Origin of the sequence: Arthrobacter sp. KBS0702, from assembly GCF_005937985.2 — a bacterium.
In the GTDB taxonomy this organism is placed as follows: domain Bacteria; phylum Actinomycetota; class Actinomycetes; order Actinomycetales; family Micrococcaceae; genus Arthrobacter.
This window is the reverse complement of record NZ_CP042172.1, coordinates 1,248,421-1,304,468: the sequence shown is the minus strand read 5'-3', so window position 1 is coordinate 1,304,468 and position 56,048 is coordinate 1,248,421. Positions and strand designations below refer to the sequence as shown.

55 protein-coding genes (3 of these 55 cut by a window edge) are annotated in these 56,048 nt (G+C 68.7%); 11 read left to right on the top strand and 44 right to left on the bottom strand.

What is annotated here, in order from left to right:
- Position 1: a 1-nt sliver of an imidazole glycerol phosphate synthase subunit HisH gene (gene hisH, locus FFF93_RS05970; RefSeq protein ID WP_138769732.1), read on the bottom strand. 773 nt of this gene lie to the left of the window's left edge; a 1-nt sliver of its 774-nt coding sequence is all that appears in the window; its start codon straddles the left edge of the window (only 1 of its three bases is visible, at position 1); its stop codon lies beyond the left edge, outside the window.
- A protein-coding gene (gene hisB, locus FFF93_RS05965; protein WP_138769733.1) for an imidazoleglycerol-phosphate dehydratase HisB crosses the window boundary here: on the bottom strand, positions 1-624 show its 5' portion. Its footprint begins 3 nt before the window's first position; 624 of the gene's 627 nt are visible here — the first part of the coding sequence; it begins with the start codon at positions 622-624; its stop codon lies beyond the left edge, outside the window. The genes hisH and hisB overlap by 4 nt, the downstream gene beginning before the upstream one ends.
- A 69-nt stretch (positions 625-693) precedes the next feature.
- Entirely contained in the window at positions 694-1,812 is a 1,119-nt protein-coding gene (locus FFF93_RS05960) for a histidinol-phosphate transaminase (RefSeq protein ID WP_138769734.1), read from the bottom strand.
- A gap of 64 nt (positions 1,813-1,876) precedes the next feature.
- Positions 1,877-2,335: a LysM peptidoglycan-binding domain-containing protein gene (locus FFF93_RS05955; protein ID WP_138769735.1), complete on the bottom strand. Its 459-nt coding sequence runs from the start codon at positions 2,333-2,335 to the stop codon at positions 1,877-1,879.
- A gap of 382 nt (positions 2,336-2,717) precedes the next feature.
- On the opposite strand from FFF93_RS05955, the gene lexA reads away from it, so the two are divergent.
- Positions 2,718-3,467, top strand: coding sequence for a transcriptional repressor LexA (gene lexA, locus FFF93_RS05950; RefSeq protein ID WP_138769736.1), 750 nt, complete (start codon positions 2,718-2,720; stop codon positions 3,465-3,467).
- 82 nt (positions 3,468-3,549) lie between these two features.
- Here the strand turns inward: lexA and FFF93_RS05945 are convergent, their stop codons facing one another.
- Both FFF93_RS05945 and hflX read right to left on the bottom strand, forming a co-directional pair.
- A complete protein-coding gene (locus FFF93_RS05945) occupies positions 3,550-5,658 on the bottom strand; it encodes an ATP-dependent DNA helicase (protein WP_138769737.1) in 2,109 nt (702 codons plus the stop codon).
- Positions 5,651-7,228 (bottom strand): GTPase HflX, encoded by a 1,578-nt coding sequence (gene hflX, locus FFF93_RS05940; protein ID WP_138769738.1) that lies wholly within the window; start codon positions 7,226-7,228, stop codon positions 5,651-5,653. The genes FFF93_RS05945 and hflX overlap by 8 nt, the downstream gene beginning before the upstream one ends.
- A gap of 508 nt (positions 7,229-7,736) precedes the next feature.
- On the opposite strand from hflX, the gene FFF93_RS05935 reads away from it, so the two are divergent.
- A complete protein-coding gene (locus tag FFF93_RS05935) occupies positions 7,737-8,351 on the top strand; it encodes a class I SAM-dependent methyltransferase (protein WP_138769739.1) in 615 nt (204 codons plus the stop codon).
- Here the strand turns inward: FFF93_RS05935 and dapF are convergent.
- The 6 genes from dapF to FFF93_RS05905 form a co-directional block, all read right to left on the bottom strand.
- Positions 8,332-9,288 (bottom strand): diaminopimelate epimerase, encoded by a 957-nt coding sequence (dapF, locus tag FFF93_RS05930; protein WP_138769740.1) that lies wholly within the window; start codon positions 9,286-9,288, stop codon positions 8,332-8,334. The genes FFF93_RS05935 and dapF overlap by 20 nt on opposite strands.
- 52 nt (positions 9,289-9,340) lie before the next feature.
- The gene (gene miaA, locus FFF93_RS05925; RefSeq protein ID WP_138769741.1) at positions 9,341-10,243 is read right to left on the bottom strand and encodes a tRNA (adenosine(37)-N6)-dimethylallyltransferase MiaA; all 903 of its coding nucleotides are present in this window, start codon (positions 10,241-10,243) and stop codon (positions 9,341-9,343) included.
- Positions 10,244-10,246: 3 nt separating this feature from the next.
- A complete protein-coding gene (gene miaB / locus FFF93_RS05920; protein WP_138769742.1) occupies positions 10,247-11,812 on the bottom strand; it encodes a tRNA (N6-isopentenyl adenosine(37)-C2)-methylthiotransferase MiaB in 1,566 nt (521 codons plus the stop codon).
- A gap of 59 nt (positions 11,813-11,871) precedes the next feature.
- The gene (locus tag FFF93_RS05915) at positions 11,872-12,342 is read right to left on the bottom strand and encodes a regulatory protein RecX (protein WP_261375401.1); all 471 of its coding nucleotides are present in this window, start codon (positions 12,340-12,342) and stop codon (positions 11,872-11,874) included.
- Positions 12,343-12,511: 169 nt separating this feature from the next.
- Positions 12,512-13,561 (bottom strand): recombinase RecA, encoded by a 1,050-nt coding sequence (recA, locus tag FFF93_RS05910; protein WP_138769744.1) that lies wholly within the window; start codon positions 13,559-13,561, stop codon positions 12,512-12,514.
- 203 nt (positions 13,562-13,764) lie between these two features.
- Positions 13,765-13,986 carry a DUF3046 domain-containing protein gene (locus tag FFF93_RS05905; protein ID WP_138769745.1) on the bottom strand — a complete coding sequence of 74 codons (222 nt, stop codon included), beginning with the start codon at positions 13,984-13,986 and terminating at the stop codon, positions 13,765-13,767.
- Positions 13,987-14,027: 41 nt separating this feature from the next.
- Between FFF93_RS05905 and FFF93_RS05900 the strand changes: the two genes are divergently transcribed.
- A complete protein-coding gene (locus FFF93_RS05900; RefSeq protein WP_138769746.1) occupies positions 14,028-14,549 on the top strand; it encodes a MarR family winged helix-turn-helix transcriptional regulator in 522 nt (173 codons plus the stop codon).
- A gap of 121 nt (positions 14,550-14,670) precedes the next feature.
- Here the strand turns inward: FFF93_RS05900 and FFF93_RS05895 are convergent, their stop codons facing one another.
- The 7 genes from FFF93_RS05895 to FFF93_RS05865 all read right to left on the bottom strand — a co-directional run bounded on the left by FFF93_RS05895 (position 14,671) and on the right by FFF93_RS05865 (position 22,804).
- Positions 14,671-15,123 carry a helix-turn-helix domain-containing protein gene (locus FFF93_RS05895; RefSeq protein ID WP_138769747.1) on the bottom strand — a complete coding sequence of 151 codons (453 nt, stop codon included), beginning with the start codon at positions 15,121-15,123 and terminating at the stop codon, positions 14,671-14,673.
- Positions 15,124-15,261: 138 nt separating this feature from the next.
- Positions 15,262-15,792 carry a CinA family protein gene (locus tag FFF93_RS05890; RefSeq protein WP_138769748.1) on the bottom strand — a complete coding sequence of 177 codons (531 nt, stop codon included), beginning with the start codon at positions 15,790-15,792 and terminating at the stop codon, positions 15,262-15,264.
- A complete protein-coding gene (locus FFF93_RS05885) occupies positions 15,789-16,361 on the bottom strand; it encodes a CDP-alcohol phosphatidyltransferase family protein (protein WP_395858434.1) in 573 nt (190 codons plus the stop codon). Before FFF93_RS05885 ends, FFF93_RS05890 begins: the two co-directional genes overlap by 4 nt.
- 91 nt (positions 16,362-16,452) lie before the next feature.
- Complete coding sequence (locus FFF93_RS05880) at positions 16,453-19,407, bottom strand: DNA translocase FtsK (RefSeq protein ID WP_138769750.1); 2,955 nt, start codon at positions 19,405-19,407, stop codon at positions 16,453-16,455.
- A gap of 227 nt (positions 19,408-19,634) precedes the next feature.
- Positions 19,635-21,323, bottom strand: a complete 1,689-nt coding sequence (locus FFF93_RS05875) for a ribonuclease J (RefSeq protein ID WP_138769751.1) — start codon at positions 21,321-21,323, stop codon at positions 19,635-19,637.
- 61 nt (positions 21,324-21,384) lie between these two features.
- Entirely contained in the window at positions 21,385-22,293 is a 909-nt protein-coding gene (gene dapA, locus FFF93_RS05870; RefSeq protein WP_138769752.1) for a 4-hydroxy-tetrahydrodipicolinate synthase, read from the bottom strand.
- 58 nt (positions 22,294-22,351) lie between these two features.
- Positions 22,352-22,804 (bottom strand): hypothetical protein, encoded by a 453-nt coding sequence (locus tag FFF93_RS05865; protein WP_261375318.1) that lies wholly within the window; start codon positions 22,802-22,804, stop codon positions 22,352-22,354.
- 275 nt (positions 22,805-23,079) lie between these two features.
- Here FFF93_RS05865 and rox point away from each other — a divergent pair, with 275 nt between their 5' ends.
- Together rox and FFF93_RS05855 are read left to right on the top strand one after the other, a co-directional pair.
- Entirely contained in the window at positions 23,080-24,516 is a 1,437-nt protein-coding gene (gene rox, locus FFF93_RS05860; protein ID WP_138769753.1) for a rifampin monooxygenase, read from the top strand.
- A 90-nt stretch (positions 24,517-24,606) separates the two neighbouring features.
- Complete coding sequence (locus tag FFF93_RS05855) at positions 24,607-25,866, top strand: heparan-alpha-glucosaminide N-acetyltransferase domain-containing protein (protein ID WP_138769754.1); 1,260 nt, start codon at positions 24,607-24,609, stop codon at positions 25,864-25,866.
- Between the two features lie 13 nt (positions 25,867-25,879).
- On the opposite strand, the gene FFF93_RS05850 is transcribed toward FFF93_RS05855, so the two are convergent.
- From FFF93_RS05850 to FFF93_RS05820, 7 genes are all read right to left on the bottom strand, one after another.
- Positions 25,880-26,368 carry a hypothetical protein gene (locus tag FFF93_RS05850; protein ID WP_138769755.1) on the bottom strand — a complete coding sequence of 163 codons (489 nt, stop codon included), beginning with the start codon at positions 26,366-26,368 and terminating at the stop codon, positions 25,880-25,882.
- Positions 26,368-27,126, bottom strand: a complete 759-nt coding sequence (dapB, locus tag FFF93_RS05845; RefSeq protein ID WP_138769756.1) for a 4-hydroxy-tetrahydrodipicolinate reductase — start codon at positions 27,124-27,126, stop codon at positions 26,368-26,370. Before dapB ends, FFF93_RS05850 begins: the two co-directional genes overlap by 1 nt.
- Positions 27,127-27,231: 105 nt before the next feature.
- On the bottom strand, positions 27,232-27,699 hold the full coding sequence (locus FFF93_RS05840) for a molybdenum cofactor biosynthesis protein MoaE (RefSeq protein ID WP_138769757.1): 468 nt from the start codon (positions 27,697-27,699) through the stop codon (positions 27,232-27,234).
- Positions 27,689-28,201, bottom strand: coding sequence for a MogA/MoaB family molybdenum cofactor biosynthesis protein (locus FFF93_RS05835; protein WP_138769758.1), 513 nt, complete (start codon positions 28,199-28,201; stop codon positions 27,689-27,691). Before FFF93_RS05835 ends, FFF93_RS05840 begins: the two co-directional genes overlap by 11 nt.
- On the bottom strand, positions 28,198-28,698 hold the full coding sequence (moaC, locus tag FFF93_RS05830; RefSeq protein ID WP_138769759.1) for a cyclic pyranopterin monophosphate synthase MoaC: 501 nt from the start codon (positions 28,696-28,698) through the stop codon (positions 28,198-28,200). Before moaC ends, FFF93_RS05835 begins: the two co-directional genes overlap by 4 nt.
- Complete coding sequence (gene glp, locus FFF93_RS05825) at positions 28,686-29,903, bottom strand: gephyrin-like molybdotransferase Glp (RefSeq protein ID WP_138769760.1); 1,218 nt, start codon at positions 29,901-29,903, stop codon at positions 28,686-28,688. The genes moaC and glp overlap by 13 nt, the downstream gene beginning before the upstream one ends.
- A gap of 27 nt (positions 29,904-29,930) precedes the next feature.
- Positions 29,931-31,514, bottom strand: coding sequence for a molybdopterin-dependent oxidoreductase (locus FFF93_RS05820; protein ID WP_138769761.1), 1,584 nt, complete (start codon positions 31,512-31,514; stop codon positions 29,931-29,933).
- Between the two features lie 66 nt (positions 31,515-31,580).
- Here FFF93_RS05820 and moaA point away from each other — a divergent pair, with 66 nt between their 5' ends.
- Positions 31,581-32,711 carry a GTP 3',8-cyclase MoaA gene (moaA, locus tag FFF93_RS05815; RefSeq protein WP_186372243.1) on the top strand — a complete coding sequence of 377 codons (1,131 nt, stop codon included), beginning with the start codon at positions 31,581-31,583 and terminating at the stop codon, positions 32,709-32,711.
- Between the two features lie 7 nt (positions 32,712-32,718).
- Positions 32,719-32,985: a MoaD/ThiS family protein gene (locus tag FFF93_RS05810; RefSeq protein WP_138769762.1), complete on the top strand. Its 267-nt coding sequence runs from the start codon at positions 32,719-32,721 to the stop codon at positions 32,983-32,985.
- Between the two features lie 48 nt (positions 32,986-33,033).
- On the opposite strand, the gene FFF93_RS05805 is transcribed toward FFF93_RS05810, so the two are convergent.
- From FFF93_RS05805 to FFF93_RS05770, 8 genes are all read right to left on the bottom strand, one after another.
- Entirely contained in the window at positions 33,034-33,939 is a 906-nt protein-coding gene (locus FFF93_RS05805) for an alpha/beta hydrolase (protein WP_138769763.1), read from the bottom strand.
- On the bottom strand, positions 33,936-34,619 hold the full coding sequence (locus tag FFF93_RS05800) for a TetR/AcrR family transcriptional regulator (RefSeq protein WP_138769764.1): 684 nt from the start codon (positions 34,617-34,619) through the stop codon (positions 33,936-33,938). Before FFF93_RS05800 ends, FFF93_RS05805 begins: the two co-directional genes overlap by 4 nt.
- Positions 34,616-36,217 carry a class I adenylate-forming enzyme family protein gene (locus FFF93_RS05795; RefSeq protein WP_138769765.1) on the bottom strand — a complete coding sequence of 534 codons (1,602 nt, stop codon included), beginning with the start codon at positions 36,215-36,217 and terminating at the stop codon, positions 34,616-34,618. The genes FFF93_RS05800 and FFF93_RS05795 overlap by 4 nt, the downstream gene beginning before the upstream one ends.
- A complete protein-coding gene (locus FFF93_RS05790; protein ID WP_222424652.1) occupies positions 36,214-37,446 on the bottom strand; it encodes a branched-chain amino acid ABC transporter permease in 1,233 nt (410 codons plus the stop codon). Before FFF93_RS05790 ends, FFF93_RS05795 begins: the two co-directional genes overlap by 4 nt.
- The gene (locus FFF93_RS05785) at positions 37,443-38,318 is read right to left on the bottom strand and encodes a branched-chain amino acid ABC transporter permease (protein ID WP_138769766.1); all 876 of its coding nucleotides are present in this window, start codon (positions 38,316-38,318) and stop codon (positions 37,443-37,445) included. Before FFF93_RS05785 ends, FFF93_RS05790 begins: the two co-directional genes overlap by 4 nt.
- Positions 38,315-39,088: an ABC transporter ATP-binding protein gene (locus FFF93_RS05780; RefSeq protein ID WP_138769767.1), complete on the bottom strand. Its 774-nt coding sequence runs from the start codon at positions 39,086-39,088 to the stop codon at positions 38,315-38,317. Before FFF93_RS05780 ends, FFF93_RS05785 begins: the two co-directional genes overlap by 4 nt.
- Entirely contained in the window at positions 39,085-39,849 is a 765-nt protein-coding gene (locus tag FFF93_RS05775) for an ABC transporter ATP-binding protein (protein WP_138769768.1), read from the bottom strand. Before FFF93_RS05775 ends, FFF93_RS05780 begins: the two co-directional genes overlap by 4 nt.
- Before the next feature lie 63 nt (positions 39,850-39,912).
- Complete coding sequence (locus FFF93_RS05770; RefSeq protein WP_138769769.1) at positions 39,913-41,109, bottom strand: substrate-binding domain-containing protein; 1,197 nt, start codon at positions 41,107-41,109, stop codon at positions 39,913-39,915.
- Between the two features lie 273 nt (positions 41,110-41,382).
- Here FFF93_RS05770 and FFF93_RS05765 point away from each other — a divergent pair, with 273 nt between their 5' ends.
- Positions 41,383-41,868 (top strand): DUF1579 family protein, encoded by a 486-nt coding sequence (locus FFF93_RS05765; protein ID WP_138769770.1) that lies wholly within the window; start codon positions 41,383-41,385, stop codon positions 41,866-41,868.
- 45 nt (positions 41,869-41,913) lie between these two features.
- Here the strand turns inward: FFF93_RS05765 and FFF93_RS05760 are convergent, their stop codons facing one another.
- The 7 genes from FFF93_RS05760 to FFF93_RS05730 all read right to left on the bottom strand — a co-directional run bounded on the left by FFF93_RS05760 (position 41,914) and on the right by FFF93_RS05730 (position 50,542).
- The gene (locus FFF93_RS05760; protein ID WP_138769771.1) at positions 41,914-43,257 is read right to left on the bottom strand and encodes a pitrilysin family protein; all 1,344 of its coding nucleotides are present in this window, start codon (positions 43,255-43,257) and stop codon (positions 41,914-41,916) included.
- A 122-nt stretch (positions 43,258-43,379) separates the two neighbouring features.
- Entirely contained in the window at positions 43,380-45,629 is a 2,250-nt protein-coding gene (locus FFF93_RS05755; protein WP_138770515.1) for a polyribonucleotide nucleotidyltransferase, read from the bottom strand.
- A gap of 245 nt (positions 45,630-45,874) precedes the next feature.
- Positions 45,875-46,144: a 30S ribosomal protein S15 gene (rpsO, locus tag FFF93_RS05750; protein WP_138769772.1), complete on the bottom strand. Its 270-nt coding sequence runs from the start codon at positions 46,142-46,144 to the stop codon at positions 45,875-45,877.
- A 194-nt stretch (positions 46,145-46,338) separates the two neighbouring features.
- Positions 46,339-47,574, bottom strand: a complete 1,236-nt coding sequence (kynU, locus tag FFF93_RS05745) for a kynureninase (protein ID WP_138770516.1) — start codon at positions 47,572-47,574, stop codon at positions 46,339-46,341.
- Positions 47,575-47,633: 59 nt separating this feature from the next.
- The gene (kynA, locus tag FFF93_RS05740) at positions 47,634-48,488 is read right to left on the bottom strand and encodes a tryptophan 2,3-dioxygenase (RefSeq protein ID WP_138769773.1); all 855 of its coding nucleotides are present in this window, start codon (positions 48,486-48,488) and stop codon (positions 47,634-47,636) included.
- A 21-nt stretch (positions 48,489-48,509) separates the two neighbouring features.
- A complete protein-coding gene (locus FFF93_RS05735; protein WP_138769774.1) occupies positions 48,510-49,514 on the bottom strand; it encodes a bifunctional riboflavin kinase/FAD synthetase in 1,005 nt (334 codons plus the stop codon).
- Between the two features lie 458 nt (positions 49,515-49,972).
- Complete coding sequence (locus FFF93_RS05730) at positions 49,973-50,542, bottom strand: adenylate kinase (RefSeq protein WP_186372268.1); 570 nt, start codon at positions 50,540-50,542, stop codon at positions 49,973-49,975.
- Between the two features lie 101 nt (positions 50,543-50,643).
- Between FFF93_RS05730 and FFF93_RS05725 the strand changes: the two genes are divergently transcribed.
- Positions 50,644-51,093, top strand: coding sequence for a hypothetical protein (locus FFF93_RS05725; RefSeq protein ID WP_138769776.1), 450 nt, complete (start codon positions 50,644-50,646; stop codon positions 51,091-51,093).
- Between the two features lie 15 nt (positions 51,094-51,108).
- Here FFF93_RS05725 and FFF93_RS05720 read toward each other — a convergent pair whose 3' ends face one another.
- The gene (locus FFF93_RS05720; protein WP_261375316.1) at positions 51,109-51,657 is read right to left on the bottom strand and encodes a hypothetical protein; all 549 of its coding nucleotides are present in this window, start codon (positions 51,655-51,657) and stop codon (positions 51,109-51,111) included.
- 36 nt (positions 51,658-51,693) lie between these two features.
- Positions 51,694-52,458 carry a class I SAM-dependent methyltransferase gene (locus FFF93_RS05715; protein WP_138769777.1) on the bottom strand — a complete coding sequence of 255 codons (765 nt, stop codon included), beginning with the start codon at positions 52,456-52,458 and terminating at the stop codon, positions 51,694-51,696.
- A 370-nt stretch (positions 52,459-52,828) separates the two neighbouring features.
- Here FFF93_RS05715 and FFF93_RS05710 point away from each other — a divergent pair, with 370 nt between their 5' ends.
- Entirely contained in the window at positions 52,829-53,947 is a 1,119-nt protein-coding gene (locus FFF93_RS05710) for an MFS transporter (RefSeq protein ID WP_222424651.1), read from the top strand.
- Between the two features lie 51 nt (positions 53,948-53,998).
- Here FFF93_RS05710 and FFF93_RS05705 read toward each other — a convergent pair whose 3' ends face one another.
- Entirely contained in the window at positions 53,999-55,597 is a 1,599-nt protein-coding gene (locus tag FFF93_RS05705; RefSeq protein WP_138769778.1) for an HNH endonuclease signature motif containing protein, read from the bottom strand.
- A gap of 257 nt (positions 55,598-55,854) precedes the next feature.
- On the opposite strand from FFF93_RS05705, the gene FFF93_RS05700 reads away from it, so the two are divergent.
- Positions 55,855-56,048: the 5' end (the start) of an NUDIX domain-containing protein gene (locus FFF93_RS05700; RefSeq protein WP_138769779.1), read on the top strand. It continues 415 nt past the right edge of the window; the window shows 194 of its 609 coding nt (coding positions 1-194); it begins with the start codon at positions 55,855-55,857; its stop codon lies beyond the right edge, outside the window.

Sequence of the window (56,048 nt, the reverse complement as noted above, 5' to 3'; positions counted from 1 at the left end):
CAGCGCACCCTTGGTGGAGGGAATGCCCTCGACCCGGGGATCCGGCTCAACAGCCGCGCGGAGGGCCCGGGCAAAGGCCTTGAACTGCGCCTCGACGATGTGGTGCGGATCCCGGCCGGCGGTGACGTTCATGTGCAGGCAGATGCCGGCGTGCAGGGTGATCGCCTCGAAAACGTGCCGGGTCAGGGACCCGGTGAAGTGGCCGCCGATGAGGTGGTATTCCTGGCCCGCCGGTTCTCCGGCGTGCACGAGGTAGGGCCGGCCGGAGACGTCGACGACGGCGTGTGCGAGCGCCTCGTCGAGCGGCACCGTGGCCTCGCCGAAGCGGCGGATGCCGGCCTTGTTCCCCAGGGCGGTGCGCAGGACCTCGCCGAAGGTGATGGCGACGTCTTCCACGGTGTGGTGGACATCAATGTGGGTGTCACCGGTGGCCTTGACCGTCATGTCGATCAGGGAGTGCTTGCTCAGCGCCGTCAGCATGTGGTCGTAGAACGGCACCGACGTGCTGATGTCCGAGACGCCGGTGCCGTCGAGGTCGATCTCGACCAGCACGGACGACTCGCTGGTGGTCCGTTCGAGGCGTGCGGTCCGGGCCTCGGCAGCGGCAGTTCCGGTGTTGCTCATGTGGGGTGTCCTTTGGATGAGGCGGGCGCCCGGCGAACGCCGGTGGTGTGCGTGGGTCCTGGCTTAAGTCTAGGCGGACTGTGCTTCGTGGCCGGTCAGGATGCGTTCGAGCGCGTGCAGAAACGCTGTGGTTTCCGTCTCAGTACCGGCGGTCACGCGCAGGTGGCCGGGGATTCCGACGTCGCGGATCAGCACACCGGCGTCCAGCAGCCCCTGCCAGGTCTCGTGCGGGTTGTCGAGGCCGCCGAAGAACACGTAGTTCGAATCCGAAGCGGCCGGTTTCAGTCCCATCCGGGTCAGCTCCGAGACGATTCGGTCCCGCTGGCGCTTGATGTCTTCAACATCGGCCATCAGGGCCACGCGGTGGCGCAGCGCGGCCAGCGCAGTGGCCTGCGTGATGGCGGACAGGTGGTATGGCAGCCGGACCAGGCGCAGGGCATCGGTGACCTCCGGCGCGGCCGCCATGTAGCCCAGCCGCGCGCCGGCCAGGGCAAAGGCCTTGCTCATGGTCCGGGACACGATCAGCCGCTCGCGTCCGGGCAGCAACGTCAGGGCGCTGGGCGTACCGTCGTGGGCGAACTCGTGGTAGGCCTCGTCGACGATCACGATGGTCTGGCTGGCTTCCCCGGCCTCGTAGACGGCCTCGACGACGTCGAGACCCAGACCGGTGCCCGTGGGGTTGTTCGGAGAGCAGAGGAAGACAACGTTGGGTTTCAGCTCCCGTACCTGCCGGGCGGCCGATTCGGCACTGAGCCCGTAGTCGTCGGCACGCACCCCCACGATGTACTCGGTGTCCGTGCCGGCGGCCAGCAGCGGGTACATGGAGTACGTGGGAGGGAACCCGAGCGCAGTGCGGCCCGGACCGCCGAAGGCCTGGAGGATTTGCTGGAGGACTTCGTTGGAGCCGTTGGCGGCCCAGATGTTGGCGGCGTCGAGGCCGTGGCCGAGATACTCGGCCAGCCCTTCCCGCAATTCGGTGAACTCGCGGTCAGGGTACCGGTTCAGCCCGGCGGCAGCCTCGGTCACTGCCTCTGCGATGGCCGCGCGGACGTCGTCCGGGACGCCATGGGTGTTTTCGTTGACGTTCAGCAAGATCGGAACATCCAGCTGGGGCGCGCCGTAAGGCCGCAACCCCCGCAGATTGGTCCGGAGGGGCAGTCGGTTGAGGCGCTCTAGCTGGTCAGTCACGTGCCTAGTTTAAGTGAGACCACGCCCGGCCCCGAAACTGTGACCTCCAGAGGGCGGCCGGGGATTACCTGGAGGGCACGTAGAGCTGCTGGCCGGGGATAACGCGGGCGGCATCGAGGTTGTTGAGCTGCACAATGTCGGCGACCACGTCGCGGGGGTCGCGCTCCGGTGCCACTGCGCCGGCGATGGCCCACAGCGACTCCCCCGGCTGGACCGTCACGGTGACCGTAGGGGTGAGCGAGAGCTCCGCGGTCGAGTCGGCGGCTTTGGCCGGCGCATTCAGGAAACCGGCGAGCGAAAGGACGAGGGCAGCCAGCAGAATCAACGGCAGGCCGAAGAAGACGAAGCGGCCCCGGCGGGTCAGCCGCAGCGGCGCCTGCCTGGGCGCAACGGCAGGCACAGCCCGCTGCCCGCGGCTGGCTTCCTGCCCGTCGAAGATGCCGTGCGGGCCGAAAGCCTCGAACCGTGACGCCTGCACGGGAACGGAAACCTGTGAACCGGAAATAGCGCTTACTGCTGACATGAACTGAGCCCTCCTGGACTTATCTGTGCCGCCCGGCGTACTCCACGTACTCGCCGCCAACCGGCCGAACCATCTAACGCAAACCTGGACCGCAAATCTTGATCACTACGTTCGAACACAGAACCGAACCGAAAGATCCCGTCCCGGCGACTAACTTCGAACACATATTCGAACGTTGTAGTTCCTGTTTTAGCACTTATGAACGAACAATGTCGAGACTCGCTAGAACAAATGTTTGAAAAAGCGTGTCTGCTGGCCTACTTTTGAACCAGCAGAACCACTTGTGGTGATCAACAGCAGTTGATCAGCGGGGTCTGACATTTTCAGACCAGTTGGTCCCGGCAGCCCAGGCGGCCGGGCGGAACGGAAAGGCGTGGCGAACATGGCAGCACAAGCCGCCGGCGGGAGGGCCGCCCAGCGGAGCCCCCAGGCCGGCCGGGCGCCGAAGGGCCTCACCGTCCGGCAAAAGAAGATCCTGGAGACCATCCAGCGGTCCGTGACCGACAACGGCTACCCGCCCTCGATGCGCGAGATCGGCGACACCGTCGGCCTCGCCAGCCTCTCCAGCGTCACCCATCAGCTCTCGCAGTTGGAAAAGCTCGGTTACCTGCGGAGGGACCCCAAACGGCCCCGCGCCATGGAAGTCCTTTTGCCCCTGACGCTCGACGAGGGTGCCACCAAGGTCTCCGGGGTGGCGAAGTCCACCGGCCTGCGGGCCGTCGGCGGCGTTGCGGTCTCGGAACTCGCCAGTGCCACCGACACCGCAATGGTGCCCTTCGTGGGCCGGATCGCCGCCGGCGGCCCGATCCTGGCCGACCAGGTGGTGGAGGACGTGATGCCGCTGCCGCGCCAGCTGGTGGGCCACGGCGAATTGTTCATGCTTCGGGTGGCCGGCGACTCGATGATCGACGCCGCCATCTGCGACGGCGACTGGGTGGTCGTCCGCCGCCAGAACGACGCCGTCAACGGCGACATCGTGGCTGCCTTGCTCGACGACGAGGCAACGGTCAAGACGTTCCGCCAGCGCGACGGCCACACCTGGCTGCTCCCGCAGAACACCCAGTACGAGCCGATCCTCGGCGACCATGCCGTCATCATGGGAAAAGTCGTCTCGGTGCTTCGCTCCCTCTAGCGCCGCCGGCACGTACTGCGCCCGGCATAGAAAGGCCCCGTCCGGGTTTTCCGGACGGGGCCTTCGTCGTTGGGTGAGCGGCCTAGGTGGCCGTCTCCTTTGCTGGGCTTTCCTTGGCCAGCCGTGCGAGGGCGGCCAGGGCCACCGCCGGGTCGGTGGTGGGCCAGAACGGCGGCAGCGCGGCGCGCAGGAACCCGCCGTAGCGCTCGGTAGACAGCCGGGAGTCCAGGACAGCCACTACGCCCTTGTCCGACGTCGAGCGGATCAGCCGGCCGGCGCCCTGGGCGAGCCGGATGGCCGCGTGGGTTGCAGAGACGCTCATGAAGCCGTTACCGCCGGCTCGGGCCACAGCACGGGAGCGGGCGGTCATGAGCGGGTCATCCGGCCGCGGGAACGGAATCCTGTCGATCACCACCAGCCGGCAGGAGTTTCCGGGCACATCGACGCCCTGCCAGAGCGACATCGTGCCAAAGAGGCAAGTGTCAGGCTCGTCGGCGAACTGCTTAACGAGTGCCGTCATGGTCGACTCGCCCTGGCAAAGGATACTCAGGCCCAGCCGTGGCCGCATGGCTTCGGCGGCTTCTTCAGCGGCACGCCGGGAGGAGAAGAGGCACAGGGCGCCGCCGCCGGAGGCCCGGATCAGCTTTTCGAGCTCGTCGAGGGCTTCCGGGGAGGTCCCGCGGCCCGGCTTGGGCAGGTGCTTGGCGACGTAGAGGATGCCCTGCTTCGGATACTCGAACGGGGACCCGACATCGACGCCGGTCCAGCTCGGTGCGCCGGGGCCGACCAGGCCCAGGCCTCCGGCCGCCGGTTCGAAGGCCGAGCCGATGGCGAGGGTTGCCGAGGTCAGCACGACGGTGTGGTCGGCGAACAATCCCTCGCGCAGCCGCCCGGCGACGCTGAGCGGGGCGATGTTGATCAGGGCCGGCGCGGAGTCATCAGGCTGCGAATAGCCCTGCTGCGGGTCGAAGCTGCTGTTGCGGGAGAACCAGACCACCTCGCGGTTCTCCTTGGCCGCCAGGAGCCGTTCGCAGAGTTCCAGGATCACCATCAGTCGGGACCGGGCGAGCTGCCGTCCGCCGTCGGCGGTGTTGGCGCTGTCCCCCTTGGAGTCCGAAAGCGCGGCGCGGCAGGCGTCACGCAACTGGTCCACGCAATCGAGTTGTTCGCTGTTCAGTCCGTTCGGCATCAAACCGCTGGGAACGCCCTCAATGGCGAGTTCGAGGTTGGACGCGGCATTGTTCAGCGCATCCACGGTGATTCCGGCGTGCTTGCGGGCGCCCGACGCGGCAGCGTGCACCATGGCGACGGACAGCTGTCCGGACACGGCGCCGGTCACCCGGTCCTGCAGTTCGTGGGCCTCGTCCACCACCACGACGTCGTACTCCGGGAGGACCGCGAGGCCTTCGAAGGCGCTGACGGCCAGCATCGCGTGGTTGGTGACCACGACGTCGGCGTCGGCGGCGTTCTGGCGGGCAAGTTCGCTGAAGCATTCGGCGGCGAGCGGACACTTCTGCGCGCCCAGGCACTCCATGGAGGTGACGGAGACCTGCCGCCAGGCGCGGTCGGTCACCCCGGGCATCAGTTCGTCGCGGTCCCCCGTCTGGGTGTCCTCAGCCCAGTCGCGGAGCCGGACCACTTCCTTGCCGAGCTGGGACGACGGTCCGCCCATCGCCGCGGCGAAGTGCGGCACGGACGTGTCCTCGCCGAGGGAGAACAACTGGCCCTCGGACGGTTCCTCGGAAGGGAAGCCGCCCTCGAGCTTGTGGCGGCACACGTAATTGGAGCGGCCCTTGACCAGGGCGACCTTCACCGGCCGGTCCAGGGCCGGGGTGATGGTCTTGAGCAGCCGGGGCAGGTCGCGGCCAACAATCTGGGTCTGCAGCGCCAGGGTGGCGGTGGAAACCAGGGTGGGCTTGTCGCTGACCAGCGAGTGGGCGATCAGTGGAATCAGGTAGGCCAGGGACTTGCCGGTGCCGGTGCCAGCCTGGACCAGCAGGTGGTCGCCGGTCTCGATCGCGCGGGCCACCTGTCGTGCCATTTCGTGCTGGCCGTCGCGGCTCTGGCCGCCCATGCCGGCGACCGCCCGGTCGAGCAGTTCAACCACGAACTGCTCGCCGGACGGGCGGCTGCCGGACGGGCGGCTCTCGGACGGCGCGGCCTCCCCCTCGGCCACCGCTGGTTCAGTCATTGCTGACGAAGGAATCCAGTTCGGCGGCGAGCCCCTCGCGCACCATCACCACGGCACGGGTACCGGTCTCCCCGTGGTCGAGGCTGATGATCTCCGCGTCGGTCTCATGCAGCTTGCTGAGCAGGTCCCCACGGTTGTACGGGATCATCAGTTCCAGCTTCACGCTGGGCCGCGGGATGCCCTCGCTGATGGCCTTGAGCAGTTCCGGGATGCCTTCGCCGGTGCGGGCGGAGACCACCACGTGGCGGGGCTCGCGCTGCTTGAGCCGCTCAATCACAAACGGGTCGGCGGCGTCGGCCTTGTTCAGGACGATGATCTCGGGCACCTTGCGCGCGTCGACTTCGCTGAACACCGCGCGGACGGCCGCGATCTGGCCCTCCGGGTCGGGGTGGGAGACGTCGACGACGTGCAGGATCAGGTCCGAATCCGCGACCTCCTCCAGGGTGGAGCGGAAGGCCTCCACCAGCTGGGTGGGCAACGAGCGGACGAATCCGACGGTGTCGGCGAGCGTGTAGCCCAGCCCGTCCGAGGTTTCGGCCTTGCGGACGGTCGGATCCAGCGTGGCGAACAGGGCATTCTCCACCAGGACGCCGGCGTCGGTCAGCCGGTTCAGCAGCGAGGACTTGCCGGCGTTGGTGTACCCGGCGATGGCCACCGACGGAACGGCGTTGCGGCGGCGGTTGGCCCGCTTCGTCTCCCGGGCCGGCTTCATCGCGGCAATTTCCCGCCGCAGCTTGGCCATCCGGGTGCGGATTCGCCGGCGGTCCAGCTCGATCTTGGTCTCACCGGGGCCGCGTGAACCCATGCCCGCTCCGGCGCCGCCCACCTGGCCACCGGCCTGGCGGGACATCGATTCACCCCAGCCGCGCAGGCGCGGAAGCAGGTATTCGAGCTGGGCCAGTTCCACCTGGGCCTTGCCTTCGCGGCTCTTGGCGTGCTGGGCGAAGATATCCAGGATCAGGGCCGTGCGGTCGATGACCTTGACCTTGACGATGTCTTCGAGGCCACGGCGCTGGGAAGGAGCCAGTTCCGCGTCGACCACGACGGTGTCGGCGCCGGTGGACATCACGATGTCCTTGAGCTCCTGGGCCTTGCCGGAGCCGAGGAACGTGCCCGGGTCCGGCTTGGCGCGGCGCTGGACGAGCCCGTCGAGAACCTCGGAACCGGCGGTTTCGGCCAGGGCCGCGAGCTCGCGCAGGGAGTTCTCGGCGTCGGCGAGGGTGCCTTCGGTCCAGAGCCCTGCCAGCACGACGCGTTCAAGGCGCAGCTGGCGGTATTCGACTTCGGTGACGTCTTCGAGTTCCGTCGACAGGCCGGCGGTTCGGCGGAGCGCGTGGCGCTCCTCGAGGTCCTGCTGGTCGCCGTCGTAGCTGCCGTGTTCCTCATCCAGCCGCGAGATTGCTTGCGCCTTGCCGAACACCGCCTTCGACTCGCCGGGGTGTCCGGTGCCGGGACCGGCCTTGGGGGCGGGGGCGTCTTTGGAGAGGATCCGGTCGATGACAGCCTGAATTTCCGCAGGGGTCATGTCCTGGGAGGCTGAATCGGGTCCGGTGTTGGGCTGACTGGTCATGGTCTCCTTTGAAGGGTTTGCCCTTCCAGAATAGTGCTGTTCGGCGTCTTGTGGCGCAGTATTCGCGCTGGGCTGACGGCTGGGGGTCATGCGTGCCTCCTGGCGTGCCTGCGGCGGCGGCGCTGCAGGCTGGGGCGGGCTCCGAGAAGGAGCGCCGGGAAAGGGAAAGGAACAGGCGTGGTGGCGCCGTGGGGAGGGAGAGACTGTCCGCCCGGCCGGGCTCGGGTGAGCACTGCCAAACTCCAAGGTTCGGGCGCCGGCGGTGGGTCCAGTTGAGGACGATCATGGGGGCGCACAGAGCGGAAGGTAACTACCTGCGTCGCTGCGGGGACGGGACCTCTACGAAGACGGGAGGCCCGTGCCGGCTACTTGAAGTTCAAGAACATGTCTTTAACGTTAGCAGACCATGCCCGCGCCCCGGACGGGTCGGGCCGCGGGTGACCGGCGTGTCCCGGCGGGTCCGGGCCGGTTTCCCATACCGCCGGAGGGCCAACTAATCTGGCCAGTTATGGAGTCTGCACATTATTTCAGCGCCCAGCCGGCCGGGCCGTTCACCCGCAAGCCCTTGACCGTGGAGCTGGCCGGCGCGCGGCGGACGTTGCAGACGTCCTCCGGAATTTTCAGCCCGGACGGCATCGACAAGGGAACGGCGGTCCTGCTCGCGGACGTCCCGGCCCCCGCGCCGCAGGGGAACCTGCTGGACATCGGGTGCGGCTGGGGTCCGATCGCGCTGACTATGGCGCTGAGGGCACCGCATGCCCGGGTCTTCGCGGTGGATGTGAACGAACGCTGTGTCACCCTGACGAATGAGAATGCCGCCCTGTTGGGGCTGGAGAACGTCACCGCCTGCGCCCCCGCGGATGTGGACCCGGAGCTGCGCTTCGACACCATCTGGTCCAACCCGCCCATCCGCATCGGCAAGGACGAACTCCACGCCCTGCTGCTCCTGTGGCTGCCGCGGCTGGCGCCGGGCGGTTCAGCGTGGCTGGTGGTGCAGAAGAACCTTGGTTCGGATTCGCTTCAGCGCTGGCTCGCTGCCGAGCTGGACAGCAGCTTCACCGTCACCCGCGAGAGCACCTCAAAGTCCTTCCGCATCCTGCGGGTCAGGAAAGCATCCCGCTAGCGACGATCACGGCGGGGCCGCTAAGTTCCACGTGCTCATGGCCGTCCGCGGCCATGAAGAACTTCACGCCGACGACGCCGCCGGGAACCTTAACGTTCCAGGCGTCCGGAGCGCCCGAGCCGGCCCAGTGCCGGATCGCGACGGCGGCGGCGCAGGCGCCGGTGCCGCAGGACAGGGTCTCCCCCACTCCCCTTTCGTGCACGCGCATGGTGATGGTCCCGACGCCGTCGTGGACGAGCGGTTCGGACGGGACAACGAACTCCACGTTGGTGCCGTGCGGCGGCGCGGGATCGACCCGGGGCGCCCTGAACAGTTCCGTCGAGTCGAGCTCGGCCAGCTCGGCCAGTGCGACGACGGTGTGCGGGTTGCCCATGCTCACGGACAGCGCGGGCCTGGCGACTTCCAGTCCGTCTGCGCTGACCAGTGAGTCCATGGCGCGCGCGGTGGCCTCGCCCGGGAATATGAATTCCCAGGGTCCCATGTCCACGGCGTAGCGGGACGCGGTGCGCACCACGGTCTTGACGCCGCCGCGGGTTCCGATGGTCAGCGACTCCCCCGCCGGCAGGTCCACGAGGCCCTCATGGATGAGGAAGTGGACGAAGACGCGCACGCCGTTGCCGCACATTTCCGAGAGTGAGCCGTCACCGTTGCGGTAATCCATGAACCACTCCGCCGCGGGGTGCTGGCCGAGCAGCTCCCGTCCTTCCGGAAGCAACCGGGAGGGCACCGCGCGGATGAGGCCGTCCGCGCCGATGCCGCGGTGGCGGTCGCAGATGGCGGCAACCTGCTCCGGGGTGACGGAAAGGGCGCCGTGCGGATCCGCAATCAGGACAAAGTCGTTGCCCGTTCCGTGGCCTTTCGAGAACTTCAGGCCGCCGAGTCCGGCGGTGTCTCCGGCGGCAGGGTGGTCAGCGGCCGCGGCAAGGGTTTCGTCCATGCTCCAAGGTTACCGGTCCGGCCGTACCGGAACGGAAACGGCGGCGCCGGGCTCAGCGGCAGAGCGCCACGGACTTGGCCAGCAGTTCGGGGTCCTGCCAGTCCAGCCAATTGATCCGCGGGTCGGCGCGGAACCAGGTGAGCTGGCGGCGGGCGAACTGCCGTGTCGCGACGATGGTTTCCTCCGCGGCCTGTGCCACGTCCGACTCGCCGTCGACGACCTTGAGGAACTGCGCGTAGCCCAGGGCCCGGGAGGCGGTCTTGCCGCGGCGCAGGCCTTCGGCGTCCAGCCGCTGCACTTCCGCCAGGAGCCCTTGGGCCACCATGGTGTGGACGCGGGCGGCGAGGCGCTCGCGCAGCTGGTCGCGGTCCACCTCGAGCCCGAGCTGCACGGCGGGCTGGAAGTACTCGCGGGAGGGCATAAAAGAGCTGAAGGGCCGCCCGGTGAGTTCGAAGACCTCCAGGGCACGGATCACGCGGCGGGCGTCACCCAGTCGGCCCGCGGAGACCGGATCCACGTGTTCCAGCCGGGACCGCAGGGGTGCGAGACCGGCCGTGGCCTCTTCTTCCTCGAGGCGGCGCCGGATGGCCGGGTCGGTGCCCGGGAACTCGAGCACGTCGAGGGCGGCACGGACATACAGGCCGGAGCCGCCGGCGAGGACGGCCCGTTTGCCCCGGGCGTGGATGTCCGCGATCACGTCACGGGCGCGCTGCTGGAAGTCCGAGACGCTGGCCTCTTCGGTCACGTCGAGGATGTCCAGGAGGTGGTGGGGCACGCCCCTGCGCTCAGCTTCGGTGATCTTCGCGGTTCCGATGTCCATACCGCGGTAGAACTGCATGGCGTCGGCGTTGACCACTTCCCCGTCCAGGGCGAGGGCCAGCGACACGGCGAGATCCGATTTTCCGGATCCCGTGGGTCCGACGACGGCGATGACCGGAGGTGTGGAAGTGTCCACGGACTAGCGGGCGCGCAGCGGCAGGCTTGGCATGCCCAGGGAAACGCCGGAGGTGCCATTGGCCCTGCCACCGGCTCCGGCTCCGCCTCCGCCGGGTGCCGGGGCGCCGCAGGAGTCGGCCTGGGACCTGTCCCAGGCGTCGCCGGCGCGGGAGCGGCGGAGGCTGTAGTCCTCTGCCGACGCCGGGTCGGCGACGAGGTGGAACGCCGCGGCCTCGGTGATGGTCACGGTGACGAGGTCCCCGGGGCGGGGCGTTTCGGCGCCGGCCGGCACGGAGAAGTGCACGAGGCGCTGGTCCCGGGCGCGGCCGGAGAGCCGGTGGGTTTCCCCCGCCTTGCGGCCGGGCTGCGCGGTGACCATCACCTCGACGCGGCGACCGAGCTGGCGGGCGTTCTCCTCGGCGGCGATCCGGTCCTGCAGCGCGGTGAGCCGTTCGAAGCGTTCCTGCACCACGGCCTTGGGCAGCTGGTCCGGGAGCTCAGCGGCGGGGGTGCCGGGCCGCTTGGAGTACTGGAAGGTGAAGGCGGTGGCGAAGCGGGACTTTTCCACGACGTCGAGCGTGGCCTGGAAGTCTTCCTCGGTTTCGCCGGGGAATCCGACGATGATGTCGGTGGAGATCGCCGCGTGCGGGATCTTCTCCCGGACCTTGTCCAGGATGCCAAGGAACTTGGTGGACCGGTAGGACCGCTTCATCTCGCGGAGCACCTTGTCCGAGCCGGACTGGAGCGGCATGTGCAACTGCGGCATGACGTTCGGAGTTTCGGCCATGGCGTCGATGACGTCGTCGGTGAAGGCCGCCGGGTGCGGGCTGGTGAACCGGACGCGTTCCAGGCCGGGGATCTCGCCGCAGGCGCGCAGCAGCTTGGAGAACGCCTGCCGGTCGCCGAACTCGACGCCGTAGGAGTTCACGTTCTGGCCCAGCAGCGTGACTTCGATGGCGCCGTCGTCGACGAGGGCCTGGATCTCGGCGAGGATGTCGCCGGGCCGGCGGTCCTTTTCCTTACCGCGCAGCGCCGGAACGATGCAGAAGGTGCAGGTGTTGTTGCAGCCGACCGAGATCGAGACCCAGCCCGCGTAGACCGAGTCGCGCTTGGTGGGCAGCGTGGAGGGGAACACGTCGAGCGATTCGAGGATTTCCAGCTGTGCCTCGTTGTTGTGGCGTGCCCGTTCCAGCAGGGCCGGCAGGGCCCCGACGTTGTGGGTTCCGAAGACCGCGTCGACCCAGGGCGCCTTCCGGAGGATCGTCTCGCGGTCCTTCTGCGCGAGGCATCCCCCGACGGCGATCTGCATTCCCGGGTTGGCTTCCTTGACCGGGCGGAGAATGCCGAGGTTGCCGTAGAGCTTGTTGTCGGCGTTTTCCCGCACCGCGCAGGTGTTGAAGACGACGACGTCGGCCAGCTCGCCGTCGGAGCGCACGTAGCCGGCGGCCTCGAGCATGCCGGACATTCGCTCGGAATCGTGAACGTTCATCTGGCAGCCGAAGGTCCGCACCTGGTAGCTGCGGGCCGGGGCAGTCTCATCCGGGAAGGGGTTTCCGCCGGGGGCTGGGGTAGGAATGGTCAAACTCACCTGTTAAGGGTAACGGGTCGGTGTGGCCGCTTTCGCGGGCCATGCTGCCGCCGGCCCCCTCAGGCCTTGCCGTCCGGTTTTTCGAGGGACGCGTCCACGGCCTCACCGACGATGCGGAAGGCCTGGGAAGGCTGGTAGCCCTTGCGTGCGAGCATCGAGGCCAGCCGACGGACGGCCTTGTCCCGCTCCGCACGGTCTTCCAGGCCCCGGGCGTTGCGCAGCTTGCGCTCCACGAGCTCCCGGGCCGAGGCTTCCTCGTCCTCATCGCTGAGCTGCTCGAGTGCGCCGGCAGCGGTCTCCTGGTCGATGCCCTTCTCCGCCAGCTCGCGCCGCAGCGCACCCTTGGCAAGCTTGCGCGTCTGGGCACGGCTGCGGACCCACATGTCGGCAAACTCGGCGTCGTCGATCAGGCGGACTTCCTCGAAACGGTCAAGGACAGCCTCGGCGACATCTTCGGGGATGTTGCGCTCGGCCAGCTTGCGGGAGAGCTGCAGCCGGCTCTTGGGCGAGTTGGTCAGCTGCCGCAGCACGACGGCTCGGGCGACGGCGGCGGGGTCCGCGTCCGCATCCCGCTCCGGTACCGGCGGAGCCGCCGGGGCGAACGGGCCGTGGTCGCCGGGGCCGTCAACGACGCCGGGGCCAGGATTCCGGGAAGGGAATCCTGACCCCTTGCGGCGTCGTGTGGCGGAGGCCCGGCTGTTAGAAGCCGTCAACGGCCTTCAGCTTCGGTGATTCCTCCGGGTCCGCGGCCTTGACCCCGACGCCGAGCTTTTCCTTGATCAGGCGCTCGAGTTCGGCGGCGAGCTCCGGGTTGTCGCGCAGGAAGCGGCGGGAGTTCTCCATGCCCTGGCCCAGCTGGTCCCCGTCGTAGGTGAACCACGAGCCGGACTTCTTGATCAGGCCGTGCTCGACACCCATGTCGATAATGCCGCCCTCGCGGGAGATGCCCTGGCCGTAGATGATGTCGAATTCGGCGATCTTGAAGGGCGGAGCCATCTTGTTCTTGACGATCTTGGCCTTGGTGCGGTTGCCGACCGAGTCCGCGCCCTCCTTGAGGGTCTGGATACGGCGGACGTCGATGCGGATCGAGGCGTAGAACTTCAGCGCTTTACCACCGGTGGTGGTTTCCGGCGAGCCGAAGAAGACACCGATCTTTTCGCGGAGCTGGTTGATGAAGATCGCGGTGGTCTTGGTCTGGCTCAGCCGGCCGGTGATCTTACGCAGCGCCTGGCTCATCAGCCGTGCCTGCAGGCCGACGTGGCTGTCGCCCATGTCGCCTTCGATTTCGGCGCGGGGCACCAGGGCCGCCACGGAGTCGATGACGATGACGTCCAGCGAGCCGGAGCCGATCAGCATGTCCATGATTTCAAGCGCCTGCTCACCGGTGTCCGGCTGGGAGACGAGGAGCGCGTCGGTGTCGACGCCGAGCTTGGCGGCGTATTCCGGGTCGAGCGCGTGTTCGGCGTCGATGAAGGCAGCGATGCCGCCCTGGCGCTGCGCGTTGGCCACGGCGTGCAGGGCGACTGTGGTCTTACCGGAGGATTCGGGGCCGTAGATCTCAACGACGCGGCCGCGGGGCAGGCCGCCAATTCCGAGGGCCACGTCCAGCGCGATGGAGCCGGTAGGGATGACCTCGATGGGCGCACGGACTTCATCGCCCAGCCGCATGACCGAACCTTTGCCGAACTGCTTGTCAATCTGGGCAAGCGCTGCGTCGAGCGCCTTCTGGCGATCCGGGGCTGCGGCCATGATTCACACCTCTAATACTTTCTCGCTGGAGAGTGGCCGTCGTGGCCGTTGCTATGTCATCACTGACGCTAGTGGCAGCCACTGACAAAGTTGCCGCCGTCGTCGCGTATGTGGAAAACGCTCTGAAAAAAGCATAGCCGGACCCGAACAGATATTCGAACAATCCGGCGGCGTGTCAGGCGGGAACCCGGGCGGGACCGGACCTAGCCGCGCGGCTTGACGTCGCGGCCGAGCCGCCGCTCGGCAGGGACGTCCTGGACGTCGCAGAGCGCCAGCCAGACCTGCCGGGGCGGCACCCCGTCGCTGAGGGCCTGGTCCGCGGTGCGTCCACCGACGCCGGCGAGCACCAGGGAGCTGCTCAGGACACGGGAATATCCCGCCCCGAACTCGTCGTCCATCAGCCGCCAGAAGTCACTCAATCTCACCGGTCAAGTCTCTCACGGGCGCGGACCCTAGAATGGTTGCTATGAGCACCCCACGCGACGCCGCCCCGGACCCGGCGCGAATTTCCGGGACCGGCGAGGCCTCCCCCGAGGAGGCCCTGGCTGCCGTCGAACACCAGTTGAGCCTGCTCTGGAGGCGCGCCCGTTCCATGTCGCAGCAGCTCTCCCGGCAGGTCCACCCCGAGATGGAGCCCGCCGCCTACGGCCTGCTCTCCGTGCTGCGCACCAAGGGGCCGATCCGGTTGACCGAGCTGGCGTCCTGCATCGGCGTCGGCAAGCCTTCGGTGAGCCGCCAGGTCGCGTTCCTTGAAGGCCTCGGGCTGGTCTCGAAGCAAGCCGATCCGCTGGACGGCCGGGCCCAGGCCATCAGCCTGACGGCCAAGGGCGAGGAAAAGATGCACCTGGTCCAGGATGCCCGCCGCGAGGTCTTCCGCGAGCGGCTGGCGGAGTGGCCCGCCGGGGAACTTGAAGCCTTTGCCGGCTACATGGCGAAGCTGAACGCCACCTACGAGCGCGACGGCTTCCCGCGGGACGAAGCCCTGTAAACAGCTCCGCCACTCCGGCTCTCTAAAAGCACCCGGCCCGTCTCCGACAAACCGGCGACAACACGGAAAAGGTCCCCGGCACACCGCCGGGGACCTTCCGTTTGAAACTAATGGACTGGGGCTACCGCGCCCCGGAGAGCAGGCCGGTGGCCAGCTCGTCGTTCAGCTCGGTGTTGAGCTCACGGTCGAGGTCACGGCCATAGCGCTGCGCAAATTCCTGGGGCACGGTGTCCGGTACGGCGACACCCTCGGCCACGGCAACGCGGTCGCTGACTTCGCGGAGCATGCTGGACAACGGGACGTCGAGGGCCGAGCAGATCGAGGAGAGCAGCTCCGAGGAGGCTTCCTTCTGGCCGCGTTCCACTTCACTCAGGTAGCCCAGGGATACACGGGCACTGTGCGAGACTTCGCGGAGGGTACGGCCTTGGCGTTGGCGGACATCGCGCAGGACATCACCGATTTCGTGACGAAGTACAACCATCTTGCGCTCCTTCTGTTCGCTCTTAGCCTGATCGGCGAGGCCCACATCCTTCCAGCGGACAACGCCGTTTACGGATACGGGCTGCTTTACCATCTGTATCGCCTTGCTCCCTCGTATGTTTGGTTCGCTGTTGAGGGCGAACATTGTAATGACTTCATCCTAGGCGCCACCCTTATTCCGGGGCGACACAATGTAACAACTATTCGGAATCAACTTTTGTTCCCGGCAACTTTACCCGCGGTAGCTTGCCGGGGACAGGGCTTCGAGCAGGCGTTCCAGGGCGGCGCCACACGCCAGCGCCCGGATCTCCTGCCGGGATCCCTCGAAGCGGTACGCGAACGACGTCGCGCCCTCAGCCGTGGCGAGGCCGATGTAGACGGTGCCCACGTCCTTGCCGTCGTGCGGCTCCGGGCCCGCCACGCCGGTGGTTGCGATCCCGACGTCGGCTCCGCACGCGGTGCGCGCGCCGGAGGCCATCGCCGCGGCGACCTGTCCGTCTACCGAGCCGGCGGTGTCGAGGACCTCGCGGGAGACGCCCAGGACGTCGGCCTTGACCGAGTTCGCGTAGGCGACAACGCCGCCCTGGAGCATGGCGGACGCGCCGGGCGTGTCGGCCAGCACGGCGGCCACCATGCCGGCGGTCAGGGACTCCGCCGTGGCCACCGTCAGTCCGTGCTCAATCGCGCCGGCCACTGCCTGCCCGGCCAGGCGGTGGAGGTTCGGGTGGAGCCCCGGGTGGGGGCTCGGCTGCGGAGTGCTCATGGCGTTCCCTCCTGAACCTGCTGTTTCCGGGCCCGGATGCCACTGGCACGCAGCTTGAGGGCCTCGATGACATATTCGCCGCCGGTCCAGACCGTGATCGCCAGGGCCGCCATCATGACCGCGAAGGCCACGAATCCCAGCCAGGGCGCGATTGCGGCGAGCGGCATGACGTAGAGGAAGATCGCGGCGGTCTGGACCACGGTCTTGAGCTTCCCGCCGCGGGAGGCGGGGATGACGCCGTAGCGGATGACGAAGAAACGCAGCGCCGTGACGCCCCACTCGCGGACCAGGATCAGGACCGTGACCCACCACGGCAGTTCGCCCAGCAGGGACAGCATCACCAGGGCCGAGCCGATCAGCAGTTTGTCCGCGATCGGGTCGGCGATCTTTCCAAAGTCGGTGACGAGGCCGCGGCTGCGGGCGATGTCGCCGTCGAGCTTGTCGGTGTAGATCGCCACCGCGAAGGCGACGACGGCGGCCCAGCGCCACGGTCCGTTCTGGGCAGTCAGGCCCGGAGCGTCGGCGACGAGGAACCAGACGAAAAAGGGCACCAGCGCGATCCGCAGCATCGTGAGGATGTTGGGCAGGTTCCAGATCCGCGGGGCGGACCCGGCGTTGGTTTCGGCGCTAGTCACCTTCCTAGGCTACCGTCTCCGCCGGTTACCGTCCGGTGAGCGACCAGGCATCCTCGGAGCCGTCCTGGTCATCGGAGCCGCCGTCGGCGCCGTCGTGATATTCGATCGACTGGGTACGGTTGTCCAGGTCCGCGGCGACCAGGTCCTCCGCGTAGCCGCCCTGCGCGATGTTGGCGTTGGCGTTATCGCTCAGCGCGGCCGTCTGGGAATCGGCGGCGACCGGTCCGTCCTGGCCCTTCATGGCGGCCAGGACCGCGGCCAGGTCGTCCGGTTTGACCAGGACGTCGCGGGCCTTGGAGCCCTCGGAGGGTCCCACCACTCCCCTGGACTCCAGCAGGTCCATCAGGCGGCCGGCCTTGGCAAAGCCGACGCGCAGCTTGCGCTGCAGCATCGACGTCGAGCCGAACTGGGTCGTGACCACCAGCTCGGTGGCCTGCAGCAGCACCTCGAGGTCGTCCCCGATGTCATCGTCGATCTGCTTCTGCTGCGCCTCGGGGGCGACGTCGTCGCGGTAGACGGCCTTGAGCTGGCCCTTGACGTGCTCGACTACCTTGTGGATTTCGGACTCGGTGACCCAGGCGCCCTGCACGCGCATCGCCTTGGAGGCGCCCATCGGCAGGAAGAGCGCGTCGCCCTGGCCGATCAGCTTCTCGGCACCCGGCTGGTCCAGGACCACGCGGGAGTCGGTCACGGAAGACGTCGCGAACGCCATCCGGGACGGCACGTTGGCCTTGATCAGGCCGGTGACGACGTCCACGGAGGGCCGCTGCGTGGCGAGCACCAGGTGGATGCCGGCGGCGCGGGCCAGCTGGGTAATGCGGACGATGGAGTCTTCGACGTCGCGCGGGGCCACCATCATGAGGTCGGCGAGTTCGTCCACGATCACCAGCAGGTACGGGTACGGCCGGATGACGCGCTTGGATCCCTCCGGCGGGTGGACCTTTCCGGCCCGGACCGCCTTGTTGAAGTCGTCGATGTGCTTGAAACCGTAGTTCGCGAGGTCGTCGTAGCGGGCGTCCATTTCGCGGACCACCCATTGGAGGGCCTCGGCGGCCTTCTTGGGGTTGGTGATGATCGGGGTGATCAAGTGCGGGACACCCTCGTAGGCGGTCAGCTCCACCCGTTTGGGGTCCACCATGACCATGCGGACCTCGTCCGGCGTGGCGCGCATCAGGATCGAGGTGATCATCGAGTTCACGAACGAGGATTTGCCGGCGCCCGTGGCGCCGGCGACGAGCAGGTGCGGCATCTTGGCGAGGTTGGCCACAACGTAGCCGCCCTCGACGTCCTTGCCGACGCCCATGACCATGGGGTGGTCGGTGCGGCGGGCGTTCTGGCTGCGGAGGACGTCGCCGAGCGAGACGGTTTCGCGGTCCGTGTTGGGGATCTCGATGCCGATGGCGGACTTGCCCGGGATGGGGCTGAGGATCCGCACGTCGGAGCTCGCCACGGCGTAGGAGATGTTCTTGGACAGGGCGGTGACGCGTTCCACCTTGGTGCCCGGGGAGAGTTCGATCTCGTACCGGGTGACGGTGGGGCCGCGGCTGAAGCCGGTGACCTGCGCGTCCACGTTGAACTGGTTCAGCGTCTCGGTCAGCGAGGCGACGATCGCGTCATTGGCCTCGGTGCGTTCCTTGGGGATGGAGCCGGGCGTGAGGATGTCCGACGCCGGCAGGGTGTAGGTGACGTCGCCGGCGAGCGAGAGCTGTTCGGTGCGCTGCGGGATCGGGGTCGGCAGCGGGGCGGGCGCGACGGGGTTCGCCGGGACCTTCGGGGCGGCGGCGGAAGCGGCGCCGGCGTTTGCGGAAGGGTTCAGGGAGCCGGCGGCAATCATGCCCGGGGTGACAAGGGGTATCGCCTCGGTGGCGTCCCCCACGGCGCCGGCGGCGGTGGCTGCTGCACTGCCGAGCCCCTGGGCCGCCTTGATCTTCTCGACGGCGATCTCGGCCTGGGTGGGCCGCCGCACGCCCGGCGCCACGGCCTTGGCGCCCTTGCCGGGCCCCTTGGCACCGCTGCCGCCGCCCTTCGCGTCGCCGGGCTCGTCGCCGTCGACGACGGCGTGTTCGAAGGCTTCGTCGCCGACGTAGCCTTCCAGCCTGGCGTCGGCGTCGCCGTCCTTGCCGAAGAGGCGCCTGCGCTTCTTTTTGGGCGCGGGAGCGTCGTTTTCGTACAGGTAGCTGCGGTCGTGGCCGTCCTGGTCGTCGTCGTACTCCTGCAGGTCGATGCCCATCAGGTGCTCGTAGGCGCCGCGGATGCGGGACGGAATGGCCCCGAACGGGGTAGCCGTAACGATCAGCAGCGAAGTGAAGGCCAGCAGGGCGTAGAGGGCCAGCGGCACCGCGGCGTGGATGGTGGCCAGCGGCGCGGCGGCGAGGTAGCCGAGCATGCCGCCGGCCCGGCGCAGGCCGTCAAAGCCGTCGGCGACGGTCGGCTGGCCGCCGATGACGTGCGCCAGGCCGCAGCCCGCGAAGGTCATGATGAGGAAGCCGATGCCTATCCGGTTGTTGCCGCGGCCGTCGACCGGCTGGCGGAAGAGCCGGAAGGCGCAGACGAAGAGCATCAGCGGCAGCAGCAGGGACATCCAGCCGAAGGTGCCGTTGACGATCCCGAAGACCGCGTCGGGGAACCAGCCCTTCAAGCCCCACCAGGCGAAGGTCGCGATAAACGCGCCGAGGGCGAGGTTGAACAGCGCGGCGCCGTCGCGGCGGTCCGCGGGGTCGAGGTCGCTGACATCGTGGCCGATCCGGCGGACGCCGGCGCCCACCACGTGGCCAATCCCCAGCCAGGCCCCGGCCACCACCCGCACCAGCCAGGGCTGCCGCGGTTCGACGGCGGCCATCTGCCGGGTGCGCGCGGTCCCCTGCGTGCGGCCGGTCTTGTACGCAGCTGCGCCGGAGCTCCGGCCGGAAGAGCTGCCAGTGTTGCCCTTTGAGCTGCCGCTTGAGTTGCCTCTAGGCGCGGAGGATGTGCGTGTCGCCATACCCGCAACGGTACCGGACACCGGGCGGAAAACCGCGGATTTCCGGGGCGGGCGGGGATCATGTTGAACCCCCGGGGCGCCGGGATCCTCGCCGCGGGGCCGGGGCCTACAACGGAAACGGCCTCCCCCGGCGGCTCCGCGGAAGGCGGAGCCGGCGGGGAAGGCCGGTTCGGGCGACATCTTGCCGGGGCTGGCGCCCGGGCGCGCCTGGTGCCCGGGCGGGGCGCCTAGGCTTCCAGGACCACCGGGATGATCATCGGCTTGCGGCGGAGCTTGCGGTTGACCCAGGTGCCGACGACGCGGCGGACGACCTGCTGGAGCTGGTGCGAGGTGTGGTCCCGGTTCTGGACGGCTTCCTCGAGGGCGGCGTTGATCTTGGGGATGATCTCGTCGAAGACGGAGTCGTCCTCGGCCACGCCGCGGGCGTGGATTTCCGGCCCGGAGACAACCTTGCCGGTGGCCCGGTGGATGACCGTGATGATGGAGATGAACCCTTCATCGCCCAGGGTCTGGCGGTCCTTGAGGTCAGCTTCGGTGACTTCGCCGACGCTGGAGCCGTCCACGTAGACGAACCCCACCTCGACCTGGCCGACGACGTCGGCCTGGTGGTCGCGGAGGTCGATGACCGTGCCGTTGTCCGCCAGCAGGATGCTCTCCTCGGGCACGCCCGATTCGAGGGCGATCTTGCCGTTGGCGATCAGGTGGCGGGTTTCGCCGTGCACCGGCATCGCGTTGAGCGGCTCGAGGATGTTGTAGCAGTAGAGGAGCTCGCCCGCGGCGGCGTGGCCGGAGACGTGGACCTTGGCGTTGCCCTTGTGGATGACGTCCGCACCGAGCTTGAGCAGGCCGTTGATGATGCGGAAGACGGCGTTTTCGTTGCCCGGGATGAGGCTGGAGGCCAGGATCACGGTGTCGCCCTGGCCGACGACGACGCGGTGGTCGCCGTTCGCCATCCGGGACAGCGCGGCCATGGGTTCGCCCTGGGAGCCGGTGGACATCAGGACCACACGGTTGTCCGGAAGGTTGTCGATGTTCTTGATGTCGACCAGGATGCCGGCCGGAACCTCGAGATAGCCGAGTTTCGCGGCGATGGCCATGTTGCGGACCATGGACCGGCCCACGAAGGCCACCTTGCGGTTATGGTTCGCGGCGGCGTCGAGGACCTGCTGGACGCGGTGTACGTGCGAGGAGAAGGAGGCCACGATGATGCGCTTGGAGGCCTGGCCGAAGAGCCGGTCCAGGGTGGGGCCGATCTCCTTCTCCGCGGTGGTGAAGCCGGGGACGTCGGCGTTGGTGGAGTCGGACATGAACAGGTCCACGCCTTCTTCGCCGAGCTTGGCGAAGTGGCGCAGGTCGGTGATCCGGCCGTCGAGCGGAAGCTGGTCCATCTTGAAGTCACCGGTGTGCAGCACGGTGCCGCCGGCGGTGCGCAGGAACACGGCGAGGGCGTCCGGGATCGAGTGGTTGACGGCCACGAATTCGCACTCGAAGGGGCCGAACTTCTGGACCTGTCCCTCGCTCACGATGGTGGTGTTCGGCTTGATCCGGTGCTCCAGGAGCTTCGCTTCGATCAGGGCCAGCGTCAGCTGGGAGCCGACGATGGGGATGTCGTTGCGCAGGCGCAGCAGGTACGGGACCGCGCCGATGTGGTCCTCGTGGCCGTGCGTGAGGATGACGGCGAGGATGTCGTCAACACGATTCTCGATGTAGGAGAAGTCGGGCAGGATCAGGTCGACGCCGGGCTGCGTCTCCTCGGGGAAGAGGACGCCGCAGTCGACGATGAGCAGCTTGCCGTCGATTTCGAAGACGGTCATGTTGCGGCCGATCTCCCCGAGGCCGCCGAGCGGCACGATCCGCAGGGTGTTCTTGGGCAGTTTCGGCGGCGTGACAAGGCCGGGAAGGGCGGTTTGGGTCATAGTGCACTACTTTCCAGGCGGAGCAGGAGGTGTCGGTTCCTGACCAGGCATGGCTGCCGGATCAGGAGTAGACGAGTCCCGCTTCCGCCAAGTCCTCGCGGATCGTTTCGATCTCGGCTTCGCCCGGCTCCACGAGGGGCAAACGGACAACCGAGTTGGGCAGGACTCCCTGCCACTTAAGAACTTGCTTCGCAGCAACAGCACCCTGGATATGGGTCATCACTGCACGGACCACGGGGTCCAGTTCGAAATGTATGGTGCGGGCGGTGGCAAAATCGCCTGCAAGTGCGGCATCGATCATCGCACGGAACTGCTTGGTGGCCACGTGTGCCGAGACGCTGACGAGCCCGACGGCGCCGGCGGCCATCCAGGGCAGGGTCAGTCCGTCGTCGCCGGAGTAGACGTCCAGCTCGGTGTTCGCCATCACACGGGTGACGGCGGCAAAGTCGGCCTTGGCATCCTTGAGCGCGACGACGCGGGGGTGGTCCGCGAGCCGAATCATGGTCTCGGGCAGGATCGGCACACCGGCACGGCCCGGGATGTCGTAGACCATAACGGGAAGGTCTGCCGCGTCGGCAACGGCTTCGATGTGGGCCTGGATACCGGCCTGGCTCGGCTTGTTGTAGTACGGGGTGACGATCAGCTGGCCGTGGGCGCCCGCCTTGGCGGCACGCTTGGCCATCTCGATCGAGTGTGAGGTGTGGTTGGTGCCGGTGCCGGCGATGACCTTGGCCCGGTCCCCCACAGCCTCGACGATGACGCGGAAGAGCTTCTCTTTTTCGTCGTCTTCCAGCGTCGAGGTCTCCCCCGTGGTGCCTGAGATAACGAGGGCGTCGTTGCCGTCGTCGACGAGCTTGGTGGCCAGTTCCGCGGACTGCTTAAAGTCGACCTCGCCGTCGTTGGTGAACGGGGTGACCATGGCGGTCACGAGGGTTCCAAACGTGTAAGAGCGAATGTCAGAGTCGGCCATAGGAAAAACGTTACCCTGTCCCCGGCTTGTTAGGACAATGGCGGCGGCGTGATGCGCGTCAAATTCGGCCCTCCTGCGCCGTGGCTGTCGGTGGTACGGGATGCGACGGCGGAACGGCGCAGTAACGGCTGACGGCGTCCTCCCGCAGGGCCTCCGCCCAGGCCGACAGCCGCTGGGCAGCGCGGACGTAGTGGAACAGTTCCGTTGGGGTGAGCGCCTCGAGGTCCGTTTCCGCTAGCCGGCGGGCCAGTTCTGCGCCGGGGACCTGCACGGACAGGGCCGTGCCTTCCTGGTGCCATTGGACGTCCTCCGCCGACTCCCCCGCGACCAGCCGCCGGAAGAGGAAATCGACGACGCCGGGGCTCATCGCTTTGAGGACGCCGTTCGCCTCGGCGGCGCCGGGGGCGCCCCCGGCCTTAGCGGTGCCGGCCGGGTTCGAAAAGGCTTCTGGCTTTGAGAAACCGTCTGTATTTGAAGAACCGGTGGGAGCCGGCCCTGGTGTGTGGTTCATGGTGCCATGTTATTCGAACATATATTCGAATACAAGATGTTCGAACCGTCAGCCCGGTCCCACCCGGACAGCCCTGGGAGTTATTCGAAGGCTGTTCGAAGGCAAAGGGCGCCCTGCCACTTTCAGGATATGGCCCGGCAGGGGGCTTGCCGCAAGGGCCCTCCCACCGGCCACAATGGGTGGCCCGGCAAGCGTGCGGGGGACCTTCAGTCCCGGCGGCGCTGCCGGGCGCAGCTGCCGGGTCTGGGAGTGGCTTTGAGGATAAGGGGTGGCGCATGGTCGACGTGATCATCAGCGGTGGCGGGCCGACGGGGATGATGCTGGCAAGCGAGCTGCGGCTGCACAATGTGGAGGTGCTCGTGCTGGAGCGGGACGCGGAGCCGAGCCAACAGGTCCGCTCGCTCGGCCTGCACCCGCGCAGCATCGAAATCCTGGACCAGCGCGGGCTGCTGGAAAGGTTCCTCGCGCACGGGAAGCAGTATCCCGGCGCCGGCGGCCGCTTCGCAGGCATCGACAAACCCCCGCCGGCGAACCTGGACACCGCGCACGGCTACGTCCTCGGCCTGCCCCAGCCGGTCACCGACCGCCTGCTAGCCGAGCGCGCCGTCGAGCTCGGGGCACAGGTCCGCCGGGGCTGCGGGGTGGCGGGTTTCGAGCAGGACGCTGAAGGGGTGAGCGTCGACCTCGCCGACGGCACCCGGCTGCGCTCGGGCTGGCTGGTCGGCTGCGACGGCGGACGCAGCCTGGTGCGCCAACTGCTCGGTATCGGCTTCCCCGGCGAGCCGGCCAAGACCGAGTGGATCCTCGGCGAAGTGGAGGTGACCGCACCGCCGGACGAACTCGCGAAGGTCGTCGACGAGGTCCGCAAGACCCACAAGGGATTCGGCGTCGGCCCGGCCGGAAACGGCCTGCAGCGGGCCGTCGTCCCCGCGGCGACCGTTGCCGAGGATCGCTCGGTCCCGCCGACCCTGGCGGAGTTGCGGACTCAGCTGCGGGCGTTCGCGGGCACGGACTTCGGTGCCCACTCACCGCGCTGGCTCGCGCGCTTCAGCGACGCCACACGGCTTGCCGAAAACTACCGGCGGGGCAGGGTGCTGATTGCCGGGGACGCCGCGCACGTCCATCCACCGCTCGGCGGGCAGGGATTGAACCTCGGCATCCAGGACGCCTTCAATCTCGGCTGGAAACTCGCCGCCGAAGTCAACGGGTGGGCACCAGACGGGCTGCTGGAAAGTTATGGGGCCGAGCGCCGCCCGGTTGCCGAGGATGTGCTGTCTATCACTCGGGCCCAAAGCGAGCTGCTCTCTTCCGAACCCGGCCCGCGTGCTGTGCTTCGGCTGCTGACCGAGCTGATGGACTTCGAGGACGTGCGGCGCTTTGTGGCCGAGAAGATTACCGCGATCGGGGTGCGCTACGACTTCGGGGCGGGGCCTCGCCTGCTGGGCAGGCGCCTGCGCGACATACCGCTGCGGCGGGGCCGGCTTTACGAACTCACCCGGAAAGGCCGCGGACTCCTTTTGGACCAGACTGGCGGGCTCTCGGTGACCGGATGGACGGACCGGATCGACTACGTCGCGGACGTCAGCGCGGAACTGGACGCGCCGGCGGTCCTTCTCAGGCCGGACGGCCACGTGGCATGGATCGGCGACGACCAGGACGAGCTGCTCCACCACCTGCCGACGTGGTTCGGAGCCGCCGCGGAGGGACGATAGGGCCGCCTTCGCGGCGCCACCCCTCGTCGTCGCTGCGCCACCCGTCGTCGTCGCCGTCGCCGGTCCGGCCGGACATGAGACGATCGTCAGATGACCTCGCGCGGAACGGCTCCAAGCTCTAGGACCGCCAGGGCCAGGGGCGCCGTGGCCCGGCTTGCGGGCGTTGATGCAGCCCGGGGCCTTGCGCTGCTGGGCATGATGGCGACCCACGTGCTCCCGACGTTCGAATCCGATGCGCAGCTCACCCCCACCTGGATCGGCTTGACCTTCTCCGGACGTGCGGCGGCGCTCTTTGCCGTACTCGCCGGAATTGGCCTGGCCCTGTCAACCGGGAAGGAACGTCCTCTCGAGGGGCCGGAGTTGTGGGCGGCCCGCCGCGGCATTGCGCTCCGGGCCCTCGTGGTGGGGGCGGTCGGGCTCTCGCTCGGCGGACTGGACATCAACATTGCGGTCATCCTGGTCCATTACGCCCTGCTGTTTCTCTGTGTGCTGCCCTTTATCGGGCTGCGTCCGAGGCGGCTTTGGGCACTGGCCGCGGGTTGGCTGCTGGCCACCCCGGTCCTGGCCTACCTGCTGCGGCCGTGGCTGCTGGCCGCCGACCCGCCCCTGCAGCTCGGCCACAACCCCGGTTGGGAGGACCTGGCCACTCCGGCCCGGCTCCTCGGCGATCTGTTCCTGACCGGCTATTACCCGGTCCTGCAGTGGCTCGCTTACCTGCTGATCGGCTTGGCGATCGGCCGGCTCGCCCTCTCGACGACGGCGGTTCCGGCGCTGCTGCTGGCGGCCGGGACCATCACCGCGGTGCTCGCCAAGTGGTTGGGCGTCGTGCTGATGGAGGATTTGGGCGGCAGGGCGGCCTTGCAGGAAACGCTGGGCGACCCGGCGTATCCGCTCGAGAGCCTGCTGCAGGTCAACCTCGCGGGCGTCGACCAGTCCGGCTCCGCCTGGTGGCTGGCCTCAAGTGCCCCGCATTCGGGCACCACGCTGGACCTGCTGCACACCTCCGGGGTCGCCGCAGCGGTGGTTGGCCTCTGCTTGCTGCTGGGACGGCTCGGCGGCTGGATCCAGCTGGACCTGCTGCTTCCCTTGCGCGGCGCCGGTGCGTTGACGCTGAGCCTCTACACGGCACACCTGTGCGTGATGGCATCCCTGTACGGCCATCCCCTTCCCGCCGGCTGGACCGTGGACGGGGTGTACTGGGCGCAGGCCCTCGCGGTACTGGGCGTAGGCGCCGCCTTCGCGGCGCTCTCCTGGCGCGGACCGCTGGAATGGGTGGGGCATGCGGCAAACCAGCTGGGGCGTGGCCAACTGGGCCGCGGCCAACTGCGGAGTACCCGGCGCGCCGGTTAGGCGCGCAACGCTGCTAGGCGCCGGCCGCTGGTGAACCGGCGCGGAAGAGACGGACGGCGTCGCGCATCGACGCGCGGGCCCGCTTGCGGTCTCCGGCGGCGTCGTAGGCACAGCTGAGCCGGAACCAGGAGCGCCAGTCCCCGGGCGCCGCTTCGGCTTCCGCCCGGTACTTCTCAAACTCCAGGTCCGCGGCTTCGCGGATAATCCGGCCAGCCGGGGTGCGCGGCAGGGTGTCCTCCGGCAGGCCGCCTTCCGCCTCCAGGATCTTGGCCAGCCGCTCGGTCCGGGCGCCGAAGAGGAGCTCGCGCACCAGGGCCCAGGCTCCGACCATGGGCAGCACCAGGTAGGCCAGTCCGAGGGCTTTCGCCACCGGATTGGCATCGGAGAGCAGCAGCAGGGACCGCTGCAGGGACACCACCAGGTAGAACACCAGCAGGAGCGTCACCGCGCCCACCCAGATCTTGGTGCGGTTGGCCTTGAAGGACGCCAGGACGTTGGCCATCAGAGACCCAGGTCCAGGTAGCCGTCCAAGCCCACGGTGAGCCCCGGGTGCGCCGCGACGTTGCGGACGCCCAGCAGCACGCCGGGCATAAAGGAGGCGCGGTCGAAGGAATCGTGGCGGAAGGTCAGCTGCTCCCCCGGGCTGCCCAGCAGGACTTCCTGGTGCGCGACCAGGCCCCTCAGCCGCACGCTGTGGACGCGGACGCCGTCGACGTCGCAGCCGCGCGCCCCCGGGCGTTCGCTCGTGGTCGCGTCCGGGCTGGCGGCGACGCCGGCACCGGCCCGTTCCGCGGCGATCAGCTGGGCGGTGCGCACGGCGGTTCCGGAGGGCGCGTCGACCTTGTCCGGGTGGTGCAGCTCGATGATTTCGACCGATTCGAAGTACCGGGACGCCTTCGCGGCAAAGGCGGAGGCCAGGACCGAGCCGAGGGCGAAGTTCGGGGCAATGAGGACACCCACGCCTGACCGGCCCGCGAGGAGTGCCTCAAGCCGTGCCAGCCGCTCGGCGTCCCAGCCGGTGGTGCCAACGACGGCGTGCATGCCGTGGCCGACCGCGAAGTGGACGTTCGCTTCGGTGCTTTCGGGCACCGTCAGGTCCACCACGATGCGGGCGCCGGAGTCCACCAGCGTGTCCAGGGAATCATTGCGGCCCAGGGCGGCGACGAGCTTCAGGTCGGGGGCGGCTTCCACGGCTTTGACGGCCTCGGCGCCCATGCGCCCGTTGGCGCCCAGGACGGCGACGGCGAGTTGTTCGGTCATGCCTTCAACCCTACCGCCGGGGCCCGCCCCCACCGGAACCGGGACGGCTGCGTTACCCGCCCGCGCCGTCGGCCCGTGGACGTTACGCTCCGGCGCCGACTGGTCTTACCCGCCCGCGCCGACCCATTCAATGGTGCCGTCCGCAAAGAACTGTTCTTTCCAGATCGGCACCTGCTCCTTGATCCGGTCCACAAGTTCCGCGCAGACCGCGAACGCCTGGCCACGGTGGGCGGCCGAGACGGCGCAGACCAGGGCGGGGTCGCCGATCTCCAGCGTGCCGGTCCGGTGCGCGGCCCAGATCCGGACCGGCTGGGCCGGCCCGTCCCCCGCCGCGGGAGCGTGCTCGGCGACGAGCTGAGCGACGACGTCGGCCATCACCTGGTGTGCCGTGGGATGGGCGCTGTAGCTGAGCCGGACCACCGGTTTGCCGCCGTCGTGGTTGCGGACGACGCCGCTGAAGCTGACCACTGCGCCGGCCGTGTCCGATTCGACCGCGGCGATCGCCTGGTCCACCGAGATGGGCTCGGCGCTAAGGACGGCGTGTACAACTTCAAATGCGGATTCAGTGCCCATGGCTGCCTTCCAGCTGGTCGCAGAGGTGTCCAATGATCGGGTCCAGCACGCCCAGGCCGTCCATAACGCCCTTAGGGGATCCGGGGAGGTTGACGATGAAGGTGCTGCCGGCGGCGCCGGCGTGGCCGCGGCTCAGCATGGCCATCGGCGTCTTGGCCGTGCCGGCGCTGCGCAGCCCCTCCATAATGCCGGGAATCTCCCGGTCCAGCAGCGGCAGCGTCTGTTCCGGGGTGGCGTCGGTGGGGCTGAGGCCGGTGCCGCCGCTGGTGATGATGACGGCCGGGCGCTGGGTGAGCAGGGCGCGCAGGGCGGCGCCGACGGGCTCGCCGTCGGGCACCACGAGCGCGGGGAAGGCCTCGAAGCCGTGTTCGGTCAGCCAGTCGACGATGACGGGGCCGGTGAGGTCTTCATAGACCCCGGCGGCGGCGCGCGTGGAGGCGATCACGATGCCGGCCTTCCGGCCGGTCGCCTCGCCGTGGCGGTGCGGTTCAGCGGTGCTCACAGTGTCCAGTCCCCGCTCTTGCCGCCGCTCTTGGCCAGCACCTTGATGTCGGTCAGGACCGCGTGTTTGTCCACGGCCTTGATCATGTCGTACACGCTGAGTGCCGCGACGGTCGCCGCGGTGAGTGCTTCCATCTCCACCCCGGTCACGCCGCGGGTCTTGACCGTGGCGAACACGGTGACCGACGCGGCGTCGAGCTCGAAGTCCACGGTGACCTTGGCGATCGGCAGCGGGTGGCAGAGCGGAATGAGGTCCGGAGTCTTCTTGGCGGCCAGGATTCCGGCGACCCGCGCGACGGCCAGCGCGTCGCCCTTGGGCAGCTCGCCGGCGCCGAGCAGGGCCAGGACCTCGGCGGTGCTGTTGACCGTGGCGGTGGCCGTGGCCCCGCGCGTGGTCTCGGCCTTGTTGGACACGTCGACCATCTGGGCGGTGCCGTCCTGCCGGAGATGGGTCAGCACGGGTTTGTCGGGGGTATCTGCTTCGTTCACAGGATCCATACTTCCACCTCGTCGCCCTCGGCGAGCGCCGCGGTTCCCACCGGCACCTGCACCAGGGCGTTGGACTGGGCCAGGGCGTGCACCAGGTGTGATCCGGCGCCGCCCTCCAACCGGACCGTTCCGTCGGGGCTGAGCGTGCCGCGCCGGACCTGATGTTTGGCTTCCGGGGAAGTCAGTGCCTCGGCAAGCCGGGCCCGGACCACCGTGCGGGGCGCCGGCGAGCCGAACAGTTCGGCCAGAACGGGCCGGAGGAACATTTCGAACGAGACAAGGCAGCTCACCGGGTTCCCCGGGAAGCCCAGGACGGGCACGCCGTCAAAGCTGCCGATACCCTGCGGGCCGCCTGGCTGCATCGCCACCGGGCCGAATTCGACGTCGTGGCCCGCCAGCGCCTGCCGGACCACCTCGTAGGCGCCCTTGCTGACTCCGCCGGTGGTGATCATCAGGTCCACGTCGGGCGCGTGCCGGTGCAGCAGGGCCGCGAGTTCGTCGGGGTTGTCGGCGGAGATGCCGGTCCGCGTCACGCGCAGGCCCGCCTGGCGCAGCGCGGATTCGAGCAGGGCGCCGTTGGCATCGTAGATTTTCCCAGGCTCCAGCGGGCTGCCCGGTTCCACCACCTCGTCGCCGGTGGTCACCAGCAGCACCGCCGGCACGGCGTGTACCGGTACTTGGGTCAGGCCCAGCGCGGCCAGAAGCCCCAGCTGCCCCGGCCCCAGGAAGGTCCCGGCGGCCAGGGCGGGCTCCCCGGCGGCGATGTCGCTGCCGGCGTCGCGGACGAAGGTGCCCGCCGGGGCCGCGGGCAGGCGGACCGTGGCGGCTGCCCCGGGCGCGGGGAAGGAATCGGGCACGGCCTGCTCGATGGGGACAACGGCGTCGGCCCCGGCCGGGATCATGGCGCCGGTCATGATGGGCGCGGCGGTGCCCGGGCGCAGCGGCGCGGGCTCGGCGCCGGCCGGGACGGGGGCAACAACGCGCAGCTCCGCACCGCCGTCGGGAACGTCAGCGCTGCGGATGGCGAAGCCGTCCATCTGTGAGTTGGCGAAGGGCGGAAGGTCCAGCGGGGCCGCGACGTCGGCAGCCAGTCCGCGGCCCAGAGCCTCGCGGAGCGGGACCGTGTCTATGCGGGCGGCGAGCGGGGCCAGCAGCGTCCGGACCTTGTCCCGGTGCGCTTCGACGGTGGCGGGCCTGTTCGCGGTGCGGTGCATACGGTTCGTGACCTTCGGCTCGGCGGGCTAGGACTTCACGTCAACTGTAACCGTGTGGTAGCCGGTGGCCCCGCTGGGCGCCGCCGGGGCGCGCTCCTCCACCTGCACGGTGCCGGCCAGGTCGGTGGCACGGACCTGGGCCTCGTACTGCCCCGGGCCCAGCGGCAGTGAGAGCTTCCACTGCCGCCAGGTGTCCGTGGTGATCGCGGGCGCCAGTTCCGCCAGCTTCCAGTCGCCGCGGTTGATGCGCACTTCCACCCTTGCGATGCCGCGGTGCTGGGCCCAGGCCACGCCACCAAAGTCCACCGTCCCCGCGCCGACACTCCGCCCGGACCGCGGTACATCGATCCGCGACGACGTCTTGATCGGTCCGCGAGCACTCCAGCCGCGCGGCGTCCAGTAGGCGACGTCGTCCGCGAACCGGGTCACCTTCAGCTCGGTGACCCACTTGGTCGCCGAGACGTAACCGTAGAGCCCCGGCACAACAAGCCGGACCGGGAAGCCGTGTTCCAGCGGCAGCGGTTCCCCGTTCATCCCCACGGCCAGCAGCGCGTCCCGGGCGTCGGTCAGCACCTCCAGCGGGGTTCCCGCGGTCCAGCCGTCCGCGCTGCGTGAGAGCACCATGTCCGCCCCCGGCTTCGGTCCGGCCTGCGCCAGCAGTTCCCGGACCGGCCAACCGAGCCAGCGGGCGTTGCCGATCAGGTCACCGCCCACCTCGTTGGAAACGCAGGCGATGGTGATGTACCGCTCGCTCAGGGGCTTGGCCAGCAGGGCCGCGAAGTCCAGTTCGACGTCGCGGTCCACCAGGCCCGTGACTTTCAGCTTCCAGTCGCGCGGATCCACCAGCGGGACGCGCAGCGCGGTGTCGATCCGGTAGAAATCCTTGTTCGGGGTCACCAGCGGGCCCATTCCGGCCAGGGACAGCTGGGCCCCTGCCGGTAGCGGCGGCGCGCCCGATGCCGGGCCCGGGAGCACGACTTTGCCGCGAAGCTCCGCAACGGCGGCCGCCGCCCCACGCACGGTGGACGCCAGCACTCCCCCGACGGCGACGACGGCGCCGGCGACCCCGAGGGACTGCAGGAACCGGCGCCGGGCGGGACCTTCCGTTTCGGCGGACCCCTGCCAATCCCGCAGCTTCCGGATCAGCCAGCCCAGCAGCATCATGCCCGCCGCGGCGTCGAGCAGCGGAACGGGCACGGCGATGGGAGTGGCCTCCGCCCGGCCCAGCACGGCCGCGGCGCCCGCCAGCCCGAAGACCGCGACGACGGCCAGTCCGGCGAAACGGCGGCGCCACTCCAGGACTCCTGCCAGCGCCGCCACCGCGGCGATCACCAGGGACATACCGACGAGCAGGGCGAGTTTGTCCGCCGTGCCGAACAGCGAGACCGCCCAGTCCTTGACGCCCGGCGGAACGGCGTCGATGACTGCCCCGCCCACGGCTGTCACAGGTGAAACGGAAGGGCTGACCAGCGCGGCCGCCAGTTCGCCCAGCACGAGGCCGCAGCCGACGGCGGCGACCCCGGACGCGGCGGCCCACAGTTGCGGGCGCCGCCGGCCCGGCCGCGGGGTTCCGCTGGGGGCCGCTGCAGGAGCGGCCCGGGACGTGTTCACCCTTCCAGCATAAGTTGGGAGGGCCTCGGGCGTGATGCCTGGCCCGCAGTGGCGTAGCCTGACTTTATGAGTGTTCAGCTTGGCATGCCCCAGCCCCGCGCAGAAGGCGGCCCCGGCGCGCCGGCGCCGCAGCTGGCCGGTCGCCCGGCCGGCCTCCCCGCCGGGCTGCTTGACCGCTACGGCCGCCGCGCCACCGACATGCGGCTCTCGCTGACGGACAAGTGCAACCTGCGCTGCAGCTACTGCATGCCGGCCGAGGGCCTCGAGTGGCTGTCCAAGCAGGCCGTCATGACCGCGGATGAGATCGTGCGGATCGTTCGGATCGGGGTCGACATGCTGGGCGTGCGGGAGCTCCGGCTGACCGGCGGCGAGCCGCTGGTCAGGGCCGACCTGCTGGACATCATTTCCGCCCTCCGCCAGGGGCACCCGGACCTTCCGATCTCCATGACCACCAACGCCGTCGGACTGGACAAGAAGGCGGCCGCGCTGAAGACGGCCGGCCTCACCCGGATCAACGTGTCCCTGGATTCGCTGCATGAGGAAACCTTCACCAAGCTGACCCGGCGCCCGTTCCTGGACCGGGTCCTCGCCGGGGTCGACGCCGCCTGGGCCGCCGGCCTGGGCCCGGTGAAGCTCAACGCCGTCCTGATGCGCGGCATCAACGACGCCGAATCCCCCTCGCTGCTGGCCTGGGCGCTGGACCGCGGCTACGAGCTTCGCTTCATCGAACAGATGCCGCTGGACGCGGACCACGGCTGGACCCGCCGGAACATGATTACCGCCGCGGAGATCAGGTCCCTGCTCTCCGTCGACTACGTGCTTGGCACGGATCCGCGGGAGCGCGACGGCGCCCCGGCCGAGCGTTTCGAAGTCCGCGCCCGCGTACCGGGCACGGACGAGGCCACCGGCCCGGTGCTGGGCACCGTGGGAATCATCGCCTCGGTCACGGAGCCGTTCTGCTCGGACTGCCGCCGCACCCGCATCACCGCCGAGGGCAAGATCATGAGCTGCCTCTTCTCCCGAGAGGAAGTCGACCTGCTCGGTTTGCTCCGCGAGGGCGCCAGCGACGACCAGCTCGCCGAGCGCTGGCAGGACGCCATGTGGCTCAAGCCCAAGGCCCACGGCATGGACCACGTCGGGCTGGACGCTCCGGACTTTGTCCAGCCGGACCGCAGTATGAGCGCCATCGGAGGCTGAACCACCCGTGAACGTACGCTACTTCGCTGCCGCGCGCGCTGCCGCCGGCATGGACGAGGAGAAGTTCGACCTCGCCGACGGCGCCACGCTGGCCAGCCTGCTGGAGGCGATCCTCGCCGTCGAGCGCCCCGAGCCGCCGGCCGGGACCCCGCCGCTGGCGCGCATCCTCTCCCGGTCCAGCTTCCTGCTCAACGAGGTGGCGGTCCGGAACCCGTCGGCGGCGCTGTCCCCGGACGACGTCGTCGACGTGCTGCCGCCGTTTGCCGGCGGCTAGCCGCCCCCAAGCCGGCGGACCCAGCTTGGGGGCCCCAGCCGGCGGTCTTCAGCTACCGGCCAGGGCCTCCCTGACGCTGTCCGCGATGGCTCCGGCGCCGGCTTCGCCCATCACGATCGTGTAGTGGTTGACGTCAGGCACCTCGCGCACCCGCAGGGACGGCAGCTTCTCCGCCCAGGCGTCCAGGTAGCCGGGCGCGTAGAGGGCGGCCGGCTCGTTGAGCAGGCCGCGCGGTGCCCGGAGGACCACGGTGTCCACAGCGAGCTCATCCAGCGCCTTCAGCAGCGAGGCGCCGCGGTGCAGTTCCGCGGTGTCCTCGGCCATCGCCTGGTAGCGGGTGGCGGGCCGCAATTCCGGTTCTTCACCGGTGAGGTCGTAGTCCACGTAGGCCTCGATCAGCGGGCTCCAGTCACCGCTGAAGGCCGGGTGCTGCCGCCAGAAGGAGCGGTACACCTCCCGGCTCGGGAACGTGGCGTTGAGGCGCTCGGCCGCCGGCCCCAGCACCGAGGAGATGACCTCGGCGTCGGAAATACCCTCCGGGACCTGCAGCGGCAGACCTCCGTCCACCAGAACGAGCGAGCGGACGCGCTCCGGGAACATGTTCGCGAGGACCAGCGAGGCGAAGGCGCCCATCGAATGGCCCACCACGACCACCGGCCCCGAGGCCAGCTCTGCGAGCACGGCCGCGAGATCTTCAGCATGCGAGGGCATGCCGTACGGCGCGGGCAGGCCATTGCTGCGGCCCCGGCCTCGCAGATCCGGGGCGATGATCCGCACGTCCGGCAGCGCCTCGGCCAGGTACGGCCAGGCCTTGTGCGAGGCGGTGACCCCGTGGACGGCCAGGATGGTCGGCGCGGCCGGGTCGTCCGGGCCCCAGATCGCGGTGTGAAGTGTGCCGCCGCGGACCTCCACTTCGGCGGTGCGGTAGGTTTCCTTGCTGGCTGTCTGGGTCATGGGGCTGTCCCTTCCTGGGGCGGGGTGGGGTTCGCGGGGGTTGCTGTTGGTGCTGTTGGTGCTGGGGCGGGCGCGAGGGCCCGTTCGATGAACTGCATCATTTCCTCGAAGACTTCTTCCGGCACCTCGGGCCGGGGGCCGGCGGCGGGTTCGGCGCCCTCCTCGTCCCAGAGGACCCAGCGCATGCCGATCAGCTCGCCGATGCCCATCAGGGCCCAGGCTGCCACGGTGGGGTCCATCTCCCGGACCTCGCCGCTGAGCTGGGCCTCCTTCAGGCCCTCGATGTAGCCGTTGACGATCCGGGTGTAGTGCAGCCGCAGGGCGCCCGGCGAGACGAACTCGGCCTGCCGGATGATGCGGTACAGGGCGGGGTGCTGGGCGGTGAAGCGGAAAAACGCACGGAAGCCGGCCCGCTCCGCTTCGAGCCGGGTGCCGGCGCTCCTGGCCGCATCGGTCATGGCGTGGCGGACCCGCCGGTTCAGGTCCTCGACCACTTCGTCGAAGATGGTCTGCTTGCCGTCGAAGTAGAGGTAGAAGGTGCCGAGGCCAACACCCGCGGCTTCGGTGATCTTGACGATTGAGGCCTCGTGGTAGCCCACGGAAGCGAAGACCGATTCCGCGGCCTCGAGGAGCTTGGCGCGGGTGCGGGTCCCCCGGGCGGTGCGCGGTGCGGCGCTCATGCCCGGCCCCTTTCTGCCGATACGCGGCCGGCGAAGTCCTGGCGCAGCTTGGCCCGGAGCACCTTGTTCAGCGCGGTGCGGGGCAGCGCCGGGACCATCTCGATCCGCACCGGAACCTTGAACCGGGCCAGCAGGGAGGCGCAATGCTCCAGCAGTTCCTGCTCATCGGTGGCCATGCCGGGACGGATCACCACAAAGGCCATCCCGCTTTCACCCCAACGCTCGTCCTCCACCCCGACGACGGCGGCCTGCGCCACCGCGGGATGGGCCAGCAGCGCGGCCTCGACCTCGGACGGCGCGACGTTCTCGCCGCCGGAAATGTAGATGTCTTTGAGCCGGTCCACAACTTTGATGTACCCCTCGGCGTCGCGCTCCACAAGGTCTCCGGTTCGCAGCCAGCCGTTGGCGAGGACAGCCGCCGTGGCGGCAGGGTCACGGAAGTAGCCGGCAAAGACGCCGGGGCCTCCCACCAGCAGTTCCCCGCTGGCGGCGCCGTCGAGGATTTCCCCGGTGACGGGATCCGCCACGGCGACGGCGACGTGCGGGTAGGGCTTGCCGGAGTAGCCCACCATCCGTTCGGCATCCTCATTCGGCAGGCACAACACATTCGGGGAGGCCTCGGTCAGGCCATAGCCCTGGCTCAGCGCCACTCCCCTGCGGTGCCAGATCCGCAGCAGCGGCGCCGGCATCGGCGCGCCGCCGACCACCGCGTGGCGCAGGCTGCCCAGTTCGGCGTGGGCAAAGTCGGGGTGTTCGGCCAGCATCAGGTACTGGGTGGGGACGCCCATCAGCATGGTCACGCCACGCTCTGCGATCAGCTGCAGGACCCGGCCAGGATCAAAGCCGCGCTCCAGCACCACGGTGGCTCCGGTCCACCAGGCCAGCAGCGGCTGGATGTTCCAGCCGCCCACGTGGAACTGCGGCAGCACGGCCAGGACCACATCGTTGCTGCCCATATCCAGGGTTCGGGAGAGCGAAAGGTTGTTCCAGAAGCAGTTGGCGTGGGTCAGGACGGCGGCCTTGCTGGCGCCCTCGGTGCCCGAGGTGAAAATCATCAGGAGGGCATCGTCGTCGCGCACCTCCCGGCGGGGAGCGGCGGGTCCGCCGAGCGGCTGCGGCGCGGCCGGGTGCACGCGGGTGGGCGGCGGCACCGACTTTTCGACGCCGCCGGGCCCCAGGGCCGCGGTCCGGGGCCGGAGCGGCAGCAGCGCGCACGCCGCCGCGGCGAGCCCGTCGAGCTCGCCCTCGACCAGCAGCAGCTGGGGTTCGGCGAGTTCCAGCTGGGCGGCGAGTTCCCGGGGCGAGAGCCGCCAGGACAGCGGGACCAGGACGAGCCCGGCCTTGGCGCAGGCGAAGAAGGCCACCACGTGGTCCGAGCTGTTGCCGGTCAGGCTCGCGATCCGGTCCCCGACCCCGTACCCGGCGGTCCGGAACCCGGCGGCCAGCGCCGCGGCACGGCGTTCCAGCTCGCTGTAGAGCAGGGTGCACCCGCGGTCGTCGATGGCGACCCGGTGCGGGGTGGCGAGGCTGCGGTCCGCGGTCCAGCGGCCCAGGGTGTGCAGGCCGTCGGCGGGCCCGGTGCCGGCCGGGCCGCTCATGCGGCGTCCTCGAGGAGGTCGCCCGGGGTGCGGGCATCGCTGGCCGCGGCACGCTGGCCACGGCTTCGGCGTTGCGCCAGTCGCTCGGCGGTTCCCGTGATGCCGCCGGGCAGGAAAATCACCACGAGGATGAAGAGCGTGCCGAGGATGAACAGCGGCTCGGACAACGGCACACGCAGGACGTCCGGGAGCGACTTGACTGCTTCCGAGTTGGCCAGCGTGGTGAGGCGCTGGTCCAGGATTGTATAGAAGACTCCGCCGATGACGGCACCCCAGCGTGAGCCGACCCCGCCGAGGACCACCATCACGAGCAGGGTGACAGTGAGGTCCGAGGACACTGCCCGGGGCACCGCCCCGCTCTGCAGCAGCAGGAAGACCATCCCGATGATGCAGACCAGCACGGCGGAGACCACGAAGATCAGCAGCTTCACGAGGTACGGCTGGAGCCCGAGTACGCGGACCCGCAGCTCGTTCTCCCGCACGGCAGCCGCGGCGTGGCCGGCCCGGGAGGACTGCACCCAGGTCACGATGAGGAAGACCGCCACCAGCACGGCCAGCGCCAGCCAATACAGGTTGCGGGTGTTGACCACGCCTACCAGCACGTCGGGCAGGTTGTCGGTGCGCAGCGTCAGCCCTTCGTCCCCGCCGGTCTTGCCCTCGGGGTTGCGGCCCACGATCACCGAGCCGGCCTGGGCGAAGGCGAGGGTGACCATGGCGAACGGGATGCCGCTGACCCGGAGGCTGATACTGCCCACCACATGGGCCAGCACGATCACGATCAGCAGGGTGAGCCCCATGGCCGGCAGCAGCGGGATGTCCAGGTTCTGCAGGATGATCGCGAGCCCGTAAACGCCCGCGCCGAAGTAGAGGGCGTGCCCGAAGGACAGCAGCCCGGCCACGCCCAACAGCAGGTGGTAGGTCAAGGCCGCGGCGGCCATCAGCATGCACATGGCGAGCAACTGGAGGGACCCGGGGGTGTAGCTCGGGCCCGGGAGCACACCGGGCAGCGAGATGTTCAACAGCGGCAGCAGGACCAGGAGCAGCACGCCGGCCGCTCCCGCAGCCCACGCCGCGAGCCGGCGTCCGGTGATGCCGGGGCGGCCGGGGCGCTGCGCGCTGCCGGGCGCTCCGTGCCCGTCGTGCCTGCGGGGCCGGCGCCCGCCGTCGGCCGCCGGCCGGTCCTGGCTGGCGGTGCCGTCGGTGCTGGAGGTGTCGGTATCGGTGGTCATGCGGTTCTCCCGAGCAGGCCGGTGGGACGGAACAACAGTACGAGTGCCAGGGCCAGCACGACGACGAAGTCGCCCGTGCCGCCGAGGTAGAAGTTCGCGAACTGCTGCAGGACGGCGACGGCGACGGCCGCGATGGCCGCTCCGGTCAGCGAGCCGAGGCCGCCGATCACCGTGACGATAAAGGCGAAGATCAGCAGCGAGCCGCCGAGCATGGGCGAGACATAGCCGAAGTAGTGCGAGGCGAGGACGCCACCAAGGCCGGCCGCCGCCCCGCCGATGGTGAAGACGAGGGTGAAGGCCTTGCGGACGTCAATCCCCAGGGCCGTGACCATGGACCGGTTTTCCACGCCGGCGCGGATGATCATGCCGTAGCGGGTCTTCTGCAGGAAGAACACCAGGGCCAGCAGCACCAACACCGCGGCAACGATGCAGACGAACCGGTCGTTCGGGATCCGGGCGCCCAGGATTTCCGTCGTGTCCTTGAACCAGGCCGGACCCTGGATATACACCGGATCGGTGCCCCAGACACCGTCGAAGAGTGCCACGGCCGCGAGCGAGAGGCCCACCGTGACGAGCACCTGCTCGATGTGCCGCTGGTAGAGGCGGCGGATCAGGACGAACTCGGTAAACGCGGCGAATGCGGCGCCGGCGGCGGCTCCGATCACGAGCGACAGCAGGAATGTTCCCCAGCTATCGGAGCCGGTGCGCCGGGCGATTTCCCAGCCGGTGAAAGCCCCCAGGGTCAGGAAGGCGCCGTGCGCGAAGTTCAGCACGCCCATCAGCCCGTAGATCAGGGACAGCCCGGCGGCCACCAGGAAGTACAGGGCTCCCAGCCCGAGGCCGGTGAACAACAACAGGACCAGGGTGCTCACAGGCCAGCCCCTTTCTCGACCGGATTCCCGGAGTGGGCAGAGTCCGTGGACACACCCAGATGGCGCTGGATCAGGCCGGCGTCGTCGAGGAACTCAAGGGCCGGGCCGGTGTGGACCACCCGCCCGCCGGAGAGAACGACGGCGCCCTCGGCCAGCTGGCGGACGACGTGCAGGTTTTGCTCGACGAGCAGGATCGGGACGGTCTTGGCCGCCTCCGCCAGGGTCTCTGCCACCTCGCCGACAATCTTGGGCGCCAGGCCCTTGGTGGGCTCGTCGACGAACAGGATCTTGTTGGTGTTCAGCAGGGCGCGGGCCAGCGAGACCATTTGCTGCTGTCCGCCGGAGAGCGTCCCGGCCATTTGCGCGGACCGGGCCAGCAGGTCGGGGAAGAGCTCCTCGACCAGTTGCCGGCGGGGCGCGGCGTCGCGCTCGGCGAGCCGGAGGTTCTCCGCCACGGTGAGCTTGGAGAAGACCTCGCGGTCCTCCGGGACGTAGCCCACGCCGCTGCGGATGATCTTGAAGGTGGCTTCCTTCTCGATCCGCACGCCGTCCAGTTCAATAGTGCCGGTCCGCTCGATCAGGCCGATGATGGCTTTGATGGTGCTGGTTTTCCCGACGCCGTTGCGGCCCAGCAGTGCGGTGATCCCCGTAGCCGGAACGGTGAAGGACACGTCCTCCACCACCTGCTGACCGGCAATGGTGGCGAACAGGGACTCGACCCTGAGGACGGGCCGGGGTTCGGCGGCGCGGCTTTCCGCTGCGGTGCTCATACGGGGTCTCCGAGGTAGGCGCTTTGCACGGTGGGGTTGGCCATGACGGCGTCCGGGCTGTCCAAGGCCAGCAGGCTGCCGTGGTGCATCACGGCCACCCTGTCCACCAGGCCTAGGACCACGTCCATGTGGTGCTCCACCATCATGATGGTGCAGCCGCGGTCCCGGTGCATCCCGCGGATGATCGAGGTGAGGGACGGGACATCCCCCGACGCCACCCCGGCCATCGGCTCGTCAAGCAGGACGACGGCGGGATCCGTCGCCAGCAGCACGGCGATCTCCACCTTGCGCTTCTCACCGTGTGAGAGGTCCCCCGCCGCCGTCGTGAGCTGGCTGGTGAGCCCGACCTCGTCGATGGTGCCGCGGGCAATGCGGGTGGCCTCGTCCGAGGCCGAGGGGAAGCGCAGGATGCTGAAGCTGCCGCCGAGTTTCGCCTGGGCGGCGAGCCGGACGTTTTCCAGCACGCTCAGCCTGGGAAACAAGTTGGAGGTCTGGAAGGTCCGTCCCAGCCCTGCCCGGGACCGGCGGTGGATGGGCGCGGCCGTGATCTCCCTGCCGTTCAGCATGATGCTGCCCGCGGTGGGGCGCATGACGCCGGAAATCAGGTTGAACAAGGTGGTCTTGCCGGCGCCGTTCGGGCCGATGACGCCGATCATTTCACCGGCGCCGACCTCGAAGCCCACGTCCTGGAGGATGCGGGCACCGCCGATCTGCAAGCCGAGGCCATCCACCGCGAGGGCGGGCAGGGCTGGGGTATTCATACGGGTCCTTCGTTTCTCGCGGGCTGGTTCAGGAAGCAGGCCTGGTGCTGACGCTCCGGGCAGCTACTTCTTCTCCGGCGGCGCGACGGTGTCGCCGGGAACCACCTTGATGAGCTCGGGAGCCCAGGTGCCGCCCTTCTGGACAAGCTTGGCCTGGTACATGTCCTGGATCAGCGCGTGGTCCGAAGCCCGGACGGTTTCCTTGCCCTTGGGTCCGTCGAAGCTGAAGCCTTCCAGTGCTTTGACCATGGCGTCGGGATCGGAGCCGCCGCCCTTGATGGCCTGGACGATCATCTGGCCGGCGACGAAGCCGTCCGGGGTGAACAGGTCGGCCTTCTTGCCGGCCTTTTCGACGGCGGCGATCATCTTCTTCTCCACGTCCGTGCCCGAGGCGCCCGGGAAGTAGTGGTTCAGGAAGCTGATCTTGGAGCTTGCGGCGCCGTAGGCACCGAAGCTGGACGCGTCACCGAGACCGGTCACCACCGGGGCTTTGTCAAAGACACCCTGCTGGCTCAGGGCCTGCCACATGCTGCCGGTCGTTGCCCCGGCCCAGGCCACGAAGACCATGTCCGGCTTGGCGTCGATGAGCTGGCGCGCGAACGGGGTGAGCTCCTGTCCGTCTGCCACGAGGATGGATTCCACCGTCGCGCCCTTGGCGCCGAGGACGGCCTTGACCGCGGCGACGTTGCCCTGGCCGAAGGCGTTGTCCTGCGCGAACACCAGGATCTTCTTGCCCTTGATGTCGATGAAGCTGCCGGCGGTGGCAACATCCTGCAGGCTCTGCCGGCCCGAGCGGAAGGTGTACTTGTTGATGCCCTGGATCGCGTCGGTCGCGGCGGGACCGGAGATGTACAGCACCTTGTTCTGCTGGGCCTGCTCGGCGAGCTTCAAGGCGATGCCCGACGACGCGGTTCCGCCGATGACCTTGTAGCCCTTGCCGATCAGGTCTTTGGCCGCGGTGACGGCCTTGTCCGGGTCGCCGCCGTCGTCGGCGTAAGTGAGGTTGAGCTTGGCGCCGTTGACCTCGCCGGTGCCGCCGGTGGCGTAGTCGATGCCGGCCTGGAGGCCCTCGTAGTAGGTGGCGCCGTAGGCTGCCAGCGGGCCGGTCTTGGAGTAGATGATGCCGACGTTGACCGGTTCGGCTGCCTTGGTGCCGCCGGAGCCCGCCGGCGCGGCGGAGCCGGCCGTTGGCGCACAGGCGCTGAGGGCGAGCCCGGTGGCCATCACGGCGACCATCAGGAACTTCTTTGTATCCTTCACGGGATGCCTTTCGTTGAGAATCCGCGGAATCTGGCAGGAGATCTGGGTAGAACCTGAAAGGTGATTCAGATTACGGCAAATCTATGATGCGGATCACACCATGTCAACGGGCCTCTTGGGAAGCCGTGCAACGAATCGGCAACGTTTTCGGGCAGGGTGGGCGCCGCCTGCGACCCTCCCGCGGACCAGGGCGGGTGCGATCCTTTACAGCCACGGGACACGGCGTGATGATGGTGGCGGGGTGAGACGGACGGAATCCCCCTCGGAGGAAGCATGGATCGACCGTTGCCAGGCAGTGCGCACGAGGCCCTTGAGTCTTTTCTGGGGCATTGGAGCGGCACTACCCAATGGGAAGCCACAGCTTGGGGCCCGGCCCGCACGGCCGCGGCCGAGGTTGTTTTCGCCCGCGCCGCTGCCGGTTTGGCGGTGACCATGAGCTACCGCCACACCGACGCAGGCGGCGCTAAGACCGAGGGCGTCGGCGTTTTCACCATGGACCCGGACCGTCCCGACACACTTTGGTACCACGTCAACAGCATGGGCCTGCCCCCGGAGGCGCCCGCCCGCGCCAGTTGGCACGACGGCACGCTGACCATCGAACGGCGCAGCGACCGCGGCACCGCCCGGCACACCCTGCGGGTCGAGGACGGCCAGCTGACCCATGCGGCCGGGCTGCGGCTCGGGAGCGCGAGCGAGTTCAGCCCCTTTATGACCACGGTGTGCCGCCGCGTCCCCGAACCCGCGCCCGTCCCCGCCTGAGCTGCGGGAGCGCCGCCGGATCTCCGGGAGCGTTGTGCGGGCTATCTAGAGGCCGAAGGTCTCGGTTTCTTCGAACGGACCCACCACTGTGACGGTGCGGGGGGCGGCGGCGAGTTCGCGCGCCAGCTCCTGGACCTCGGCAGCAGTCACGGCCTTGATCTGGCGCAGCGTCTCGTCGATGGCCTGGTATTCGCCGGAGACCAGCTCCGCACGGCCCAGCCGGGACATCCGAGAACCGGTGTCCTCCAGGGCCAGGACGATCCCGCCGCTGAGCTGTCCGACGGCCTTGCGCAGTTCCTCTTCGGTGATGCCGTCCTCGGCCAGTTTGTCCAGTTCGGCGCCGAGCAGCTCCAGCACCTGCCGGACCTTCGACGGCGTGCAGCCGGCATACATGCCGAAGTAGCCGGCGTCGGCGTAGGAGGACGCAAAGGAGTACGTCGAGTAGACCAGGCCGCGCTTCTCGCGGACCTCCTGGAACAGCCGGGAGGACATGCCGCCGCCCAGCACGGCGTTCAGCACGCTCATCACGAAGCGTCGGTCATCGGTAGCGACCAGGGACGGGCAGCCCATGATGATATTGGCCTGCTCCACGGGGCGTTTGACCACGTGCAGGCCTGCGGTGCCGGTGATCGAGGCGCGCTCGGTCGGGCGGCGCTGCACCGGGGCGGCGTCGTGTTCGAGCTGCCAGCCGGCCGAGTTCAAGGCGTCCACCACAAGCCCGCAAACGACGTCGTGGTCCAGTCCCCCGGCGGCGGTGATGACGAGCTCGTCCGGGCGGTAGTAGCGGCGGTAGTGGTCCCAGACCGAGTCGCGGGCGACGGCGCGGATGGCCTCCGGGGTGCCGCCGATGGGGCGGCCGAGCGGGTGGGTGCCCAGAACGGCGGCGACGAAGTGCTCGTGGGCGACGTCGGTGGGATCGTCGCTGTCCATCGCGATCTCCTCGAGGATGACGTCCCGTTCCTGCTCCATCTCCTGCGGGTCCAGCACGGCGCCGGTGATCATGTCCGCGATGACGTCAATCGCCATTGGCAGGTCCGTGTCCAGCACCCGGGCGAAGTAGCAGGTGCTCTCCTTGGCGGTGGCGGCGTTGGACTCCCCGCCGACCTCGTCGAAAGCCGAGGCGATTTCCAGCGCGGTGCGCCGCTGGGTGCCCTTGAACAGCAGGTGTTCCAGGAAGTGGGTGGAGCCGTGCTGGCCGGGGGCCTCGTCGCGCGAGCCGACGCCGACCCAGAAGCCGATGGTGGCCGAACGCTGCCCCGGCATTGCCTCGGTCAGTACCCGGACGCCGCCGGGCAGCACCGAGCGCCGCACCTCCGAGCCGCCGTCGGCTCCGTGGATGAGGGTGTCGGCGTGCTGGTTCTGCTCAAGCGGCAGGGGGACGACAGTCATTAAGGCCTTTCAATAAAACCGTCACGGGAAGTGTGCCAAATCTGCCTGCAATCCTACCTGCCTTTAACGGCAGCGGGGCCGGTGGACGAATCCACCGGCCCCGCTGCTTGGGTCAGGAAAGACTACTCTGCGGACTCCACGGAGACCTCAGCGTTGTCCGCGTCAGCGACCTCTGCCTCGTCGGCCACGACGGGCGAGAGGGAGAGCTTTCCGCGGTCATCGATCTTGGTGATTTCCACCTGGATCTTCTGGCCCACGGAAACGACGTCCTCGACGTTGTCCACGCGCTTGCCGCCGGCGATCTTGCGCAGTTCGGAGATGTGCAGCAGACCGTCCTTGCCCGGGGTCAGGGAAACGAAGGCGCCGAAGGTCGTGGTCTTGACGACCGTGCCCAGGTAACGCTCGCCGATTTCCGGGACCTGCGGGTTGGCGATGGCGTTGATCGCGGACCGTGCTGCGTCGGCAGACGGGCCGTTGGTGGCGCCAATGTAGACAGTTCCGTCGTCCTCGATCGAGATGTCGGCTCCGGTGTCTTCCTGGATCTGGTTGATCATCTTGCCCTTCGGGCCGATGACCTCGCCGATCTTGTCTACCGGGATCTTGACTGCGATGACGCGCGGCGCGAACTCGGAGAGCTCGTCCGGGGTGTCGATCGCGGAGTTCAGGACGTCCAGGATGTGCAGGCGGGCTTCGCGGGCCTGCTTCAGGGCGGCGGCCAGGACAGAGGCCGGGATGCCGTCGAGCTTGGTGTCCAGCTGGATGGCCGTGACGAACTCGGAGGTACCCGCAACCTTGAAGTCCATGTCGCCGAAGGCATCTTCGGCGCCGAGGATGTCGGTCAGCGCGGCGTAGCGGGTCTGGCCGTCAACCTGGTCGGAAACCAGGCCCATGGCGATACCGGCAACGGCGGCCTTCAGCGGCACACCTGCGTTGAGCAGGGACAGCGTGGAGGCGCAGACGGAACCCATAGACGTCGAACCGTTGGAGCTGAGAGCCTCAGACACCTGGCGGATCGCGTACGGGAATTCCTCGCGGGACGGCAGCACCGGCATGATGGCGCGCTCTGCGAGGGCACCGTGGCCGATTTCGCGGCGCTTCGGCGACCCGACGCGGCCGGTCTCGCCGGTGGAGTACGGCGGGAAGTTGTAGTTGTGCATGTAGCGCTTGCGCGTCACGGGAGACAGCGAGTCGATCTGCTGTTCCATCTTGAGCATGTTCAGCGTGGTGACACCCATGATCTGGGTCTCGCCGCGCTCGAAGATGGCCGAGCCGTGGACGCGGGGCAGGACCTCGACCTCGGCGGTGAGCTGGCGGATGTCCGTCAGGCCACGGCCGTCGATGCGGATCTGGTCCTTGAGGATGCGCTGGCGCACAACCTGCTTGGTGACGGAGCGGAAGGCTGCGGACAGTTCCTTCTCGCGGCCTTCGAACTGGCCGGCCAGGGAGGAGGTGACCTCGTCCTTGAGCTCGTCGGAGGCGGTGTCGCGTTCCTGCTTGTCGGCGATCTGGAAGACGGCAGCCAGCTTCTCGGCGGCGGCGGACTCCACAGCGGCGTAGACGTCGTCCTGGTAGTCCAGGAAGACGGGGAACTCGACGGTCGGCTTGGCGGCGCGGGCTGCCAGGTCTGACTGCGCTTCGCAGAGTGCCTTGATGAACGGCTTGGCGGCCTCGAGGCCCTCGGAGACAACCTCTTCGGTCGGGGCGGTGGCGCCCTGTTCCTTGATGAGGTTCCAGGAGTTGTCGGTCGCTTCGGCCTCAACCATCATGATGGCGACGTCGTCACCGGCGATGCGGCCGGCGACGACCATGTTGAAGACGGCGTTCTCCAGCTGGGAGTGCTTCGGGAACGCAACCCACTGCGAGCCGTGCTCGTCGGCGACGAGGGCAACGCGGACGCCGCCGATCGGACCGGAGAAGGGCAGGCCGGAAAGCTGGGTGGACATCGAGGACGCGTTGATCGCGACGACGTCGTAGAGCTCGTCCGGGTTGATGGAGAGCACGGTGACGACGATCTGGACCTCGTTGCGGAGGCCCTTCACGAAGGCGGGGCGCAGCGGGCGGTCCATCAGGCGGCAGGCCAGGATGGCTTCCGTCGAGGGGCGGCCTTCGCGGCGGAAGAACGAGCCCGGGATGCGGCCCGCGGCGTACATGCGCTCTTCGACGTCGACGGTCAGCGGGAAGAAGTCAAAACCTTCACGCGGGTGCTTGCCGGCGGTGGTGGCGGACAGCAGCGCGGTCTCTTCGTCGATGTAGACCATGGCTGCGCCGGCTGCCTGCTTGGCAAGACGGCCGGTTTCAAAGCGGATAACCCGCTTGCCGAAGCGGCCATTGTCAATGACGGCTTCTGAGAACTGGATTTCGGGACCCTCCAAGAGAGTCACCTCCGTTTCTTGTTTCACGGAGCCCAGCCGCATCAACCCAGCCCAGCATCTGTCTACTGGCCTGCACTGCACCCGGTCATCGATCGAGACCCACGGGCCACGGCTTCAGTCCTTGAAGCCGTTCCCGGAGATCACTACCGAGGACCGCGAATGCGTGATGCGGTTGATCCTCCTGTTGAGTTTTGTTTGAAGAAGGCGGCCCTTTCCAGAGGGAAAGGGCCGCCCCTTAGAGCTGACTAGCGGCGCAGGCCGAGGCGCTCGATGAGCGCACGGTAGCGGTTGATGTCAGTGTTCTTGAGGTAGGTGAGCATGCGCTTGCGACGACCAACCATGGCCAGCAGACCGCGCTGGGTGTGGTAATCGTGCTTGTGCTCCTTCATGTGCTCCGTCAGATCCTTGATCCGCTGGGTCAGGACCGCAACCTGGACCTCCGGCGAACCGGTGTCACCCTCGGACGTTGCGAAATCCTTCATGATGGACTGCTTTACAGCGGCTTCAAGTGCCACGTTAACTCCTAGAGATGTGCCGTGAGGCCCGAGTCAGTAATTCACTGCCGGGGGTGCCGCGCCGGAAATCCCCGCCTCTTGGGAGGGCCTCCACAGCACAACAAGAGCCAGCCGCCACGGACTGCAGCCGGATCCAACGTTTAGTTTACTGGCACGCCGTCGAAGTTGTCTAAACTGTCCGGCGCGGCGGCCGGCTACTCGGAGCCGACGGAGCCGACGGAGCCGGCCAGCAGCCCGCGGATCGCCGCGACGCCCTGGTACAGCTCGGCGAACGAGGTGCTTAGCGGTGACAGCCCGATCCGGATGCCCTGCGGCGCGCGGAAGTCCGGAATCACGTCCTGTTCCCACAGCGCCGCCGTCATTTCACGGAAGGCAGGGTGGTCTACGGTGATGTGGCTGCCGCGCTGTTCCGGGTCCCGCGGGGTGGACAGCCGCACCCCGGCCGGTTCCAGCCAGGCGTCATGGAGTTCGACGGCGAAGCCCGTCAGGAGCCTGGACTTCTCCCGGACGGCGGCCATGCCGACTTCCTCGATCAGGTCCAGGGTGCCGCGCATGGCCAGCATGCCGAAGACGGCCGGGGTCCCGCTGAGGAAACCGCGGATGCCAGGGGCGGCCTCGTAGCCGGGCCCCATTTCGAAGGCGTCCTTGCGCCCCATCCAGCCCCAGATGGGCTGCTGCAGCCCGGCCAGGTGCCGGGCGTTGACGTAGGCGAACGCGGGTGAACCCGGGCCCCCGTTCAGGTACTTGTAGGTGCAGCCCGCGGCGAAGTCGACGCCCGCGGCGTCCAGGCCGATTTCGACCGAACCGGCGGAGTGGCACAGGTCCCACACCACGAGGGCGCCGGCGTCGTGCACCGCGGCGGTGATGCCGGGGAGGTCCGCCAGGAAGCCGGAACGGTAGGCGATCTGGCTCAGGACCACGACGGCGGTGGCCGGGCCGGTCGCGGCGCGCACTTGCTCGGCGGTCACGCCGGAGGCCGGGTCCGCGTCGATCCAGCGGAGTGTGAGGCCTTCCTCGCGGGCAATACCCTCGACAAGGTAGCGGTCGGTCGGGAAGTTGTCCGTGTCCAGCACGATCTCGGTGCGGGCCGGATCAGTGACGGCGGCCAGTGCGGCGCGGATCAGTTTGTAGAGCACCACCGTGGTGGAATCGGCGATGATGGTCTGCCCCGGGGCGGCACCGAGCACGGCGCGGCCCAGCTGGTCCCCGATGGCCTGCGGCAGTTCCAGCCACTCCTCGTCCCAGCCGCGGATCAGGCGGCGGCCCCAGCTGTCCTGGATGAAGGCGCTGATGTCCTTGACGGTTCGCTTCAGCGGCCGGCCCAGGGAGTTGCCGTCGAGGTAGGACAGCGCCGTGTCCGTGCCGATGAAGTGCTCCCGGTAGCTGGCGAGGGGGTCCGCGGCGTCGAGGTCCCGGGCGCGCTGCCACAGGACTGCGTTGTCGCCGTCGGTGCCTGCGGAAGCCTCGGACGCCTGCGGGTTGGAGGCGCTCACTGGCCGATCTCCGTGCGGACCGCGAAGAGCTCGGGGAAGAAGGTCAGCTCGAGTGCCTTTTGCAGGAACGCGGCACCGCTGGATCCGCCGGTCCCGGCCTTCATGCCGATGGTGCGCTGCACGGTCCGCAGGTGCCGGAAGCGCCAGAGCTGGAAGTTGTCCTCGAGGTCCACGAGTTCCTCGCAGGCCTCGTAGGCGCCCCAGTTGCTGGCCGCGTTTTCGTAGATGTGCTTGAACACCGGGACCAGCTCGGGGCAGAATTCGTGGGCTTGGCTGACATCGCGGTCCAGCACCGACGCCGGAACGTCGAAGCCCTGGCGCTTGAGGTAGGCGAGGAAATCGTCGTAGATGCTCGGGGCTTCCAACAGCTCCAGCAGCATCGCGTGGGCTTCCGGGTCGGATTCAAACACCGGCAGCATCTTGCGGTTCTTGTTGCCCAGCAGGAATTCCACCGCCCGGTACTGGCTGGACTGGAACCCGGAGGAGTTGCCCAGGAAGCCGCGGAACTGGGAGTACTCGGTGGGCGTCAGGGTGGCGAGCACGGACCACTGCTCGGTCAGGGTCTTCTGGATGTGCTTGACCCGGGCGATCGCCTTGAGCGCTGAACCGAGGTCGTCGGCACGGAGCCAGGCGGCTGCGCTGCGGAGTTCGTGCAGCACCAGCTTGAGCCACAGCTCCGTGGTCTGGTGCTGGATGATGAACAGCATTTCGTCGTGGTGCTCCGGCGCGCTGACCGGTTGCTGGGCGCTGAGCAGCGTCGGCAATTGCAGGTACGAGGCGTAGCTCATCCGGGAGCTGAAGTCACGGACAATGTCCTTGTCCAGCTCACGCGTGTTTTTCTCAATGGTCACGGGTCGTGCCTTTCCTTAGCCTCAGCGCGCGGTCAGGATGTCGTGGGCCTGGACAACGTCCAGCCGCATCTGCTCGACAAGCGCCTCAGGGCCACGGTACGCGACCATGCCCCGCAAGCGGGCCACAAACTCGACGACAACTGTCTGGCCGTAGAGATCGAAGTCCTCCACGGCTTCCTCCGGGCGGTCGATCACATGCGCCTCGACCTGCCGGCTGACGCCGTCGAAGGTCGGGTTGGAGCCGACGGAAATGGCGGCCGGCCAGCGGGTGCCGGCCTGGTCAACGAGCCAGCCGGCGTAGATGCCGTCCGCTGGGATGTACCCGGTGGCGTCGGCGGAGAGGTTGGCGGTGGGGAAACCGAGGTCGCGGCCGCGGGCGGCACCGTGGACCACTTCGCCGCGCATCCGGTGCGGCCGGCCGAGGACGGCGGCGGCTGTGGCGACGTCGCCCTCCCGCAGCGCTTCCCGGACCCAGGTCGAGGAGCAGCGGCGGTCCCCTGCCCCGGCGGCGGGGGCGTCCCCGGGGTGGCCGTGCAGCGGGTAACCCTCGGAACCGAACTCGCTGATGACCTGGACGTCGAAGCCCAGCTTCTTCCCCAGCTCCTTCATGGTGTCCAGGTCCCCGGAGTTGCCGCGGCCGAAGCGGGCGTCGTGGCCGATGACGACGTGGCTGGCCTTGAGCGCGTCGACAAGCACGGAGGATACGAACTCCTCCGGCGTAAGGCTGGCCAGTTCCAGCGAATACTTCATCACCAGGACGGCGTCCAGGCCCACTTCGCCGAGGGCAACGAGTTTGTCCTCCAGACCCATGATCAGCTCGGGGGCGGATTCGGGGCGGTGCACCTGTGCCGGGTGCGGGTCGAAGGTGATCGCGACGGCGCGGGCGTGGTTCAGGCGGGCGGTGCGGATGAGCTGCGACAGCACCTGCTGGTGGCCGCGGTGCACGCCGTCGAAGTTCCCGAACGTGACCACGGACGGGCCGAAGTCCGCCGGGACTTCGGACGGATCGTTCCAGATGTGGACCATCTACCTCGCCTTTTGCTGCCTGCCATGAACTCCTCCGGAGGGGCAGGGCCGGCTCCGGAACTCTCTAAGATTACCCGCAATCGTCCCGGTTCCCGGACGGCGCCGGGGCACGTCGGGGGCGCCGGCAGGCGCCTTCCCGGCTGTCCCTCCCCCGCCGCGGGGCACCGGGCTTCGATGCAAGGGCAGCAGTTCGGCGACGGCAATGCGGCCGGCGGCGCCACCAATGTCCGCGGCGCGGCCCGCGGGTGAAGGAGAAGGCCATGACTGAGCTCCAAGACATCCTCGGGCAGATTCCGGTGGACCAGCTCGCCGACCTGCTCGGAACCGACCGGCAGAGCGCCCAGGCCGCGGCGGAGGCCGCCGTGCCAGCACCGGGGCGCCACACCGGCCTCCGGAGGCGGCAGGGCGCTTCCGCAGTAGAGGGTCGCCGTCGACACCGAGACGAAAGGTCCGGCGGCCTACCGGGTGGTTTGGGGATCTCCCTGCGGGAGCCGCTGAAGCCACGCATCGAGTTCGCGGGGCCGGCGGAAGATGAGGACCTCGGCCGCGCCGGGGGCGCTCTTGAGTTCGCGCATGACCCGCCGTTTGCGGCTGAATGAGCGGAAGTGCCAGCCGATGATTGAGTCGGGGGCGATGAGGCGGCCGAACGTTTCCCGGTTCCCGTTGCAGACTTCCTCGCGGGCAACGACCCGGCGCAGAGAGCGGCGCACCAGCCTGAGCAGCGAGACCCAGCGCGGGTAGTCCAGTCCCACGATCAGCTCGGCGCGCGGGACCACCAGGTCGCGCCAGACACCGTAGGCGCTGTCGAGCACCCACTGATCCTGGCCGGCGATACGCGCCGCGAGCTCCCGCTGCTCCTCAGTGCTCGGTTGACGCCAGCCCGGCAGCCAGCCGATGTCGTCGTCGGCGGAGTACTCAGGGAGGCCGGTCCGGGCCGCATAGGCGCGGGCAGCCGAGGACTTGCCGCTTCCGGTGACACCGTAGAAGAGGACGCGCGACGGCGCTGCGGGCGGGCTCAGGGGTTGCACGGGATTCAGCATGCCACACTGGTTCCAGGCCTGGTCACCCTGCAGCGGCAGCGTGTCCGCAGTCCATGGACGGCGCTCCTGCCGGCGGCTAGGGTTCGATCATGCGGAGACTCGCAGGGGCGACGACCATCGGTGTTCTGCTGTGTGGGTTGCTAAGCGGTTGCTGGCTGGTGCCGGGCCCCCGCACGGATGCCTGCGTCGACTGGGTCCGGTTCGAGACCATGCAACAGCGCTTCGACCACGCCGGCGCGGTTCTGGTCGGCACAGCGGTGAAGCGGGACGGTGAGGTGCGGATCTACGCGTACCAGGCCAATGTCCATGTGGTGGAAGTGGAGCAGGTGCTCAAGGGCGGTCTTAGCGAGGGGTCCGTCCGCATCGCATCGATGCCGGTCACGTGTGGAGCGTCCTACCCCAACGGCGATCCGCTCGACGCCGGCGGCCGCCAACTTTTCTTCCTCACCCAGCAGAACGGCGAATGGTTCACCATGACGCCGGACCAGGGCGCCGTTCCGTTCCCGGCGGGCACCCCACTCCCCTTCACGACGGGCTGACTCGCGATTCTTGGCTCAGCCGAAGGTGATCCGGATCCCGGCAACCGCCCCGGTCCAGGCCTCCGTGGGGTCGCGGCGCCCCAACAGCTGAGCGGCGATGTACCCCGTCTGGAGCTGGATGACTTGCGTCCGGGTTCCTGAGCAATCGACTTCGAACACCTGATGATCGGTGTCGCCGGGGATCCCTTGGGAGAGGTAGATCTGGGCGCGCGGGATGCCGACGCACGCCGTGGTGACGGTGTAGGGTCCGGCAGTCGTGACGGTGGCGGCTTTGCGGAAGCCGACACCGGGCCCGTCGGCGGGGCCGGCATCGGCCAGCAGGACCGATCCGGGGGCCGTACCCAGGCGCTGCTCCAGTTCAGCGTAATTGCGCGCTTCCACGGCCAGCACGTCCGCGTCCTTCGCAGGGAGGGTTCGCGCGGGCCGGGGGCCTTCGCTCGCTGCCGCCTGCTGCGGATCTCCTTCGTCCTCGTACGCGCAGGCGGCCAGGCTTCCGGCCAGAGACACGCCCATCATGAGCACCACAACGCAGCGGACTGTTTTCGCTCCCCCAAGACCAGCCATGTGGCCGAGTCTAAGGCCCCTCAGCGGTATGGCAAGTCATCTGCCCGCGGGCCGCCTGAGCCGGTACACCGAAACGTGGCTACGGGAATCCGCGGTGAATTCGCTGCGGTCCCAGTCCGCCCATCTGTATTCCAGCTCGAACCCGGCCAGCCGGGCCATGAGGTCGAGCTCGCTCGGCCAGATGTACCGGTGTGGCGTCCGTCCGATCCGGGCCTCCCGCCCGTCGGAAAGGTCCGGGCCGAACCGCACATGGTGCGAGACAACGTGCTGATGCAGCACATCGTAGGTATCGACCAGCAGGTACCCGGGCCGGCTCACCTCAACCGTGCCCCCGTGTCCGGGTGGCAGCGATCGCAACTGCGGCACCCAGAGCTCAATCACGAAGCGGCCGCCGGGCGCCAGATGACGGGCGGCGTTCTGGAAACACCGAACCTGCTCATCCTGTGTCAGCAGGTTCGCGATCGTGTTGAACACCAGGATCGCCAGCGAGAAATCCTCGCCCGCAACTTCCTCGGTCATGTCGCCCTGGACGACGGGAATCTGGTCCTCGGTGACCTTCTCACGCAGGCGGGAGATCATCGCATGGGACAGTTCGATGCCGCTGACCTGGACCCCGGCGTCCGCCAGGGGGATGGCCACCCGGCCCGTGCCGACGGCGAACTCAACGGCCCTGCCGTCGCCTGCGAGTTCTGCCAGAACTTCGACCGTGGGACCGATTACTTCCGGCGAGAACATTCCCTCGCCGGGAGTGTCGTAGTGCCTCGCGGCCTCGTCGTCCCAGAGCTGCTGCTGGTTGATCATCCCGCCACTATTGCATCCGATGCTCCGATCATCTACCTCCAGGGTCGGCCGGGGGCGATTCCCCGGCTTCTACTGACGTGCTCTTTTGGCTGCCAGGCTTTATGTCACCGCTAGGCTCTATGCCAACGAGGTGATGGGGAAAACATGGGAGTCTCTGGCGGCAGTTCTTTGGCACCGGAATCGAAGCTTCGCCACTATCCGGCATTTGTCAGGTTCTGGTTGGCCTCGACGGTGTCCGATTTCGGCACCTACATCACCACCTTGGCCTTGTCTGTCCTGATTTTGGTGACAATGAGCGGCACACCACTGGACCAGGGCCTGGTCAATGCTGCCCGGTGGACCCCGTACCTGCTTTTCGGAAGTTGCCGGTGTGTGGATCGACAGGTTCCCTCGCCGCACAATCCTCGTCGGCGGAGACTTCGGCCGCGGCCTGATTCTCGCCGTCGTGTGTCTGGCCGCAATGACGGGCACCATCTCGGTTCCGATTTTGATGATCCTGATGTTCGCCTTTGGGACCCTGGCGCTGACCAGCGACGCCGCGTACCAGAGCTTTCTCCCCCAACTGGTCCCCAGATCCTTGCTCATTCGCGCGAATGCCCGGCTGCAGCAAAGCGACACCGTGGCCCAAACTACGGGAAGTGCCCTAGCCGGCGGCCTGGTGGCGTTGGTGACCGCGCCCGTGGGCATTCTTATCGACGCTGCCTCGTACTTCTTCTCCGCAGCAGTGCTTCTCACTCTGGAACGGCCACCCCGCCACCCGCCATCAGGGCGCAAACAAAGACTCCACCAGAAGGCCGCAGAGGGCCTGCAATGGGTCTATGGCCACTCCCATCTGGCGCCCATGGCGTGGAGCAGCCACATCTGGTTCATAGGCTCCTCCATCCTCGGTGCGGTCCTTCCGACCGTGATTCTGAATGACCTCGGACTTGGTGCTTTGGGTCTGGGCCTGGTCATGGGGTGCTCCGGAATAGGGGCAGTAGTCGGGACCACTGTGTCCACCCGGCTTGGGAGCCGCTGGGGTACCGGTAACGCCATCGTTGCCTCACGTCTGGCCCAGCCGTTTGCGGTCGCCTTGGTGGCACTGGCACCACTCACCGCGGGCGCGACCCACACCGGCGAGACTTATGGTTCTCCGCTGCACTGGCCGGGACAGCTGTGGGCTGCGTTTATTGTGGCCGGTCTGGGGCAGTTGCTCTTCGGCATGGCCATGGGCGTCGAAGGGCCGCTGGAAATGGGCTACCGACAGGCCGTAACTCCTGACAGGCTCATCGCCCGAATGAGCGCTACGATGCGTTCGATAAACCGAGGAATGATCGTCCTCGGAGCTCCCTTGGGCGGCATCATAGCCATCGTGGCGGGCACCGACACGGCGCTCTGGGCGGCCGCAGCCTTCCTGCTGCTGTCCTCTCTCGTGCTGCTCTTCTCCGGGTTCCGGGACGCGCGGATCGAGGAACAGCAACTTTCCGAGGAAGAAGCACTCCTTCCCTAGTCGGCGCCCAACCGTTCTGACCGGAATCCCCCAGTTGGCCGGCAGCGTCCTTCACGATCTGAAGTAGTGGTTTCGTCGGGGGGTTTGTTGGGGGTCGAGGTGGGGTGGCGGGATGAACCAGGGGATGCCGTTGCGGGGCTGGATGGTCCATTGTTCTTTGTGGATCAGGTGGTGATGGTGGGAACAAAGGAGTGTTCCGTTGTCTGTGCTGGTGGTGCCGCCGTGGGACCAGTAGGTGATGTGGTGGGCTTCGCACCAGGGGGCGGGGATGGTGCAGCCGGGGAAGGCGCAGCCTTGGTCGCGGGCGGTGAGGGCTTTGCGGATGTGTGGCGGGAAGATGCGGCTGGTGCGGCCGATGTCCAGGATTCGGCCCCGGGATCCGAGCAGGACGGGGATGATGTCGGCGTCGCAGGCGATTTTGCGGATGGTCGCGGCTGTGACGGGTCCGGTGAACGCCAGGGTGCCGGTGCCGGTGAACCCGAACGGGCCGGTAGCGTCGGCGCCAGGTCCGCGGGCGTCCCCGGCCCAGCCGAACTTGGCGGCGTCCACGGTCCCTTCCAACTTCCCAGCTTCCCCGGCGTCGGTCAGCTGGTGGAGCCGGTCGAGGAGGTCGCGGTAGTCGATGGTGACCATGACCTGGGGCCGGAGTCCTCCCGCGGCGGGCAATCCTCCCGAGGCGAGGGCGACTTTGCAGCCGCCGACGAGGCCGTCGAGGAGTTTCTGCGGCCGGGACCGCCGGTCCAGCTGGTTCGGCACGAACCCGCCCGCGTCCGTGCCGTCCGAGCCGGCCGCCGCGCCCACACCGACTTGCGCGGCGGTGTCACTGCCGCCCGATTCGCCCTCGGCTCCGCCGGCTCCGGCCGCGGTGGTGCGGGGGTTGGTGGCGGTGTTCATCACGGTGAGGAGGTGTTCGAACTGTTCGGTGGTGGCGAAGATTTCCAGGTGCTGCAGGCCGTGGCGGGGTTTGCGGATGAAGGCGCCCTGGAGTTGGCGGAGGAGCTCCTCGGAGGGTTCGGCGCCGTCCTGGTCGATCGCGTCCACCCAGCGCCTCGCGATCCGGGCCAGGAAGTCCGGGTCGTGCTCGGCCGCGGTGCGGGTCAGGGCGTGTTCCATCCGGGCGGCCGTCTCCGGGTCGCAGAAGGGCCGGACCCGGCCCAGCGCCTGGGCGATGATCGTCGCCGAGCGGGACGGCACGGACCCGGCGGCCAGGGCCGCGGCGAGTTCCTCGCGCACGGGCGGGAGCGGCTGGCCGGTCATCCCGGTGCGGGGCAGCACGTCCCAGGCCAGGGACAGGCGCCGGTGGGCCTCGGCAGCGCTGATCTGCAGCCGCTCCCGCAGGAACTCCCCGGTCTTGCGGTAGCCGTCATCGAGCACCCGGGCACTGCCGGCAGCGGCGGCTTCCTTGCGGGTGCGGTCCACGGCCCCGGCAGCCACCAGTTGCAGGTACTCCACGGCCCGGGAGGCTTCCTCGACCCGGCCGGCGAACCCGGACGCCTCGCCAAAGTCCATCAGCGCCGCGTTGCGGGCCGCCGTCGCACTCAACCGCTGGAGCCGGCTGAGGAGGTCTTCGAGTTCCAGTGCGTAGCCGCGGCGGACATCATCATCCGGCCGAATGACCGGAGCTAAGGTGACCGCTGCACTGGTTCCCATGAATCAATCCAACCAAGGACCTACGACATTATTCGCGGCAGCAGAACCGCCTGCGGCAGGCTCCTGAACCGCCTGCGGCAGGCTCCTCATGCAGGCGCGGGAGCAGCCCGCCGGTGATACTGGCCGGACGAGCGATGAGAGCTGCACCGATTCCCACTAACCAATTCAACCGAGGGGCTCAGACATTGTGAGGTGCGCCAAACACGGGCGCGGGCGGCCAGGGAGCACGCCAACCCCAGAAATGGCAGACTATCGGGATGGACAGCCCAGTCTCACCGCAGCCAGCCGGAACGCCGCCAGCCGGAACGCCGCCGCAGGACGAATCGCAACGGGAGGAGCCGCAACAGGAGGAGCCGCAGCGCAATCCGTACCTTGAGCCCCGCCGCCCGCTGGGGCCGCGCGACCCCGGCGATGCCTGGGTTGAGGGCGAGCGGGGCCGTTTCTGGGGGCG

Bases quoted from the DNA above. Each gene is read 5' to 3' on its own strand.
- recA (WP_138769744.1), bottom strand. From the start codon at position 13,561: ATGGCCGCAGCCCCGGATCGCCAGAAGGCGCTCGACGCAGCGCTTGCC.
- FFF93_RS05840 (WP_138769757.1), bottom strand. From the start codon at position 27,699: ATGGGCACTGAATCCGCATTTGAAGTTGTACACGCCGTCCTTAGCGCC.
- hflX (WP_138769738.1), bottom strand. From the start codon at position 7,228: ATGACCAGTCAGCCCAACACCGGACCCGATTCAGCCTCCCAGGACATG.
- FFF93_RS05735 (WP_138769774.1), bottom strand. From the start codon at position 49,514: ATGGTCCACATCTGGAACGATCCGTCCGAAGTCCCGGCGGACTTCGGC.
- FFF93_RS05775 (WP_138769768.1), bottom strand. From the start codon at position 39,849: ATGAATACCCCAGCCCTGCCCGCCCTCGCGGTGGATGGCCTCGGCTTG.
- FFF93_RS05765 (WP_138769770.1), top strand. From the start codon at position 41,383: ATGGATCGACCGTTGCCAGGCAGTGCGCACGAGGCCCTTGAGTCTTTT.
- FFF93_RS05800 (WP_138769764.1), bottom strand. From the start codon at position 34,619: ATGAGCGCCGCACCGCGCACCGCCCGGGGGACCCGCACCCGCGCCAAG.
- FFF93_RS05720 (WP_261375316.1), bottom strand. From the start codon at position 51,657: ATGGCTGGTCTTGGGGGAGCGAAAACAGTCCGCTGCGTTGTGGTGCTC.
- glp (WP_138769760.1), bottom strand. From the start codon at position 29,903: ATGCACCGCACCGCGAACAGGCCCGCCACCGTCGAAGCGCACCGGGAC.
- lexA (WP_138769736.1), top strand. From the start codon at position 2,718: ATGGCAGCACAAGCCGCCGGCGGGAGGGCCGCCCAGCGGAGCCCCCAG.
- moaC (WP_138769759.1), bottom strand. From the start codon at position 28,698: ATGGATCCTGTGAACGAAGCAGATACCCCCGACAAACCCGTGCTGACC.
- FFF93_RS05760 (WP_138769771.1), bottom strand. From the start codon at position 43,257: ATGACTGTCGTCCCCCTGCCGCTTGAGCAGAACCAGCACGCCGACACC.
- FFF93_RS05865 (WP_261375318.1), bottom strand. From the start codon at position 22,804: ATGAACCACACACCAGGGCCGGCTCCCACCGGTTCTTCAAATACAGAC.
- FFF93_RS05725 (WP_138769776.1), top strand. From the start codon at position 50,644: ATGCGGAGACTCGCAGGGGCGACGACCATCGGTGTTCTGCTGTGTGGG.
- FFF93_RS05855 (WP_138769754.1), top strand. From the start codon at position 24,607: ATGACCTCGCGCGGAACGGCTCCAAGCTCTAGGACCGCCAGGGCCAGG.
- FFF93_RS05900 (WP_138769746.1), top strand. From the start codon at position 14,028: ATGAGCACCCCACGCGACGCCGCCCCGGACCCGGCGCGAATTTCCGGG.
- rox (WP_138769753.1), top strand. From the start codon at position 23,080: ATGGTCGACGTGATCATCAGCGGTGGCGGGCCGACGGGGATGATGCTG.
- FFF93_RS05945 (WP_138769737.1), bottom strand. From the start codon at position 5,658: ATGACTGAACCAGCGGTGGCCGAGGGGGAGGCCGCGCCGTCCGAGAGC.
- FFF93_RS05795 (WP_138769765.1), bottom strand. From the start codon at position 36,217: ATGAGCGGCCCGGCCGGCACCGGGCCCGCCGACGGCCTGCACACCCTG.
- FFF93_RS05805 (WP_138769763.1), bottom strand. From the start codon at position 33,939: ATGACCCAGACAGCCAGCAAGGAAACCTACCGCACCGCCGAAGTGGAG.
- FFF93_RS05875 (WP_138769751.1), bottom strand. From the start codon at position 21,323: ATGACCCAAACCGCCCTTCCCGGCCTTGTCACGCCGCCGAAACTGCCC.
- FFF93_RS05705 (WP_138769778.1), bottom strand. From the start codon at position 55,597: ATGGGAACCAGTGCAGCGGTCACCTTAGCTCCGGTCATTCGGCCGGAT.
- FFF93_RS05885 (WP_395858434.1), bottom strand. From the start codon at position 16,361: ATGCTGCGGATCGCGCTGGTGCCCTTTTTCGTCTGGTTCCTCGTCGCC.
- FFF93_RS05890 (WP_138769748.1), bottom strand. From the start codon at position 15,792: ATGAGCACTCCGCAGCCGAGCCCCCACCCGGGGCTCCACCCGAACCTC.
- FFF93_RS05715 (WP_138769777.1), bottom strand. From the start codon at position 52,458: ATGATCAACCAGCAGCAGCTCTGGGACGACGAGGCCGCGAGGCACTAC.
- FFF93_RS05880 (WP_138769750.1), bottom strand. From the start codon at position 19,407: ATGGCGACACGCACATCCTCCGCGCCTAGAGGCAACTCAAGCGGCAGC.
- FFF93_RS05790 (WP_222424652.1), bottom strand. From the start codon at position 37,446: ATGACCACCGATACCGACACCTCCAGCACCGACGGCACCGCCAGCCAG.
- FFF93_RS05780 (WP_138769767.1), bottom strand. From the start codon at position 39,088: ATGAGCACCGCAGCGGAAAGCCGCGCCGCCGAACCCCGGCCCGTCCTC.
- dapA (WP_138769752.1), bottom strand. From the start codon at position 22,293: ATGGCCGACTCTGACATTCGCTCTTACACGTTTGGAACCCTCGTGACC.
- dapF (WP_138769740.1), bottom strand. From the start codon at position 9,288: ATGGACGAAACCCTTGCCGCGGCCGCTGACCACCCTGCCGCCGGAGAC.
- moaA (WP_186372243.1), top strand. From the start codon at position 31,581: ATGAGTGTTCAGCTTGGCATGCCCCAGCCCCGCGCAGAAGGCGGCCCC.
- FFF93_RS05850 (WP_138769755.1), bottom strand. From the start codon at position 26,368: ATGGCCAACGTCCTGGCGTCCTTCAAGGCCAACCGCACCAAGATCTGG.
- FFF93_RS05935 (WP_138769739.1), top strand. From the start codon at position 7,737: ATGGAGTCTGCACATTATTTCAGCGCCCAGCCGGCCGGGCCGTTCACC.
- FFF93_RS05895 (WP_138769747.1), bottom strand. From the start codon at position 15,123: ATGGTAAAGCAGCCCGTATCCGTAAACGGCGTTGTCCGCTGGAAGGAT.
- dapB (WP_138769756.1), bottom strand. From the start codon at position 27,126: ATGACCGAACAACTCGCCGTCGCCGTCCTGGGCGCCAACGGGCGCATG.
- FFF93_RS05955 (WP_138769735.1), bottom strand. From the start codon at position 2,335: ATGTCAGCAGTAAGCGCTATTTCCGGTTCACAGGTTTCCGTTCCCGTG.